The organism is Shinella sp. AETb1-6, assembly GCF_009826875.1.
Taxonomy (GTDB): domain Bacteria; phylum Pseudomonadota; class Alphaproteobacteria; order Rhizobiales; family Rhizobiaceae; genus Shinella; species Shinella sumterensis.
Genome location: NZ_WUMM01000010.1, coordinates 56282 through 112053 on the forward strand (window position 1 = coordinate 56282; position 55772 = coordinate 112053).

At 64.5% G+C, this 55772-nt stretch carries 57 protein-coding genes and 1 tRNA gene (2 of these 58 running past the window's edge); 22 read left to right on the forward strand and 36 right to left on the reverse strand.

The features are described from left to right. Positions 1-104 carry the final stretch of a response regulator gene (locus GR158_RS17815; RefSeq protein ID WP_134649389.1) on the forward strand. The gene continues 256 nt to the left of window position 1, outside the view, so 104 of the gene's 360 nt are visible here — the last part of the coding sequence; its start codon lies off the left edge, out of view; it ends in the stop codon at positions 102-104. Between the two features lie 10 nt (positions 105-114). On the opposite strand, the gene GR158_RS17820 is transcribed toward GR158_RS17815, so the two are convergent. The 4 genes from GR158_RS17820 to argH form a co-directional block, all read right to left on the reverse strand. After that, positions 115-2727 (reverse strand): TIGR02302 family protein, encoded by a 2613-nt coding sequence (locus tag GR158_RS17820; RefSeq protein ID WP_160872037.1) that lies wholly within the window; start codon positions 2725-2727, stop codon positions 115-117. A gap of 106 nt (positions 2728-2833) precedes the next feature. Continuing rightward, entirely contained in the window at positions 2834-4102 is a 1269-nt protein-coding gene (lysA, locus tag GR158_RS17825) for a diaminopimelate decarboxylase (RefSeq protein ID WP_160872038.1), read from the reverse strand. Between the two features lie 50 nt (positions 4103-4152). Continuing rightward, complete coding sequence (locus tag GR158_RS17830) at positions 4153-4335, reverse strand: lipoprotein (RefSeq protein ID WP_134649386.1); 183 nt, start codon at positions 4333-4335, stop codon at positions 4153-4155. Positions 4336-4437: 102 nt separating this feature from the next. Then, positions 4438-5841, reverse strand: a complete 1404-nt coding sequence (gene argH, locus GR158_RS17835; RefSeq protein ID WP_160872039.1) for an argininosuccinate lyase — start codon at positions 5839-5841, stop codon at positions 4438-4440. A 35-nt stretch (positions 5842-5876) separates the two neighbouring features. On the opposite strand from argH, the gene GR158_RS17840 reads away from it, so the two are divergent. Then, positions 5877-6557 (forward strand): TlpA disulfide reductase family protein, encoded by a 681-nt coding sequence (locus tag GR158_RS17840; RefSeq protein WP_134649384.1) that lies wholly within the window; start codon positions 5877-5879, stop codon positions 6555-6557. Positions 6558-6559: 2 nt separating this feature from the next. Here GR158_RS17840 and GR158_RS17845 read toward each other — a convergent pair whose 3' ends face one another. The 12 genes from GR158_RS17845 to GR158_RS17900 form a co-directional block, all read right to left on the reverse strand. Next, positions 6560-7582, reverse strand: coding sequence for a sulfate/molybdate ABC transporter ATP-binding protein (locus GR158_RS17845; protein ID WP_134649383.1), 1023 nt, complete (start codon positions 7580-7582; stop codon positions 6560-6562). Beyond that, positions 7579-8475, reverse strand: a complete 897-nt coding sequence (gene cysW / locus GR158_RS17850; protein WP_160872040.1) for a sulfate ABC transporter permease subunit CysW — start codon at positions 8473-8475, stop codon at positions 7579-7581. The genes GR158_RS17845 and cysW overlap by 4 nt, the downstream gene beginning before the upstream one ends. A 2-nt stretch (positions 8476-8477) precedes the next feature. Then, the gene (cysT, locus tag GR158_RS17855; RefSeq protein ID WP_202402341.1) at positions 8478-9305 is read right to left on the reverse strand and encodes a sulfate ABC transporter permease subunit CysT; all 828 of its coding nucleotides are present in this window, start codon (positions 9303-9305) and stop codon (positions 8478-8480) included. A gap of 71 nt (positions 9306-9376) precedes the next feature. After that, positions 9377-10360, reverse strand: a complete 984-nt coding sequence (locus GR158_RS17860) for a sulfate ABC transporter substrate-binding protein (protein ID WP_160872041.1) — start codon at positions 10358-10360, stop codon at positions 9377-9379. A 159-nt stretch (positions 10361-10519) separates the two neighbouring features. After that, a complete protein-coding gene (locus tag GR158_RS17865) occupies positions 10520-11860 on the reverse strand; it encodes a sulfatase-like hydrolase/transferase (protein ID WP_134649379.1) in 1341 nt (446 codons plus the stop codon). Between the two features lie 87 nt (positions 11861-11947). Beyond that, the gene (locus tag GR158_RS17870) at positions 11948-12820 is read right to left on the reverse strand and encodes a 3-hydroxybutyryl-CoA dehydrogenase (protein WP_134649378.1); all 873 of its coding nucleotides are present in this window, start codon (positions 12818-12820) and stop codon (positions 11948-11950) included. Positions 12821-12967: 147 nt separating this feature from the next. Continuing rightward, entirely contained in the window at positions 12968-13897 is a 930-nt protein-coding gene (locus tag GR158_RS17875; protein ID WP_160872042.1) for an electron transfer flavoprotein subunit alpha/FixB family protein, read from the reverse strand. A 22-nt stretch (positions 13898-13919) separates the two neighbouring features. Further along, a complete protein-coding gene (locus tag GR158_RS17880; protein WP_134649376.1) occupies positions 13920-14666 on the reverse strand; it encodes an electron transfer flavoprotein subunit beta/FixA family protein in 747 nt (248 codons plus the stop codon). Positions 14667-14852: 186 nt separating this feature from the next. Beyond that, positions 14853-15638 (reverse strand): rhomboid family intramembrane serine protease, encoded by a 786-nt coding sequence (locus GR158_RS17885; RefSeq protein WP_134649375.1) that lies wholly within the window; start codon positions 15636-15638, stop codon positions 14853-14855. A gap of 33 nt (positions 15639-15671) precedes the next feature. Further along, the gene (locus GR158_RS17890) at positions 15672-16250 is read right to left on the reverse strand and encodes a cob(I)yrinic acid a,c-diamide adenosyltransferase (protein WP_160872043.1); all 579 of its coding nucleotides are present in this window, start codon (positions 16248-16250) and stop codon (positions 15672-15674) included. Continuing rightward, the gene (locus GR158_RS17895; protein WP_134649373.1) at positions 16250-16450 is read right to left on the reverse strand and encodes a twin transmembrane helix small protein; all 201 of its coding nucleotides are present in this window, start codon (positions 16448-16450) and stop codon (positions 16250-16252) included. The genes GR158_RS17890 and GR158_RS17895 overlap by 1 nt, the downstream gene beginning before the upstream one ends. Positions 16451-16549: 99 nt before the next feature. Continuing rightward, positions 16550-17398 carry an SDR family oxidoreductase gene (locus GR158_RS17900; RefSeq protein WP_160872044.1) on the reverse strand — a complete coding sequence of 283 codons (849 nt, stop codon included), beginning with the start codon at positions 17396-17398 and terminating at the stop codon, positions 16550-16552. A gap of 192 nt (positions 17399-17590) precedes the next feature. Between GR158_RS17900 and GR158_RS17905 the strand changes: the two genes are divergently transcribed. Next, on the forward strand, positions 17591-18535 hold the full coding sequence (locus GR158_RS17905; protein ID WP_134649371.1) for a YihY/virulence factor BrkB family protein: 945 nt from the start codon (positions 17591-17593) through the stop codon (positions 18533-18535). On the opposite strand, the gene gluQRS is transcribed toward GR158_RS17905, so the two are convergent. After that, entirely contained in the window at positions 18482-19381 is a 900-nt protein-coding gene (gluQRS, locus tag GR158_RS17910; RefSeq protein WP_371731749.1) for a tRNA glutamyl-Q(34) synthetase GluQRS, read from the reverse strand. The two genes, GR158_RS17905 and gluQRS, sit on opposite strands and share 54 nt — an antisense overlap. 107 nt (positions 19382-19488) lie before the next feature. On the opposite strand from gluQRS, the gene GR158_RS17915 reads away from it, so the two are divergent. Both GR158_RS17915 and GR158_RS17920 read left to right on the forward strand, forming a co-directional pair. Beyond that, positions 19489-20139 carry a DNA-3-methyladenine glycosylase gene (locus GR158_RS17915; protein ID WP_160872119.1) on the forward strand — a complete coding sequence of 217 codons (651 nt, stop codon included), beginning with the start codon at positions 19489-19491 and terminating at the stop codon, positions 20137-20139. Between the two features lie 104 nt (positions 20140-20243). After that, on the forward strand, positions 20244-20801 hold the full coding sequence (locus GR158_RS17920) for an HNH endonuclease (RefSeq protein WP_134649370.1): 558 nt from the start codon (positions 20244-20246) through the stop codon (positions 20799-20801). Between the two features lie 13 nt (positions 20802-20814). On the opposite strand, the gene GR158_RS17925 is transcribed toward GR158_RS17920, so the two are convergent. The 3 genes from GR158_RS17925 to GR158_RS17935 all read right to left on the reverse strand — a co-directional run bounded on the left by GR158_RS17925 (position 20815) and on the right by GR158_RS17935 (position 23039). Next, positions 20815-21324, reverse strand: a complete 510-nt coding sequence (locus GR158_RS17925; RefSeq protein ID WP_160872046.1) for a disulfide bond formation protein B — start codon at positions 21322-21324, stop codon at positions 20815-20817. A gap of 198 nt (positions 21325-21522) precedes the next feature. After that, positions 21523-21891 (reverse strand): DUF1330 domain-containing protein, encoded by a 369-nt coding sequence (locus tag GR158_RS17930; protein WP_160872047.1) that lies wholly within the window; start codon positions 21889-21891, stop codon positions 21523-21525. A 224-nt stretch (positions 21892-22115) separates the two neighbouring features. After that, the gene (locus GR158_RS17935) at positions 22116-23039 is read right to left on the reverse strand and encodes an AraC family transcriptional regulator (RefSeq protein ID WP_160872120.1); all 924 of its coding nucleotides are present in this window, start codon (positions 23037-23039) and stop codon (positions 22116-22118) included. Positions 23040-23609: 570 nt separating this feature from the next. Here GR158_RS17935 and GR158_RS17940 point away from each other — a divergent pair. Both GR158_RS17940 and GR158_RS17945 read left to right on the forward strand, forming a co-directional pair. Further along, the gene (locus GR158_RS17940; RefSeq protein WP_134649367.1) at positions 23610-24446 is read left to right on the forward strand and encodes an SDR family oxidoreductase; all 837 of its coding nucleotides are present in this window, start codon (positions 23610-23612) and stop codon (positions 24444-24446) included. Positions 24447-24585: 139 nt separating this feature from the next. Beyond that, entirely contained in the window at positions 24586-25311 is a 726-nt protein-coding gene (locus tag GR158_RS17945; RefSeq protein WP_160872048.1) for an SDR family NAD(P)-dependent oxidoreductase, read from the forward strand. 50 nt (positions 25312-25361) lie between these two features. Here the strand turns inward: GR158_RS17945 and GR158_RS17950 are convergent, their stop codons facing one another. Continuing rightward, positions 25362-25937 (reverse strand): TetR/AcrR family transcriptional regulator, encoded by a 576-nt coding sequence (locus GR158_RS17950; protein ID WP_160872049.1) that lies wholly within the window; start codon positions 25935-25937, stop codon positions 25362-25364. A gap of 108 nt (positions 25938-26045) precedes the next feature. On the opposite strand from GR158_RS17950, the gene GR158_RS17955 reads away from it, so the two are divergent. Next, entirely contained in the window at positions 26046-26636 is a 591-nt protein-coding gene (locus GR158_RS17955) for an NAD(P)H-dependent oxidoreductase (RefSeq protein ID WP_160872050.1), read from the forward strand. Positions 26637-26732: 96 nt separating this feature from the next. Here GR158_RS17955 and GR158_RS17960 read toward each other — a convergent pair. Next, positions 26733-26817 (reverse strand) — tRNA-Leu (locus tag GR158_RS17960). A 375-nt stretch (positions 26818-27192) separates the two neighbouring features. Between GR158_RS17960 and GR158_RS17965 the strand changes: the two genes are divergently transcribed. Both GR158_RS17965 and GR158_RS17970 read left to right on the forward strand, forming a co-directional pair. Then, complete coding sequence (locus tag GR158_RS17965; RefSeq protein ID WP_134649363.1) at positions 27193-27456, forward strand: BON domain-containing protein; 264 nt, start codon at positions 27193-27195, stop codon at positions 27454-27456. 77 nt (positions 27457-27533) lie between these two features. Further along, positions 27534-29177: an AMP-binding protein gene (locus tag GR158_RS17970; protein ID WP_134649362.1), complete on the forward strand. Its 1644-nt coding sequence runs from the start codon at positions 27534-27536 to the stop codon at positions 29175-29177. A 9-nt stretch (positions 29178-29186) separates the two neighbouring features. On the opposite strand, the gene GR158_RS17975 is transcribed toward GR158_RS17970, so the two are convergent. The 3 genes from GR158_RS17975 to secA all read right to left on the reverse strand — a co-directional run bounded on the left by GR158_RS17975 (position 29187) and on the right by secA (position 34733). Next, positions 29187-30458, reverse strand: a complete 1272-nt coding sequence (locus GR158_RS17975; RefSeq protein ID WP_160872051.1) for a GNAT family N-acetyltransferase — start codon at positions 30456-30458, stop codon at positions 29187-29189. Further along, the gene (locus tag GR158_RS17980) at positions 30448-31836 is read right to left on the reverse strand and encodes a lipopolysaccharide biosynthesis protein (protein ID WP_246665709.1); all 1389 of its coding nucleotides are present in this window, start codon (positions 31834-31836) and stop codon (positions 30448-30450) included. Before GR158_RS17980 ends, GR158_RS17975 begins: the two co-directional genes overlap by 11 nt. 176 nt (positions 31837-32012) lie before the next feature. Beyond that, complete coding sequence (secA, locus tag GR158_RS17985; protein WP_134649360.1) at positions 32013-34733, reverse strand: preprotein translocase subunit SecA; 2721 nt, start codon at positions 34731-34733, stop codon at positions 32013-32015. Between the two features lie 239 nt (positions 34734-34972). Here secA and GR158_RS17990 point away from each other — a divergent pair, with 239 nt between their 5' ends. From GR158_RS17990 to GR158_RS18015, 6 genes are all read left to right on the forward strand, one after another. Then, the gene (locus tag GR158_RS17990) at positions 34973-35872 is read left to right on the forward strand and encodes a peptidylprolyl isomerase (protein WP_134649359.1); all 900 of its coding nucleotides are present in this window, start codon (positions 34973-34975) and stop codon (positions 35870-35872) included. 57 nt (positions 35873-35929) lie between these two features. After that, positions 35930-37168, forward strand: coding sequence for a bifunctional glutamate N-acetyltransferase/amino-acid acetyltransferase ArgJ (gene argJ, locus GR158_RS17995; RefSeq protein ID WP_160872052.1), 1239 nt, complete (start codon positions 35930-35932; stop codon positions 37166-37168). A gap of 95 nt (positions 37169-37263) precedes the next feature. After that, the gene (locus tag GR158_RS18000) at positions 37264-38022 is read left to right on the forward strand and encodes an N-acetyltransferase (RefSeq protein ID WP_160872053.1); all 759 of its coding nucleotides are present in this window, start codon (positions 37264-37266) and stop codon (positions 38020-38022) included. Beyond that, positions 38019-38441, forward strand: coding sequence for an 8-oxo-dGTP diphosphatase MutT (gene mutT / locus GR158_RS18005; protein WP_134649356.1), 423 nt, complete (start codon positions 38019-38021; stop codon positions 38439-38441). The genes GR158_RS18000 and mutT overlap by 4 nt, the downstream gene beginning before the upstream one ends. A gap of 108 nt (positions 38442-38549) precedes the next feature. Next, complete coding sequence (locus tag GR158_RS18010) at positions 38550-38867, forward strand: hypothetical protein (RefSeq protein WP_134649355.1); 318 nt, start codon at positions 38550-38552, stop codon at positions 38865-38867. A 36-nt stretch (positions 38868-38903) separates the two neighbouring features. After that, a complete protein-coding gene (locus GR158_RS18015) occupies positions 38904-39077 on the forward strand; it encodes a Flp family type IVb pilin (protein WP_329959099.1) in 174 nt (57 codons plus the stop codon). Between the two features lie 15 nt (positions 39078-39092). Here the strand turns inward: GR158_RS18015 and GR158_RS18020 are convergent, their stop codons facing one another. Next, complete coding sequence (locus tag GR158_RS18020; RefSeq protein ID WP_134649354.1) at positions 39093-39959, reverse strand: methyltransferase domain-containing protein; 867 nt, start codon at positions 39957-39959, stop codon at positions 39093-39095. Between the two features lie 59 nt (positions 39960-40018). Here GR158_RS18020 and GR158_RS18025 point away from each other — a divergent pair, with 59 nt between their 5' ends. Genes GR158_RS18025 through GR158_RS18045 form a run of 5 tightly spaced genes read left to right on the forward strand, consistent with a single transcriptional unit; the run spans position 40019 to position 42981 of the window. Further along, a complete protein-coding gene (locus GR158_RS18025) occupies positions 40019-40810 on the forward strand; it encodes a ComF family protein (RefSeq protein WP_160872054.1) in 792 nt (263 codons plus the stop codon). Between the two features lie 33 nt (positions 40811-40843). Further along, positions 40844-41101, forward strand: a complete 258-nt coding sequence (gene grxC / locus GR158_RS18030; protein WP_160872055.1) for a glutaredoxin 3 — start codon at positions 40844-40846, stop codon at positions 41099-41101. Between the two features lie 19 nt (positions 41102-41120). Next, positions 41121-41978, forward strand: coding sequence for a carbon-nitrogen hydrolase family protein (locus tag GR158_RS18035; protein ID WP_160872056.1), 858 nt, complete (start codon positions 41121-41123; stop codon positions 41976-41978). Next, complete coding sequence (locus GR158_RS18040; protein ID WP_134649350.1) at positions 41975-42403, forward strand: DUF1178 family protein; 429 nt, start codon at positions 41975-41977, stop codon at positions 42401-42403. The genes GR158_RS18035 and GR158_RS18040 overlap by 4 nt, the downstream gene beginning before the upstream one ends. Beyond that, complete coding sequence (locus GR158_RS18045; RefSeq protein WP_160872057.1) at positions 42403-42981, forward strand: DUF3291 domain-containing protein; 579 nt, start codon at positions 42403-42405, stop codon at positions 42979-42981. The genes GR158_RS18040 and GR158_RS18045 overlap by 1 nt, the downstream gene beginning before the upstream one ends. On the opposite strand, the gene ubiG is transcribed toward GR158_RS18045, so the two are convergent. The 10 genes from ubiG to GR158_RS18095 form a co-directional block, all read right to left on the reverse strand. Next, on the reverse strand, positions 42982-43728 hold the full coding sequence (gene ubiG / locus GR158_RS18050) for a bifunctional 2-polyprenyl-6-hydroxyphenol methylase/3-demethylubiquinol 3-O-methyltransferase UbiG (RefSeq protein WP_160872058.1): 747 nt from the start codon (positions 43726-43728) through the stop codon (positions 42982-42984). It lies immediately after the preceding gene. 96 nt (positions 43729-43824) lie between these two features. Beyond that, positions 43825-45252 (reverse strand): mannose-1-phosphate guanylyltransferase/mannose-6-phosphate isomerase, encoded by a 1428-nt coding sequence (locus GR158_RS18055; protein WP_160872059.1) that lies wholly within the window; start codon positions 45250-45252, stop codon positions 43825-43827. Between the two features lie 167 nt (positions 45253-45419). Beyond that, positions 45420-45827 (reverse strand): F0F1 ATP synthase subunit epsilon, encoded by a 408-nt coding sequence (locus GR158_RS18060; protein WP_160872060.1) that lies wholly within the window; start codon positions 45825-45827, stop codon positions 45420-45422. 97 nt (positions 45828-45924) lie between these two features. Continuing rightward, positions 45925-47523: a F0F1 ATP synthase subunit beta gene (gene atpD, locus GR158_RS18065; RefSeq protein WP_160872061.1), complete on the reverse strand. Its 1599-nt coding sequence runs from the start codon at positions 47521-47523 to the stop codon at positions 45925-45927. 26 nt (positions 47524-47549) lie between these two features. Next, entirely contained in the window at positions 47550-48431 is an 882-nt protein-coding gene (locus GR158_RS18070) for a F0F1 ATP synthase subunit gamma (RefSeq protein WP_134649344.1), read from the reverse strand. Between the two features lie 116 nt (positions 48432-48547). Beyond that, positions 48548-50077: a F0F1 ATP synthase subunit alpha gene (gene atpA, locus GR158_RS18075; RefSeq protein ID WP_160872062.1), complete on the reverse strand. Its 1530-nt coding sequence runs from the start codon at positions 50075-50077 to the stop codon at positions 48548-48550. After that, on the reverse strand, positions 50077-50643 hold the full coding sequence (locus GR158_RS18080) for a F0F1 ATP synthase subunit delta (RefSeq protein WP_134649342.1): 567 nt from the start codon (positions 50641-50643) through the stop codon (positions 50077-50079). The genes atpA and GR158_RS18080 overlap by 1 nt, the downstream gene beginning before the upstream one ends. Before the next feature lie 260 nt (positions 50644-50903). Next, complete coding sequence (locus GR158_RS18085) at positions 50904-51287, reverse strand: DUF4345 domain-containing protein (protein WP_160872122.1); 384 nt, start codon at positions 51285-51287, stop codon at positions 50904-50906. A gap of 103 nt (positions 51288-51390) precedes the next feature. After that, positions 51391-53595 carry a primosomal protein N' gene (locus GR158_RS18090; protein WP_160872063.1) on the reverse strand — a complete coding sequence of 735 codons (2205 nt, stop codon included), beginning with the start codon at positions 53593-53595 and terminating at the stop codon, positions 51391-51393. A gap of 57 nt (positions 53596-53652) precedes the next feature. Continuing rightward, positions 53653-54789 (reverse strand): AAA family ATPase, encoded by a 1137-nt coding sequence (locus GR158_RS18095; RefSeq protein WP_160872064.1) that lies wholly within the window; start codon positions 54787-54789, stop codon positions 53653-53655. 157 nt (positions 54790-54946) lie between these two features. Here GR158_RS18095 and GR158_RS18100 point away from each other — a divergent pair, with 157 nt between their 5' ends. Further along, a protein-coding gene (locus GR158_RS18100) for a tyrosine recombinase XerC (RefSeq protein WP_134649339.1) crosses the window boundary here: on the forward strand, positions 54947-55772 show its 5' portion. The gene runs 110 nt beyond the window's last position; 826 of the gene's 936 nt are visible here — the first part of the coding sequence; its start codon is at positions 54947-54949; the stop codon falls past the right edge of the window.

Sequence of the window (55772 nt, forward strand, 5' to 3'; positions counted from 1 at the left end):
GCGAACGCGCCGACGACCTCGCCTCGAAGATCGTCGATGTCGTGAGCAAGCCGTTCAGCCTGCCGGATATCCGGCGCGCCGTGGCGCAGGCGCTGGCCGCCTGATCATCCGCGTTCAACGGATACCGAGCAGCCGCTCCAGATAATCCCGCTCGAAGCCCGGCGCGGCACCCGTGCCGAGACGGCGGCGGATTTCATCGAGAATTTCGCGCGCCCGCTGGATGTCGATCTCTTCCGGGATCTTCGTCTGTCCGCCGGTGTCCGGACCGCGACCATTGACGTTGCGGTCACGGCCAAGGGGATCGCGCCCGTTGCGCCCGGCCTGCGGAACGCCCATGCCCTGCCCCTGGCCCTCACCCATCGCCTGCATCTGGCTCATCATGCTCTGCGCACCCTGACGCAGCGCCTCCAGCGCGCGGCCCTGGCTGCCCACCGCTGATTCGCCCTGGCTTTGGCCCAGCGCTTCGGATGCACCCTTCATCTCGCGGCCGGCCTGGCCGAAACCTTCGCCGGGATCGAGGCCCATGCCCTTCAGGGCCTGCTCGACCTCACCGAGTTGCTTGCCGAGCGCGTCCTGCTGCTCCCTCAGCTTCTTCAGCGCATCGCGCAGCTGTTCGGCCGTCATCCGGTCCGTCTCCTGCTGCCCGGCGCCGTTGTCGCCCTGCTGCTGCTGTTGTTCACCGTCCTCGCCCGGCATCGGGTCGCCCATCTGCTGGCGGTCCCGCAGCGCCTGGTCGAGCTTGAAGGTCTCTTCCATCAGCTGCTGCTGTTTGCGCATGAGTTCGCCGAGCTTGTCCATCTCCTGGCGCATGGCGTCGTTCTGCTGACCCTGCTGGCCTTGCTGCGGCCGGCCGGCCTGCAGGTTGTTCATCATGCGCTGGAGGTCGGAAAGCATCTGCTGCGCCTGGTCGCGAGCGCCGGAGCGCGCCAGGTTCTCGATCTGGTCCATCATGCGCTGGAGATCCTGCTGACGCAGGATCTGGCCCTGCTGCTGCGCATTCTCACGCATCTGTCCGTTCTTCGCAGCCTGCCGGGCGAGCTCCTGCATATAGGCCTGCATCGCCTCGCGCAGCTCCTGCATGAGCTTTGCGACCTCCTCGTCCGGCGCATTGCGCTCCAGCGCCTCCGAAAGCGCCTTTTGAGCGTCGCGCAGCCGGCGGTCGGCGAGCGACAGGTTGCCGTCCTCGATGCCGAGCGCGATTTCCCAGAGATAATCTGCCACTTCGCGCAGCTGGTCGTCCGTACGGGCGAGCTTCATGCGGGCATTGGCCGATTGCAGAAGCAGATAATGCGTCGGGTTCGGAATGGTTTCTTCCGGCCGGATCATCAACGCCTCGTTGAGCGCGATGGCATGGGGCAGCTGGTTGGCGTCGAGCGCGAAGACCTGCCGCTGCTCGGCGACGGCGGCGGCAAGCGGCTCGAAAAAGGCCTTCGCCGGCAGCACCATTTCCACGGGCTGGCTGCGGCCCTCCTGTCCCGCCGCATCCGTGGCGACGAGCGTGATCTTCACACGCTTGCCGGCCAGCGGATGTTCGGAAAGGTTACGGCTGGTCGTGCCCTTGGCTTCGCGCGCCGCGCGGCGCGGCAGGTCGAGCCTGTATTCGGGCAGCGGATAGAGCGGCCGCGCCTCCTTGGGCTGGTCGACCGGCACGATCTCGGCATGAGCCTCCTGGAGCCCGTAGTCGTCCTTGGCGATGAAGCTGATGTCCAGCGCCGCCGTGACGGTGGCCTTCGGAATGCCGTCGAAGGCGATCTCCGGCACCCTGTCGGGAATGACGGTAAACATCCACGAGCGGCCGTCGACCGTCAGCGTACCATCCTTCTGGATGCTGTAATGCATGGTCCTGGCGGCATCGGCGACCGCAACCGGTAGCGTGGCTTCGGTTTTTTCGGCCTCCGCCGTCTCATCCTTCGGCTTGGCCTCCTCGGGACGGATGGCCGTCGCGGCGGTCTCGCCCGCCGCCTGGTAGGTCGCCTGCTCGTTGCCGCTGCCGCCCGTCACGCGAACCGTCAGTTCGCTGAACTGCGGAACGCGGACCTCGCCCGTCACCGCCTCGCCCTGCCCGTTGCCGGTCAGAAAGACGGGCGCGCGCGACGTGTGCGCCGGCGGCGTCACCCAGGCATCGATGCGCACATCCGGCGCCGCCTCGACGGGCGCGCGAACGGAAACGACATCGGCCAGAAGGCCGCCGCGGTTGGAATAGGAGAAGGCAAAGGCGATGGCGACGAACAGCACCGGCAGCGCGCGCAGCGCATGGCGGTCGTGGCGTGCGATGTCCGGCTCCGGGGCGCCGGGGCGCAGGGCGCCGACCATGCGGGCCATGCGCGCCTGGTGCTCGCGCCACAAGGCGTCCGCGAAGGCATCGCCCCCCGCCGGCCGGTCGTCCTGCACGCGGATAGCCTGGTGAGCAAGCGCATTGCGCGCTTCCAGCATGCGGTCGGCGGCATCGGCCGAGGGCCAGACAAGGCCGCGCAGCCGCAGAAGCAGGAGGCTTGCACCGAGCGCGAAGGCAGCGAGCGTCGCGATGTGCAGCCAAGCCGGCACGTGGCGGAAATAGCCGAACCAGGTCAGCGCCAGGAAACCCGCCGCGAGCATGAGGACCGGCAAAAGCCGCGGCGCCAGCGCCTCGAGATAGAGCACGATCTTGGCGGCGAGGCGCTTGCCCGCAAGCCGGCGCCCCAGCGAATTGCCGGTCGCCTCCCTCTTGCGCTGCTCTTCAATTGCCATCGTTCACCGCTCGCCGCCGCCTGTTGTCAGGTCTTCGAGGATAACATGCTTTGTGGCGAAGACGAGGGCGCGCGCGAAATCGTGAACGGCATCTTGAGCCGGACGGTCAGGCAAGCCATGCCGGAAGCGAGTCGAGACCGATCAGCTCGTCATAGCTGGGACGCGGCCGGATGACGTGAAATTCCGAACCGTTGACCAGCACTTCGGGAACGAGCAGGCGGCTGTTGTAGGTGCCGGCCTGTACCGCGCCATAGGCGCCGGCCGAACCAATGGCGATGAGATCACCCGGCTTCGGCACCGCCATTTCACGGTCGAGCGCCAGATAATCGCCCGTCTCGCAGACCGGGCCGACGACATCCGCGCGGATGCGCGGCGCATTGGCTGCCGATATGACGACCGGCTCGATTTCGTGCCACGCCTCGTAAAGCGTCGGACGGATGAGGTCGTTCATCGCCGCATCCACCACGACGAAGGTCTTCTCCCCGCCATCCTTCACATAGAGCACTTCGGTCACCAAGAGACCGGCATTGCCGACGATCAGGCGGCCGGGCTCCGTGACGATCCGGCAGCCGAGGCCCTTGAGCTGGTTCTTGACGATGTCCGCATAGGCATCCGGCAGCGGCGGCGGCGCATTGTCCGTCTTGTAGGGAATGCCCAGCCCACCGCCGACATCCACGTGATCGATCGTATGGCCATCGGCGCGCAGCGTCTCGACGAGTTCGCGCAGCAGCCGGAAGGCATCGTCGAAGGGTTGCAGCTCGGTGATCTGGCTGCCGATATGCATGTCGATGCCGGTCACCTTGATACCGGGCAGCGTCGCGGCACGGGCATAGACCGCGCGTGCGCGCTCCCAGGAAATGCCGAACTTGTTTTCCTTCTTGCCCGTCGAGATCTTCGCATGGGTGCGGGCATCCACATCGGGATTGATACGGAAGGAAACATGCGCGACCTTGCCGGCCTTCACGGCGCGGGCGTTGAGCACCTCGAGTTCCGGCTCGGATTCGACGTTGAAGCAGTAGATGCCGGCCTCGAGCGCGAGATCCATTTCACGCGGCGTCTTGCCGACGCCGGAGAACATGATGCGCGAGGCGGGCACGCCGGCGGCGAGCGCACGGCGCAGCTCCCCCTCGGAGACCACATCGATACCGGCGCCGAGCCGGGCGAGCGTCTTGAGAACCGCCTGGTTGGAATTCGCCTTCATGGCGTAGCAGACCAGCGCATCGACGCCTTCGAACGCCTTGGAGAACACCTTGAAGTGCCGCTCCAGCGTCGCCGTCGAATAGACGTAGAAGGGTGTGCCGACCGCCCTGGCGATTTCCGGAACCGGCACATCCTCCGCATGGAGGACGCCGTCACGATGCTCGAAATGGTTCACGCTTGCAGTCCGTTCAGGGCAATTCCGGCTCGGAATCGCGTTGGGAAAAACTAGAGAAGAGGGTCGAGAAGGAAGCGTTTGTCTTCGACCTGCTCGACCTTCTTGCCGTCGACGGTCGTCACGGCCGGCTGCGCGCCGGGCCGCTCGAGGTCGCCCTTGCGGCCGCACGCCGTCAGAACCGCTGCAGAAAGGCAGAGCACGAGCGCCAGCTTGCCGATGTCGATGCGTGTCATGAACGTTCCCTGGAATTGCCGGGTGGAGTGGGCAACATCCTTAGCGAATTCGCCCGCCCTTGTGCACCCTTAATCTGATGATGGGTCCTGCAAGCACCTTGATCAGTTGCGCTGCCGCCACCAGGCGATCTGCCGGCGCACCTCCGACGGCGCCGTGCCGCCGTAGCTCTTGCGGCTGGCGACCGACGCCTCGACCGTCAGAACGTTGAAGATATCGGCGGTGATCGCCTCATGGATCGCCTGCAACTCCTCCAGCGAAAGTTCGGCAAGATCGCAGCCCTTACTCTCCGCCAGCGCCACGGCGCGTCCGGTCACATGATGCGCGTCACGGAACGGCAGGCCCGCCTCGCGCACCAGCCAGTCGGCGAGGTCGGTGGCCGTCGAATAGCCCGAACCGGCCGCAGCCTTCATCCTGTCGGTGCGAATGGTCATGTCGCGCACCATGCCGGTCATCGCGGCGATGGCGAGCTCCAGGCTTTCGGCGGCGTCGAAGACCTGCTCCTTGTCTTCCTGCATGTCCTTGGAATAGGCGAGCGGCAGGCCCTTCATAACCGTGAGAAGCGCGATCAGCGAACCGTTGATGCGGCCGGTCTTGGCGCGCACCAGCTCGGCGGCATCGGGGTTCTTCTTCTGCGGCATGATGGAGGATCCGGTCGAGAAGGCATCCGACAGGCGGATGAAGCCGAACTGCGGCGTCGACCAGATGACGATTTCCTCGGCCAGGCGCGACAGGTGCACCGAGGCGATGGCGGCGATCGACAGGAATTCCAGCGCGAAGTCGCGGTCGGAAACCGTATCGATGGAATTGCGCGTCGGCTCGCGGAAGCCCAGCGCCCTGGCCGTCATGTGGCGATCGATATTGTAGCCGGTGCCGGCGAGCGCTGCCGCACCGATCGGGCTTTCGTCGAGATGCTCGATGGCGTGGCGCACGCGCTGGCGGTCGCGGCCGAACATTTCGACATAGGCCATGCAATGGTGGCCGAAGGTCACCGGCTGGGCGGTCTGGAGATGGGTGAAGCCGGGCATGACGGTTTCGGCATGCTCTTCCGCGCGGTCGAGGAAGGCGGCGATGAGGCCGGTCAGCGCCTTCTCGGTCTTCTGCAGCTCTTCCTTCACCCAGAGGCGGAAATCGAGCGCCACCTGGTCGTTGCGCGAACGGGCGGTGTGCAGGCGGCCGGCAGCCGGGCCGATCAGCGTGGCGAGCCGCGCTTCGACGTTCATATGGATGTCTTCGAGCTTGCGGGAGAATTCGAAAGCGCCGCTTTCGATCTCTGACAGGATCGTGTCGAGACCGTGAACGATCTTTTCCTTATCGTCCGCCGAAATAATGCCCTGATGGGCGAGCATCTCGGCATGCGCCTTTGAGCCGCGGATGTCCTGGGCATAAAGCTTCTTGTCGAAGCCGATGGAGGCATTTATCTCCTCCATGATCGCATCCGGTCCCGAGGCGAAGCGGCCGCCCCACATCTGGTTCGAGGATTTCGTCTCGGAAGTGCCGTCTGCCATGGGTGCCTGCCTGGAAAAGTGTCCTGGAGAATGAAATGTCAGTGAAGAAGACCCTCGGCCTGCCGGCAGGAAAGCTCATCGCCATTGCCGGGCTCGCCGGACTTCTCGCCGGTGGTGCTGCGATATACGTGAAGGAGAGCCTGTCTGGCAATGCCACGGGCGCCGTCGCGTCGGCCGATCCCGCCGCCTGCCCGCTCGCCGCCGCCCGGGCCGAGGCCATCACGCCCTTCTCGAAGGGCCAGGTCGCCGCCATGCGCACGGTCGACGAGCACCGTCCGCTGCCGGAACTCGTCTTCGACGGTCCCGACGGCAAGAAGAAGACCATCGCCGATTTCGCGGGCAAGACCCTGCTCGTCAACCTCTGGGCCACCTGGTGCGTGCCCTGCCGCGAGGAGATGCCGGCACTCAACGCGCTGGAGAAGGATCTCGGCAGCGACAAGTTCGAGGTGGTCGCGATCAACATCGACACCGGCGACGACGAGAAGCCGAAGACCTTCCTCGACGAGACGAAGGTCCATGAGCTCGCTTATTACCGCGACGCCTCGATGGGCGTCTTCAACACGCTGAAGAAGGAAGGCCTCGCCTTCGGCCTGCCCGTCACGCTGCTGATGGACGACAAGGGCTGCCTGATCTCCGCCATGAACGGCCCCGCCGCCTGGGACAGCGAGGATGCCAAGGCACTGATCAACGCAGCGCTGGCCGGCCCGAAGAGCTGACGTCAGGCCGCCGCGTAGACGCGCGGCCGGCGGATATCGAGGAAACCCGCGTCGCCCCGGCGGTGCGTGAATTCCGGCGCGGTGTCGAACTCCACCGCCTGGCCGCTCTCCGTCATCGCCAGCACGCGGCGTGAATCCGGCCGGTCGATGACCCGGACGATGCGGGCGGCGATGCCCTGCCCGTCCTCGCGCCAGCTCACATCGGCCGGGCGGAACAGGATCTGCCCGCTGCCGTCGGCAACGCCATCAGCCTCGAAGGCGACGCCATCGACATGGGCCTTGCCTCCGCGGATTTCAGCCTCCAGCCGGTTGGCATCCCCCAGGAAATTCATCACGAAGGCATCGGCGGGATTGCGGCACACCGCCTCGGGCGTCCCCTCCTGCACGATCTTGCCCTTGTTGAGGATGACGACGCGGTCGGCGAGGTCGAGCGCCTCTTCCTGGTCATGCGTCACGAAAAGCGTGGTGATACCCAGTTCATCATGGATCTTGCGCAGCCAGCGGCGAAGATCGCGCCTGACATTCGCATCCAGCGCGCCGAAAGGCTCGTCGAGCAGCAGCACGCGCGGATCGACGGCAAGCGCGCGCGCCAGCGCCACGCGCTGCCGCTGGCCGCCGGAGATCTGGCCTGGGAAACGGTCCTTGAGGCCGCTCAGCTGCACGAGGTCGAGCAATTCCTTGACACGCGCGGCGATGGCCTGCGGCGAACGCTTTATCTTCGAGACCTTCATGCCGAAGGCGATGTTCTCGCCGACGGTCATGTGCGGGAAGAGCGCATAGTGCTGGAAGACGAAACCGACGCCGCGATCGCGCACCGGGATCTCCGTGGCATTCTCGTCGCCGAAATAGATCGCGCCGGCATCGGCATATTCGAGGCCGGCGACCATGCGCAGGATGGTCGTCTTGCCGGAGCCGGATGGGCCGAGCAGCGCGACCAGCTCGCCGCTGTCGATATCGAGCGAGACGCCATGCACGGCGCGAAAGGTCTCGAACTCTTTGACCACATTGTCGAGGCGGATCTTCACGGCTTGACCTCCGGAGTGACGGTATCGGCGCCCGCAAGAGCGGAAGGACGCTGGATGCGGCCCGCACCCTGCCGCTCGAGCGCCACCTTGACGACGAGCGTGACGATGGCGAGGCCGGCGAGGATGGATGCGGCGGCAAACGAGCCGGCCGCGTTGTAATCGTGATAGAGCAGCTCGATGTGCAGCGGCAGCGTGTTCGTCTGGCCGCGGATATTACCCGAGACGACCGAGACCGCGCCGAATTCCCCCATCACGCGCGAATTGCACAGCACGACGCCATAGAGCAGCGCCCATTTGATATTGGGCAGCGTGACGGAGAAGAAGGTGCGCCAGCCGCTGGCGCCAAGCGACGTCGCGGCCTCTTCGAGATCGCGGCCCTGCGCCTGCATGAGCGGGATCAGTTCACGCGCGACGAAGGGCGCCGTTACGAACATGCTGGCCAGCACGATGCCGGGCAGCGCAAACAGGATCTTGATCTCCATCGCCTGCAGCGCATGGCCGAACAGGCCCTGGAGCCCGAACACGAAGAGATAGGCGACGCCCGCAACGATCGGCGAGACCGAGAACGGGATCTCGATGATGACGATCAGCAATCGCTTGCCGGGAAAATCGTGTTTGGTGATCGCCCAGGCCGCGGCCACGCCGAAAGCGGTGTTGATCGGCACGGCGATCAGCGCCGTGACGACCGTCAGCATGATGGCGTGGCGGGTATCGGGATGGGCGATGGCGGCCCCGAAATAGGCGACCCCCTTCGAGAACGCCTCGACGCCGATGACGACGAGCGGCGCGACGATCATCAACCCGACCAGAACGAGGACGAATGAGAGGAGAACGCGCCGGAAGACCGGATTGTCGCCCACGCGCGGCGGCTTGCCTTTTCCAGGATGCGCCATGATCAGCCCCTTACCGTGTAGCGCAGGGCACGGGCCTGCATGAAATTGGTGATCGCCAGCATGACGAAGGCGGTCAGCAACATGACGGAGGCAATCGCGGCAGAGGCCGGATAGTCGTATTCCTCAAGCCGGATGAAGGCGAGAAGTGCGGTGATCTCCGTCGAGAACGGCTGGTTGCCGGCGATGAAGATGATTGCGCCGAATTCGCCCAGGCTGCGCGCGAAGGACAGCGACACGCCGGCCAGAAGCGCCGGTGTCAGCAACGGCAGGATCACGGTCACGAAGATCGAGAGATCGCTTGCGCCCAGCGTCTGCCCCGCCTCTTCCAGCGCAGGGTCGAGCTCTTCCAGAACCGGCTGGACCGTCCGCACGATGAAGGGAATGCTCGTGAAGCTCATGGCGACCATGATGCCGAGCGGCGTATAGGCGACCTTGATGCCGACGAGCGACAGCGGCCCGCCGAACCAGCCGTTGGCGGCAAAGAGCGTCGTCAGCGCAATGCCGGCAACGGCGGTCGGCAGCGCGAAGGGCAGGTCCACCAGCGCGTCGACGAGCCGGCGCCCGGGAAAGCGGTAGCGCACGAGAACCCAGGCGAGCGCCAGGCCGAAGACGAGATTGAACGCCGTCGCCGCAAGCGCGCAGGTGACCGTCACGCGATAGCTCGCGACCGCACGGTCGGAGGAGATGATCCGCCAGTAGTCCTCAGGGCCCAGGCTCGCCGCCTTGAAGACGAGCGCGGCCAGCGGCAGCACGACGATGATGGCCACATAGACGAGGGTGATGCCGAGCGCGAGCGGCAATCCTGGCAATACACGCCGTCTCAAGCGCATGGTCCTTTCTCATGACAACAACCGGCGGGCTTCTAGCCCGCCGGTTGCCCTACAAACAATAATCGAAGGGATCAACGGCTACCGTAGATCTTGTCCAGCGTGCCGCCCTCGGCGAAGTGCTCCTCGGAGATCTTCTTCCAGCCGCCGAACACGTCGTCGACATTCACGAGGCGGATTTCCGGGAACTGGTCCTTGAACTCGGCAGCAACCTTCTCGTCATGGACGCGATGGCCGAATTCGGCCGCGATCTTCTGGCCCTCGGGCGCATAGAGGAAATCCAGATAGGACTTGGCAAGGTCACGGCTGCCCCTGGCATCCGCCACCTTATCGACGATGGCGACCGGGAACTCGGCGAGCAGCGAAACGGACGGCACGACGCTCTCGAACTTGTCTTCGCCGTATTGCTTGGCGATCGACTTGGTCTCGGCTTCGAAGGTGATGATCACGTCGCCGATCTCGCGCTCGACAAAGGTCGTCGTCGCCGCGCGACCGCCCGTGTCGAAGACCGGGACGTTGTCGAAGATCTTGGTGATGAATTCCTCGACCTTGGCCGGATCGTTGTTGAAGGCTTCCTTGGCATAGGCGGTGGCGGCCAGATAGGTGTAGCGCGCATTGCCCGACGTCTTCGGGTTGGGGAAGACGACCTTCACGTCGTTGCGAGCGAGATCCGACCAGTCCTTGATGTTCTTCGGGTTGCCGGCGCGGACGAGGAAGGACGGGAAGGAGTAGAAGGGCGACGCATTGTTCGGGAACTTCTGCTGCCAGCCTTCGGCGACGAAGCCGTTCTTCACGAGGAAGTCGATATCCGTCACCTGGTTGAAGGTCACGACGTCGGCCTCGAGGCCTTCCACGATGGCGCGGGCCTGCTTGGACGTGCCGCCGTGCGACTGGTCGATGGTGACGCCCGGATGCTGCCTCACGAAGGCTTCGTTTTCCGCGGCAAACAGCTCGCGCGCAACGTCGTAGGAGGCGTTCAAAAGCTTGTCGGCGGCGTGCGCGGAGATCGGAGCGGCAAGACCGAGAAGGGCCGCGCCGAGAAGGAGAATGCGTTTCATATGAACACCCCAATGCAATAAGAATTGAGGCAGACAATACCGGCAGGCCAGCGACCATCCGAGACACGGCCCTGTCGCGGCCCTCACAGCAGGCGAAACAATTTTCCCCGAAACCAGGCTTTGGCGGATTCTTCGGCCGCTCAGCGCGTCGAGAAGACGTCAGGATGTCTTTCGCAACAGGTACCAATCCACCAGACCGAGAGTAAAGCGGTCCTTCGCGGCGCGCTCCCATAGGGGAGTATGGTGATCTCCAACGACGAGAATATCCGTAGGAGGAAGGCGAGTATCAGTCGCGATCGCCGCTACAGAATCGAAGACATCACCCCACAATTCCGCCAATTCGCATGCCGTTGCATTTGCAATCGGCGCCGCCGCGGTTCGGCAAGCCATGGTTCCCACAGTCTTCGCGACAAACGGCACGTGCGAGTTCAAGGTGAGCCAATAGACAAACTTCGGTTTATCGCCTGCCTCAAGCAAACGGGAATGAACGAGAGCAGCCACATCGCTGTCGCACAACCCGAGAAAGACGCTGCCGCAGCGACGCGCGACCTGCATTGGTGCGTCCCGCACCATCGTTTCCATAAAATGAAGTTCCGAAAAGCCGATATTGGGATACCAGACATGCCGCTCAAACATGTCGGACGTGTAACCGTGATAGGCAACCGTCTCGAAACCGCGCGCATGCAGAAGCTTTGGCAGGCAATTTTCCGTGTGCACACCAGAGATATAATCGCGATGATCACCCCAGCGCCCACACAGTTCGCGGGAGGCTGCGCCCGTCGTGGAGCCCGAATAAGGCGTGGTCCCACTGGTGAAAGTATAACCAGCGCTGGAAGCGGCGTTTTCCAGTTTCTCGCTCAGAATTCTCTTCTCTGCTGGATCGGCAAAGGCGCCAAGCCCCTCCACCATCACGATGAGCAGGTTTCCACCACCCGCGGCAATCGCATCGGCACTTAGCCCGTTCTGGGAAACCGCACTGTTGAAAGGCGACATAGACTTGGTGAAGTAACGAAAGTTGAAATGAAAATCCGCAGCCATGAGCGACAACGCGACGAGAAGCACTGGTAGCGGCGATGCCGACCGTATCTCGGCGCGGTTGCGGTCGAACAACCATGCGGAAACCAGCGCGAGCGCCAGATTAATGCTTATGACGGCGACATAAAAACCCGAAGCCGAGACGTCGATCGTCGCCATGTACCGTACAGAGTCGATCGCCAAGGCGAGCGGCAGATGAAAAGCCACCATGACGATAAGGCAGAGATCAACAACGGCTACCGCCAAGAAAAGAGCATAGACCGCAAAACGTGGCAGGAAGAGTGCAGCAATCGCGGCAATGACATAGAGAAGGGGCGTGATCAACCGTTCGGCAATGAAGAACGGCATGACGGCCAGAAAGAAGAGATTGGGCAACAACCCGACGATCAACACGAACAGAAGCGCGCCACGCCCGATGAAACGCTGCGCGCCCAACTTTTCCGGCGAAATAGATATGTCCGTCATCGTACCGTCGCGAGACTGATTAAACTAGTCCTCGCGACATACCATCAAATTCTTTCAAAAGAACTGAAGCCGAAGCTTAACACGCGCTCAGCGCGTGGGAACCGGCACTTCGCCGCGGTAGTCGTAGAAGCCGCGGCCGGATTTGCGGCCGAGCCAGCCGGCCTCGACATACTTCACCAGCAGCGGGCACGGGCGGTACTTGGAATCGGCGAGACCATCATGCAGGACCTGCATGATGGAGAGGCAGGTGTCCAGGCCGATGAAATCGGCAAGCTGAAGCGGGCCCATGGGATGGTTGGCGCCGAGCTTCATGGCGGTGTCGATGGCCTCCACCGAGCCGACGCCTTCATAGAGCGTATAGATCGCCTCGTTGATCATCGGCAGCAGGATGCGGTTGACGATGAAGGCGGGGAAATCTTCCGCCACCGTAATGGTCTTGTCCAGCGTGGCGACGAATTCCTTCGCGGCGGAGAAGGTGCTTTCCTCCGTGGCGATGCCGCGCACGAGCTCCACCAGCTTCATGACCGGAACGGGGTTCATGAAGTGGATGCCCATGAAGCGCTCGGGCCGATCGGTGGCGGAGGCAAGGCGTGTGATCGAGAGCGAGGAGGTATTGGTGGCGAGGATCGCCTCGGGCTTGAGCACCGAACAAACCTGACCGTAGATCTTGCGCTTGACGGTCTCGTCTTCGGTCGCGGCCTCGATGACCAGGTCCGCATCCGAGAGGTCGTTGACGTCGGTGGAGCCCTTGATGAGCGCCAGCGCCTTCTTCCGGTCCTCGTCGGACATCTTGCCGGAAGAGACCTGGCGGGCGAGATTGCCGTGGATCGTGGCGAGGCCGGCTTCGATCCGCTCGGCGGACAGGTCGTAGATATGGACCTTGTATCCGGCAAGGGCAGCAACATGCGCGATGCCGCATCCCATCTGGCCCGCACCCACAATACCGACGTTCTTGATCATCGCACCAATCGCCTCGTCATTTCAGCCCGAACCCAGTGCGCAGGCAAAAAAACACCGGGCCGGTCAAGCCGGCCCGGTGAAATTGATAAAGGCACGCGACGGATATTTCCAGTGAAAACATCGTCGCAAAGACGGCGCGATGCCGGCTCAAAGCGCCTTTTCGAGCTGTGGGAGGACTTCGAAGAGGTCACCGACGAGGCCGTAGTCTGCGACCTGGAAGATGGGGGCTTCCTCGTCCTTGTTGATCGCGACGATGACCTTCGAGTCCTTCATGCCGGCAAGGTGCTGGATGGCGCCGGAGATGCCGCAGGCGATGTAGAGCTGCGGGGCGACGACCTTGCCCGTCTGGCCGACCTGCCAGTCGTTGGGGGCGTAGCCCGCATCCACGGCAGCGCGCGAGGCACCGACGGCCGCACCGAGCTTGTCGGCGACGGGCAGGATCACTTCCTGGAACTTCTCCGACGAGCCGAGCGCACGACCGCCCGAGATGATGATCTTCGCCGAGGTCAGCTCCGGACGATCCGACGAGGACAGCGCGTCCTTGACATGGGTGGAAAGGCCCGGATTTGCCGCGGCGGCGACGGCCTCGACCGGCGCATTGCCACCCTCGCCCGCTGCGGCGAAGGACGCCGTGCGCACGGTGATCACCTTTTTAGCGTCGGTCGACTGCACCGTCTGGATGGCGTTGCCCGCATAGATCGGACGCTTGAACGTGTCGGGGCTCACCACCTCGATGATCTCCGAGACCTGCGCGACATCGAGCAGGGCCGCAACGCGCGGCGCCACGTTCTTGCCGACCGAAGTGGCCGCCGCGACGATGGCGTCGTAGCTGCCGGCCAGCGACACGATGAGGGCGGCCAGCGGCTCGGCCAGGTTGTTGGCAAGGCTCGCATCGTCGGCGACGAGAACCTTCGTCACGCCCGCAAGCTTGGCAGCCTGCTCGGCGGCGGCCTTGGCGCCGGAGCCGGCGACGAGCACATGCACATCGGAGCCGATCTGCGAAGCGGCCGTCAGCGCCTTGGCGGTCTGGTCGGAAAGGGTGGCGTTGTCGTGGTCTGCCAGAAGAAGAATGGCCATATCGTGATCTCCTCGATCTTCCTTACAGAACGCCTGCGGTCTTCAGGCTCGCCACCAGTTCGGCGACGTCCTTGACCTTGACGCCGGCCTTGCGGCCCGAGGGTTCCTCGGTCTTCAGCACCTTCAGGCGCGGGCTCGTATCGACGCCGAAGTCGCCGGGCGTCTTCTTGTCGAGCGGCTTCTTCTTCGCCTTCATGATGTTGGGCAGCGAGGCATAGCGCGGCTCGTTCAAACGCAGATCCGTCGTCACGACGGCCGGAAGCTTGACCTCGATGGTCTGCAGGCCGCCGTCGACTTCGCGCGTGACCTGGGCCGAACCCGACCCGATCTCGACCTTGGAGGCAAACGTCGCCTGCGCCCAGCCGAGCAGCGCCGACAGCATCTGGCCGGTCTGGTTGGAATCGTCGTCGATCGCCTGCTTGCCGACGATGACGAGGCCGGGCTGTTCGGCCTCGACGACGCCCTTCAGGATCTTGGCGACCGCCAGCGGCTCGACGGCATCCTCCGTCTCGACCAGCACCGCCCGGTCCGCACCCATGGCGAGCGCGGTGCGCAGCGTCTCCTCGGCCTTTGCCGGGCCGATCGACACCACCACCACTTCCTCAGCCTTGCCGGCCTCCTTCAGGCGAAGCGCCTCTTCGACCGATATCTCGTCGAACGGGTTCATCGACATCTTCACATTCGCAAGCTCGACACCCGAGCCATCCGCCTTCACGCGAATCTTAACGTTGTAGTCAACGACCCGCTTGACTGGCACAAGGATCTTCATGGCTTCCTTCCTTACATATGTCCGCGAGGGGAAAATGCGCCTTTCGAGGGCGCCCTGATTGTCGGTTGGCGACATCGATACGCGTTTTTTCCCCAATTACAATGCGGCATGGCTCCTCTCCGCATGAAAACGCGGCCGGTTATAATTAACGTTTACGTCAAGGTCAAATTTCTGGCGTTGCCAGCTTTACCGACCCCAGTGCGTCGGGGGAACGGAGGGGCGCTCGGCCGCGTCGTCAGCGGGAACCGGGCTCTGCTCCACATGGCGAACGGCCTTCGGCGTGACGATGGTGCGGTCGAAGAGCGGAACGCCCCGACGGCGCAGCACAAGCACGAGAAACGCGCCGGCAAGGATGCCGCCGACATGCGCACCCCACGACACGCTGCCGTCGCCATCCACCGCCAGCATGTAGAACTGCTGGGCGATCCAGAAGGCGAGCGGGATGACCGCCGGCAGCGGCAGCGGAATGCGGAAGAACACCAGAACCCAGACGCGCACCTTGGGATGCAGCAGGAAATAGGCCGCCACCACGCCGGAAACGGCCCCCGACGCGCCGATCAGGGGCGCTTCGGAGGACGGCTGCACAAGCCCGTGCACGAGCGCGCCCGCCGCCGCACAGGCGAGATAGAACACCAGGAAACGGAAATGCCCGAGCGCATCCTCGACGTTGTCACCGAACACCCAGAGGAACAGCATATTGGAGGCGAGGTGCATGAAATCGCCATGCAGGAACGCGTAGGTGATGTAGGTGGCGTTCTCCGGAACGAGCACCAGGCCCGGCTCGAGGTCCGCGAAATCGAAGACGACGGCGGGGATATAACCGAGCCCGACGACCGCCGCATCGGAAAAGGCCTGCGTCGAGGCAAGGCCCGTTACCAGCCAGACCACGACATTGATGGCGATCAGGCTGATCGTGACATACTGGACCTTGATGTATTTCAGGGAATTCGCGTCATGCAGCGGTATGAACATGGGTCCCCTTCCGGCCTCGCCTCGCCGGGGACCTTACCTGTTCTGCCCCGGCACCCACAATATGTCCGTGCGGCCCTTTTCGTTCACCCAGCGTGCGGCGACGAAGAGGAAATCCGACAGCCGGTTGATATAGGCGACCGCAGCCGCCGAGACCGTTTCACCCTCGCAGTCCTGCAGGGCGACGATGCGGCGCTCCGCCCGCCGCGCCACGGTGCGCGCCACATGCAGGGCCGCAGCCGCGGGCGTGCCGCCCGGCAGAACGAAGGAACGCAGCGGTTCCAGATCGGCGTTCAGCGCATCGATTTCCTTTTCCAGCCGGTCGACCTGCGACTGGGCGATGCGCAATGGCTCGTATTCGGGCTTCCTGCCCGTATCCGGTGTCGCGAGATCCGCGCCGAGATCGAACAGGTCGTTCTGGATACGCATGAGGGTGCGGTCGAGCGAAGGATGATCGGCAAGGTGCTGGCGCGCCAGGCCGATGCAGGAATTGGCCTCGTCGACCTCGCCGTAGGATTCCACGCGCAGGTCGTGCTTCTTGCGGCGCGGGCCGGCGACGAGGCCGGTCGTCCCGTCATCGCCCGTGCGGGTATAGATCTTGTTGAGCTTGACCATCAGCCGCGGCCGCCTCCCGTCACCCACAGCGTCAGCATGATGAGGACGATAGCGATCGCCTGCAGCAGCACGCGGGCCTGCATCAGCTTGTTCGACGTGTTGCCGCTGCCGCCCTTGGCCATGTTGACGAGGCCGCGCACCAGCACGATGGCGACAAGACCCATGACAAGCAGCGTCAGGAAGGTGAGGAAGGAAGACATGCCAGCGTTCCGGTTTGATTTCTGTCAGCCCATTCACATAGGGCATTTCGCGCAAAGTGCACGCATTTTGCGTTGCTGTGCCTGCGACGCCGCGCCGCGTCAGCCAAGACGGCCGATGATACGGTAAAACAGCGACGCCGGCAGCAGCTTCTTGAGCAACGCCCCCTGCCGGGCCGGCGTGGTCACGATGTAATGCGGGCGCGGCGAGCGCGCCGTCAGCGCATGGCGCAGCACGGCATGCACCGCCTCCGGCCCCAGCTTGCCGCGCGCCGGCTTCGATTCGCCGCGCAAGCGCTGGAGTTGCCGGCGATACTCGTCCGCATGCACGGAGTTCTCGAGGTCGATGTTCTTTTCGATCTGCGTGAGCGCATTGGCGGTGAAGCGGGAGGCGATCGGCCCGGGCTCGATGAGGCTGACATGGATGCCGGAGCCCGCAAGCTCCATGCGCAGGGTCAGCGACAGGCCCTCCAGCGCGAATTTCGAGGCGTTGTAGGCGCCCCGCCAGCGATAGGGCACGATGCCGAGGATGGACGAGCACTGCACGATGCGGCCGTGGCCCTGCCGGCGCATGACCGGAATCACCCGCCGCGTCAGGTCATGCCAGCCGAAGACATTGGTCTCGAACTGCGCCCGCAGCACCTCGACGGAAAGATCCTCGACAGCGCCGGCCTGCCCATAGGCGCCATTGTTGAACAGGGCATCGAGCCGCCCGCCGGTGCGCGTCAGAACCTCTTCGGTGAGCGCGGCGATGGTGTCCGGCTTCGTATAGTCCATCAGCAGCGCCTCGATGCCGTCGGCCACAAGGCCAACGCGATCCTCCTCGCGCCGGACCGTGGCGAAGACGCGCCAGCCTTCCGCCTTCAGCGCACGCGCGCAATAGGCCCCGATCCCTGACGAGCAGCCGGTGACGATGATGCTGGGCCGGTCGGCGGCACTTGGAGAAGACATGACGGTTTCCTGTACAAATTCGCCACCCTTTCCCATATTCACTGGCCAGGGTCCCGCGCGGCGACGCGCACGTTGGCCGGAGAATCTGAAATAGGACATAACCCCTTAAACCAAATCCGGTTTAAGGGGTTATGTCCTGACAGACAATGAGACAGGCAGCCGCAAACGGCCGCGAACGAACTGGAATTGCCGATGCCAAGCCCCATCCGCGTTGCCTACAGGGTCATTTTCGACGCGATCTGGCATTTCTCCGAAGATGATGGCTGGGCCATGGCAAGCCATGTCGCCCTGTCCACACTGCTCGCCATCTTCCCGTTCCTGATCTTCGGAACCGCGCTCGGCTCGTTCCTCGGCGCGGACCAGTTCGCCGAGACCGCCGTCCACCTCATCTTCGACACCTGGCCGGAATCGATCGCCGCCCCCATCTCGCGCGAGGTCGTGGCCGTGCTGACGATCCCGCGCGGCGGCCTGCTGACGGTGTCGGTGCTCGCCGCCGCCTATTTCGCCTCAAACGGCGTGGAGGCGCTGCGGGTTTCGCTCAACCGCGCCTATCGCGTGGCGGAGACCCGCTACTGGTACATCACCCGCCTGGCCAGCCTGGGCTTCGTGATTGCCGGCGTGGTGGCGCTTGCCGTCCTCAGCATCGTGCTTGTGGCGGCACCGCTTGCCGTGCGGGCCACCGGCGACTGGCTGCCCTGGCTGACCTACGTCTATTCCTGGGTGGAGAGCTGGGGGCTCTTCGGCACGGTCCTGGTCCTGCTCGTCGGCCTGCTGATCGCCCATCTCTGGCTGCCTGCGGGGCGGCGAAAGATCGCCGACGTGCTGCCCGGCATCCTCTTCACGCTTGTCGCCTGGAGCATCGGCGCCTATGCCTTCGCCTCCTATCTCGCGACATTCTCCAGCTATGTCTCGACCTATGCGGGCCTCGCCTCGATCATGGTCGCGCTGGTCTTCCTCTACATCATCGGCGCGATCTTCATCATCGGCGCGGAAATCAACGCCGCATTGCTGAAATATCGCGTCAAGCACCTCGTTCTCGACCGTATTCGCGGCGTGAAGAAGCAGCCGCAGGCCGAGCAGGAATCAATCGAAGACGAAGCCATAGCCCGCGAGCAGGGCGCGAATGCCGGCCGGTGAGACGCCCCTCTCCCGATAGGCCGCGATGCCGGTATCCTGGTTGCTCTTCGAAAGCTTTCGCCCGTCCGCACCCAAAACCAGTCCATGATGCCGGTAGGTCGGCGCCGGCAGACCGAGCAGAGTTTGCAACAGCCGATGCACCGCAGTTGCGTGGAAGAGGTCCTGTCCCCGCACCACGTCGGTCACGCCCTGCGCCGCGTCGTCCAGCACCACGGCGAGATGGTAGCTCGCCGGTGCATCCGGTCGCGACAGAATGACATCGCCCCAGCGTTCCGGGCGTGCCGGTACGGACCCGGTCTCGCCGTCCGGCCCCGCACCGGTTTCCTGCCATTCCAGCAGCGCCGGGGCCAAGGCTCGCGCCTTGTCCATGTCGAGACGCCAGGCGTGCTGGCGTCCGGCCGCAATCCAGTCGAGCGCCTGTCCACGGTCGAGCGAGCGCTCCTCCGTCGGGTAGAGCGGCGCACCGTCCGGATCGCGTGGCCAGTCGCCACCTGCCGCCTCCACCCGGGCCTTCACCTCACCCCGGCTCAAGAAGCCCGGATAGAGCACACCCATTTCCTTCAGCCGCTCCAGCGCCGCGCCGTAGAACGCGACATGCTCGGACTGGCGGCGTACCGGCTGTTCCCATTCAAGGCCGAGCCAGGCGAGATCGCGGTAGATCGCGTCTTCGAATTCGGGTCGCGAGCGGGCGGGATCTATGTCTTCCATGCGCAGCAGGAAGCGGCCGCCGCTCGCGGCAGCGAGATCGTGGTTCAGGATCGCCGACACCGCGTGGCCGAGATGCAGCAACCCGTTCGGGCTCGGCGCAAAGCGAAAGACACGATTTTTTGACAAAGCACTTGGCATGGGGTCTTCTGCCATGAACGCCCCCTGTCCGTCACTACGGACGTCTGGCGAGACCGGCCCGGAGAGGCCCCGCCGGACAAAGATCGAGGCCGCTTGGAAAAATGCAACTGCACATGATCAGGACGGATGCGGATGTCGCAGCGGGTCTCGTCGACCTCGCCCTGCTCGACGCCCGTCTTTTCAGCGTCATCGACAAGGCGGGGCCCGTGCCTTTGCGGCGGCTGGAACCCGGCTATCGCGGCCTTGCCGGCATCATCGTCTCGCAGATGGTGTCGCGCGCGAGCGCCGATGCGATCTGGCGCCGGCTGGAAACGGCGGCCGGCGACATCACGCCCCACCACGTGCTCGGACTGTCGGACGAGGATTGTCGGACCATCGGCCTGTCGCGCGCCAAGACGGATACGCTGCGCCGCGCGGCAGAGGCCGTCGACCGCGGCGATCTCGACCTCGATGCCGTCTGCCATCTCGACGCACCGGCCGCCACCCGCACGCTCACCGCCATCAAGGGCATCGGCCGCTGGACCGCGGACGTCTATCTGCTGTTTTGCGGCGGCCATCCCGATATCTTTCCGTCGGGCGATATCGCGCTGCAGAACGCCGTCGCCCATGCGCTCGGTCTCGCCGTGCGGCCGAGCCCGCAGGAACTGGATGGGATCGCCGAGCGATGGGCGCCCTGGCGCGGCGTTTCGGCCCGGCTTTTCTGGGCATATTATGCCCGGGAGATGCGCCGGGAGGTCGCTCCGGTGCTCGAAGGCTGAAAAACGCGAAATAGCTTGTTTTCGCTTTTCATTCCCCGCTTCACAATGCTGTAACAACGCGCCTAATATAGAAGGGCAGATGCCGAATCGCTCAGGAGAAGCCCTTGACGATTTCAGTTTCACCACAGGCCCTGCCAGCTCTTGTATTGAATGCTGACTACAGGCCGCTGAGTTACTACCCCTTGTCGCTCTGGTCATGGCAGGACGCGATCAAGGCCGTATTTCTTGACCGCGTAAACATCATTGCCGAATACGAACACTCGGTGTCCTCGCCGAGTTTCTCGATGCGCCTGCCAAGCGTCGTGTGCCTGAAAACCTACGTGCAGCCGTCACGCCACCCGGCCTTTACCCGGTTCAACGTGTTCCTGCGCGACAAGTTCGAATGCCAGTACTGCGGGTCGCCGCACGATCTGACCTTCGACCATGTCATCCCGCGCGCCCATGGCGGCGAGACGACCTGGCAGAATGTGGTCGCTGCCTGCTCCCCGTGCAATTTGAGAAAAGGCAGCAAGCTGCCGAAGCAGGCGGGCATGCACCCGCATCAGAAGCCCTACCAGCCGACGGTTCAGGATCTGCACAACAACGGGCGACTGTTTCCACCCAACTATCTCCACGAAAGCTGGATGGACTATCTCTACTGGGACGTCGAGCTGCAGCCCTGACCGGCTGCGGGAATCATGCCTTGGCCGACCGCACGCCGAAGAAGGCGATCGCGGCGAGGATCAGGCTTGCAATCACGTTCCAGCCGGCAAAGGACAGGCCGAGGAAGCGGAAGGATGCCTCCGTGCACGACGGTCCATGCTTGCTGTTGAGATCGGCGAGCAGGTCGCCCGCATTCTGCGTGACCCCCTGGGCCGTCGTCGCGCAGGTTGCCGGTCCCTCCCAGAAACCCCATTCGACGCCCGCATGATAGACACCCATGCCGGCGCCCACGAGCATCATGATGCCGGCGATCGCAAGCAGCGTGCGGGTGAGCCAGGCGGGGCCGCCGAAGAGCGCCGAGGCCAGGGCCGCAAGAGCGACCGGGATGCCGTAATAATAGGGGTCGCGCTGCAACAGGCAGAGCGCGCAGGGGATGTAGCCGCCGATATGCTCGAAGCCCAGGGCGCCGCCCACCGTCGCCACCATGCCGAGGGTGAGCAGCGCGGAGGAGACCACGGGCGAGGAAACACGTTGGAAAGACATGGATGCTCCAGTTCAAGACAGATCCCGGGCGGCGCAAACCGTCGAGGGAAACGCGATGACGGCGGCAGAAGCGGCCGCATCCCGTATTCGCGGACATTTACCACCTGCCGTCGCCAAGTAAATCACCGCACGAACATGTGATGCATTCTTGCCGTCCGGAAACGTCCATTCTCGCATCCGGAAATCCTTTCGCCGCCTTCAGGAGGAAGCTGTCCGGAGGGGCTGCAACACGGCTTCGGCCAGCGCCGCCTCGCGCATCGGAGCCGCCTTGTCCCGGTAGTCGGCATCCATCGCCATATCGACAAATGCCCGGCGATTTGGGTAGCGGACGAGCGCGACAGCGTCCCAGGCCTGTCCAGGCTCCGCCGAAAGCGCCGGGAGGCCATTGCCGATATAGGCGATCTCCGCCCCGAACCGGGCGACGATCGGCGTGGCGACGGCGAGGTACTCCGCATATCGCTCCCTGCCGCCATCTTCCCGGAACCGCAGGAGATTCAACATGACGACGGGTTGTCCGTCGTCGTCATTCAGGAAGCGCTCGAACGCATCTTCAATGAGGGTAAGCATTGCGACCTCGAATCTTGGATAATCGCCGGGTTCGGCCTGACGCAACGCGCCGGTTACGCCAGCAATCCAGGCTAAAGGGAGCGCCCAAGGATCAGAATGCCGGAAGCCTTAAAAAATCTGCCCAATCCTGCGGATCGGCGCTTTCGCCGGGCGGGCGAAGCGCCGATCCGCATCATGACGCCCGGCCGGACGAGACTGAACGTCACCGACGCGCGGCGAGGCAGCTACGCGGACTGCATCCTGCGACCCACAAACTCGCTGTACAGGCGCTGCTGGTTGATGGCATCGCGCTTTGGAGCACCGCCAAACGTCCGGGAATATTCGCGGCTGAACTGCGACACGCTTTCGTAGCCGACCTGATAGGCAGCGTCGGCCACGTTTGCATCTTCCATCACCATCAGGCGCCGCGCCTCGAGAAGGCGCAACTGCTTCTGGAACTGCAGCGGCGTCATCGATGTCATCGCCTTGAAATGCTGATGAAACGACGAAAGGCTCATGCCCGCCGCTTCCGCCAGATCCTCCACACGAAGCGTCCGGGCGATGTCCTCGTGCATGAGGTGGAGGGCTTTCGCGATCCGGGCGGCGTTCGATTCAGGCTCGACCAGCTTGCAGAGTTCGCCGCCGTTCGGGCCACTCAAGAGCCAGTAGCAGATCTCGCGCATGACGGACGGAAAAAGGATCGGGATCGCCTTGGGCGTGTCGCACATCCGCAGGAGGCGCAGGGCACACTCGGCCAGGGGTTCATCGACCTGCCGCACGAACAGGCAGGGACCGGAATCGGCGGGAGGCGCCGGCGGCGCTTCGAGCTGTTCCAGCACGTCGCGGATCATCGCCACGTCCAGCGCAAGCATCAGTCCGGTATAGGGCGCATCGGGGCTTGCCTCGACGATGTGCCCCGTCGCCGGCAGCGCCATGCCGACCGCCAGACACTCCATCGCACCATAGCGAAGGGTGTCCTCCCCGACGACGATTTCCTTTGCCCCCTGGAGCACGATGCAGATCGACGGCTTGTAAACCTGCTGCATCCGCATCCTCTCCTTGAAGGAACGGACGATATAGAAGCTGTCGATCGGCGTCGGGAATGCGCCCTGCCCGCCGCCCTGGGCCTCGATATAGGCGTCGACGGCTCCGAACAGCGATGGCGGCACACGCACCTCCGGAGGTTTGCGAGGCCAGCGCAACACCCGGCCCTCGGCAGGCAGCCTATCGTCGCCTGCAGGATCGGGCAAGTTTTTTGAGGCTTCCGGCATTCTGATCATCAGACACTCCATCTAGCTTGAGGATGCGAACCAAGCGAGGAGTGCGTCGAACATGACAGAAGCCGCCGCACGGTCAATAGGAATGAAGCAAAAGATATTGCCCCGCGGCCGGCGAAGGCAGGCAGGCGCAGGCGTCCAGCCTCGTGATGGCCGTCCCCGGCCTTCTTGGGCCGGCGTCGGGGCCTGCCATCGTCGGCACGGTCGGCGACGCGGTGACGGCTGCGCCGGCACCCAATAGCCTCGGCCCGGGGCTGCCGGCCGGTCCCGATCGCAAACGTCGAGACCGGCCCAGACCAGCCTTGCCCTGCTGATCGCAAACCGGCGGATCGCCGCTTTGCTGGAGGTGGGGTGACCTTCGCCGCCTCCCGGTCGGCCGCAAATCCGCGCTGTCCCGAAAGCCGCCCGGCGAGGCCGTACCTATCGCAACAGAGTACCCGCATCCAGAAAGGAACCATCAAGATGTCGAATGCCGATACCTCACGCCGCACCTTCATGACCCTCGCGGCAGCGACGCCCGCCGTTCTCGCCATGGGGGGCGCGGCATCAGCCCAGACAACCGCTCTTCCCGGCGCCGGCAGGGCGGCCGTCGTCACCGGCTCGTCGCGGGGCATCGGCGCGGCTACAGCAAGGCGCCTTGCGCGCGATGGCTTTGCCGTCACCGTGAACTACCTCACGAACCGTGATCTCGCCGCCCGCGTCGTGGCCGACATCGAGGCGGCTGGCGGGCGCGCGATCCTCCAGCAGGCGGACGTCGCCGACCCCGCAGCGGTCAAGGCCCTTTTCGACGCCAATGATCAGGCATTCGGGGGCGTCGATGTGGTGGTCAACAACGCTGGCATCATGAATGTCGGCCCCTTCGCCCAGATGACGGACGAAGCCTTCGACCGTATGATGGCCACCAATGTCAAGGGCAGCTTCAATGTGCTGCGCGAGGCGGCGCAACGGACGCGTGACGGCGGCCGGATCATCAGCCTCGCCTCGAGCATCATCAAGACGCCACCCCCGGCGACCGGCGCCTATGCCGCCACGAAAAGCGCCCAGGTGCTCTTTTCCAGCGTGCTTGCGAAGGAACTGGCCGGTCGCAACATCTCGGTCAACGCGGTGGCGCCCGGAGCCGTCGACACGCAGCTCCTCCGGCAGCACGGCGAAGAAGCGCTCCGCGGCATTCCCGAACAGACCCCCCTCGGTCGCCTGGGCCTGCCGGACGACATCGCCGGCGTCATCGCGCTTCTCTGCTCGCAGGACGGCGCCTGGGTCGACGCTCAGACCGTATTCGCGAACGGTGGGCTGGGTTGACGGAGAAACGCCCGTTGATGGCAAACGGGCGTATCCCGGTCAGTTTCGCGGATCCAAAGCCGAGATCGAGGCGGCGCGATTGCGGGGTTTCCCGAGCCTCGCTAACGTCGATTGAACCGGTCAATGAGGTTGAGTGATCATGCAAAACCCGAAAAACCCTTCGGCGAAGGTCATCCTGATCACGGGCGCCGGCCGCGGCATCGGCGCCGCGCTGGCCGTCGCGGCCGCTGCGGAGGGTCACTCCGTGGCTGCGAATTATCGCTCGGAGAGCGTCGAGGTCGATCAACTGTTGTCTCGCCTGAAGGACGGCATCGGTATTCGGGCAGATGTCGGCATCGCCGAGGATGTCCAGCGCCTGATCGAGGAAACGCTCGCGCATTTCGGCCGCATCGACTGCGTGATCAACAATGCCGGTATCGGCGAAGTCTGCCCGATCGACCGTCTCGATCTCGCGCTTTTCCAAAAGACGCTTCATGCCAACCTGACGAGTGCGTTTCTGGTCTCGCAGGCCGCATGGCCCCACATGACCCGGAACGGCGGCCGGCTCATCTTCATGTCGTCGACCGCCGCCCGCACCGGCGGCGGGCTTTCCGCCGCCTATGCCGCGTCGAAAGGCGGCGTCGAGAGCCTGATGCACGCCTATGCCACCGCGCTCCGCCCGCACCGGATCACGGCGAATGCCATAGCGCCCGCGTTGATCGAGAGCAGGATGGCCAGCGCGATCGATGCAGGCCCCACCGAAAATCTGCCTCTCGGACGCATGGGACGTCCCGAAGAACTCTGGCCGGCAACACGGATGATCATGGAGACCGAATATCTCACGGGCCAAACCATTCATGTCGACGCCGGCAGATACATGACCTGAATGCGTGGCGAACGGGCTGCCTCAGCCCGCTTTCGTTTCGGTATAAAGTCTCAGCCTCCGATCAGCCATTTCCGGATCAAGGCTACGAGGTCGTCGACAGCCACGTCCAAGGGCATGCCGCCTTCCATGACCTCGGCCGATAGCGCCTCCATCGTCCCGATCAGGCCGACGCACCGCCGCTGCACGACCTTTGAATCGAGTTTCGAAAGCGGCTGGATGGCTGCCGCATAGAAGGCCGCATGGTCTTGCCGGGTCCGACGCTGGTGGGCCTCCATGGTCGCATCACCGCGCAGTGCCGCATCGATCGCATGCCATTCCGGCCCGATCGTCAGCGCGCATTCCAGGTAGGCGCTCGAGAGGATCCGCGCGACCTGCTCCGGCTCTTGTGGCGCATTCTCCAAGGCGGCAGCCAGAGCCGCGACCTGCCGGTCCATTGCCGCCATTGAAAGAGCGATCATCAGCCCCGAGCGGGTCTCGAAGTGGCTGTAAGCGATCGGCTTGCTCACGCCCGCACGTTCGGCCAGCGAGCCGAGCGTCAAGGCGTCCGTACCCTCTTCGCGCACGATGGCGGAGGCAACGTCGAGGAGTTGGGCACGGCGTTCAGGCCTCGGCAGTTTCTTCGACATCACACATCCCTCTTGACCCGAACAAAAGCTACCAATAGTAACTTACTGATTGTAGCATTGGGCAGGACTCATTCAAAGAGCCTGCGGCATACCTTTCCGGAGACATTGATGCACGTCCTCATCGTAACGGCCCATCCCGATCCCGCTTCCTACACCCACGCTGCGGTAGCCCGGCTTGTCGATGGGCTGAAGAGCGTGCCCGGCACCACGCACGAAATCCTGGATCTGGCATCGAGCGGCTTCGATCCGCTTTTCGGCGTTGCCGACAACGACCTGTTCCATGTCGGCGGGCAGACGCCGGCCGACGTCATCGATCAACAGGCACGCGTCGACAAGGCCGACGTCCTGGTGCTGGCATTCCCGGTCTATTGGTGGTCCATGCCTGCGGTTATGAAGGGGTGGATCGATCGCGTCTTTATCCGCAACTGGGCATTCGATGATGACCCCGCCAGGAAGACGACCGGCCTTCTGGGACGCCTGAAAGGACAGGTCGTCGCGATCGGCGGCGTGGATATCGGCACCTATGAGCGCCGCGGCTATCTCGACGCGATGAAGGCGCAGATCGTCCAGGGCATCTTTGGATATTGCGGCATCCAGCCCATCGGCCTGGACTTGTTGCTCCCGATCGACCAGCCCGCGGCCGAGCAGGGATTGCAGGACGCCTTCGATATCGGCCGGCGTGTCGCAACGTCGAATTAACCCGGGCCGGGTTGGCCGCCGCCGTGTGCCGTCTCCACGAATTCCCGACGAAGACCCTCCGCGGGCGACGACAATCAGGTCTGTCCCTGAGAAGAATGGTGCGGGTGGTCGGAATCGAACCGACACTCCTTTCGGAACCGGATTTTGAGTCCGGCGCGTCTACCAGTTTCACCACACCCGCACATTTGCCGCCGATTCGAGCCGGCGCTCTCCGCATCTTGCCAGCGGAGCATGCCTCCCCAATAGAGCGAGGCGGCATGGGGTGTCAACGGGAAAGGCCGGTTGCACGACCGATCACGACTGCCACGTCTTTTTCTCAAAAAAATTCTTTTTTTAGCGGGAACGAATTTTCCGTGGCCCCGTTTAGGGAGTGCAACCGCAGACACCCCCGGATGCGGTTGTGAGGGGGACCCAAGGGCGATGTGCACGCTCTTGGGTCTCAACCCAAAACACCTGATATTCCCAAACTTCCAACATGATCGAACCCATGCGCCGGCAAAGACGAACAATTGCGTCTGTCCGGCGTTCTGTCGCGCAGACGGCAAAGGAGAGCACCATGGTTTTCAAGGAAGGCACCTTCAAGGGCGAGCAGCCGGAACATTTCGAAGGCCCCCACCCGGCATGGCTGGAAACGGCCGTGGCGGACGCGCTTTCGATAGCCGGTGACATCGATGCGTCCGACATCTCCGTCACCTGCAAGGGAACGCGCATCATCCTGACCGGCAGCGTCGGCTCCCCGGAAGAGGGTGCCCGGGCCGTCGAGATCGCGGCTTCCGTCAAGGATGTCACAGAGGTCGACAGCCGCCTTTCCTGGCTCTGACCCGCAAAAAGCCGCCATTGCCCGGCCGCACCCCGGAATGCTAGTTGCAATGCAGCATGAAACGGGAGTTCTGCCGGATGCTTGTCGAAAGACCGGGCTATGATGCGCTGTATGCGGATTTCCGCTGGGATATCCCCGAGCGCTTCAATATCGGCACCGCCGTTTCCGATGCATGGGCGGCACGCGATCCCGATCGCGTGTGCCTCCAGCATTTCCTGCCGGACGCCGCGCCTCTCTCGCTGACCTACGGGGAACTTGCGGCAAAATCCGATGCCTTCGCAGCCGCCCTCCGCGCCGAAGGCGTCGAGAAGGGCGACCGCGTCGCGATCCTGCTGCCGCAGGGCTTCGAGACCGTGATCGCCCATCTCGCGACATACAAGGTCGGCGCCATCGCCCTGCCGCTTGCGCTGCTCTTCGGTGCCGACGCCCTGCTGTTCCGCCTGGAAAACGCCGGCGCCAGGGCCATCGTCACGAACGCTTTCGGCCTGGAGCGCCTCCAACCCATCCGCACCCGGCTCCCCTCGTTGAAACTGGTCATCGCGACGGAGGCCACCGGTGACCCGACCGCAAAACCCTTCCACGACCTTCTGTCGCGTCACGCAGGCTCCTTCGACGCCATCGACAGCGGTCCCGATGACCCCGCGATGATGATCTATACGTCAGGCACGACAGGCCCGCCGAAGGGCGCGTTGCATGGGCATCGTGTCCTGCTCGGCCATATCCCGGGCTTCCAGATGCACCACGAGTTCCTGCCGCAGCCGGGCGACCGCATCTGGACGCCGGCAGACTGGGCCTGGGCGGGTGGCCTGCTGAACGTCCTCTTGCCGGCGCTGCTGCTCGGCGTTCCCGTCGTCTCTTCGCCGGGCCAGAAATTCGACCCCGACATGGCCTACCGCATCATGCAGGACATGGACGTGCGCAATGCCTTCATTCCGCCCACCGCGCTGCGGCTGATGAAGACGGTCGCCGATCCCCGCGCAAAGTACAGGCTGAACCTGCGCACCATCGGCTCGGCCGGCGAATCGCTCGGGCGAGAAACCTGGGAATGGGTGCGCGATACGCTCGGCATCACCATCAACGAATTCTACGGCCAGACCGAGTGCAACATCGTGCTCGGCTCCATTGGCAAGCTCGGCGTGTCGCGGCCCGGCCCCATCGGCAAGCCCGTGCCGGGGCACGTTGTCGCCGTCATCGATGCGAATGGCGCGGAAGTGCCGCGCGGCACCGTCGGCCAGGTCGCCGTCAAGCGCCCGGATCCCGTGATGTTTCTCGGATACTGGAACAATGCCAGGGCGACGGCGGAAAAGTTCATCGGCGACTGGATGACGACCGGCGACCTCGGGCACATGGACGAGGAAGGCTATGTCACCTTCTTCGGGCGGGACGATGACGTCATCACCTCCTCCGGCTACCGCATCGGCCCAAGCGAAATCGAGGACTGCCTTGCCGGTCATCCAGCCGTGCAGCTCGCCGCGGCGGTCGGCAAGCCCGATCCCGTCCGCACGGAAATCGTCAAGGCCTATGTCGTGCTCCGGCCCGGCCAGGAGCCGTCCGCAGCGCTTGCCGCCGACATCCGCGACTGGGTGAAATCCCGCCTCTCGATGCACGAATATCCGCGCGAGGTGGAATTCGTCGATGCGCTGCCGTTGACCACGTCCGGCAAGGTCATCCGCCACCTGCTGCGCGAGCGCGCGGCAAGCGAAGCGCCGTTTTCCGCCTAGGGCAGCACCCTAACGCCGGGCGAGCGAGCGGATCTTCTCGCGCAGCAGCCGCGCCACGTTGCGCGTGTTGCGGTAGAGATGCAGCTGCGCCGCCACCTGGCGCACGTCCCGGTCCCGGTTCTGCTGAAGCCCCACGACCAGCGTGCCCATGTCCTCGCGCTCTTCCCAGAACCGGCTCATGACGGGATGCTCCGGCACCGCGCAGGAATCCGACCGCAGGATGTTGGCGTCGTCCAGATGCCACTCGGTCAGTTCCGCGACAAGAAGCTTGCCGGGCGAGTATTTCGCGAAGTCCTCGTCATAGGCCGTCTTCCACGTATAGGCCTCGCCCCCCATCAGGAACACGACCATGGACGCGATGGCGCGGCCGTCGAGGTCGAGCGTGTGGATACGCACCCCGTCGGTCTCGGCGAGATTGGTGATCGCCTCGCGGGCGAAGGCCGCGCGATAGCGGTCGTTGATCATCGCCGTGCGGCTGCGGCCCTTCCAGCCCGAGGCTTCGAGCAGCAGGAATTCCTCCATGCGCACGCGGATATCCGCCGGCTGGCGGGCGACATTGTAGCTGAGCGCGCCGAGCCGATCGAGCTTGCGCCACTGTCGGCGCAATTCGCGGAAATGCTCCGGCGAGATGGCTTTTTGCAGATAGGTCTGCCCGTCCAGCAGGCTTTCCAGCATCGGACGGCGATAGGTGTCGGTCACCGTCACCGGCAGGTTGCGGCCAATCGCGACGGCGCGCATCAACTGGGCGAAGGGGCCGGTGAGCCGCAGGTCCGGAAGGACGAGAACCGAGGGCAGCGCCACACCGGAACCGCCCAGCGCCTCCAGGAAATTGTCCAGCGTCTCGGCCGCGTCCTCCGCATCGACCAGCGGCGTGCCGATCGGGCCGAACGGGTTGGACCAGGCCCGCAGGATGCTGGAGCCGATGGAAAAGCCGGGCTTCTCGACGGAAAACGGCATGAGCAGGCGGATGCGGCTGCGCTCCGCGCTTTCATCCCTGACGATGGCAAGGCGGACGGTGCGATCTTCCAGCCGCGGCATGGCAGGCGCCAGAAAACGCCCCGAGAAGAAGACATTCGGCTCCATGACCCGGTTCGACAGGAAGTCGAGCTCCTGCTGAAGCTCGTAGCCGGCCGCGGCCGGATAGAGCGCGAGCGAACGGCCGGGGCGGCCGACGGCCACCCGCAGGTCTGCCGGCGGATGGGCCAGCGGCGGCGCCGGCGGAATGGCGGCCTGCGCGCGCCCGCCGGCGATTGCATGGTCGAAGCCGTGGCTATCGGTCATGGTTGTCCATCCCGTTGACAAGGCTTGCCTTCACCGGATTGGCGAAGGCGAAGAGAATGATCGAGAGTTTGCCCCGCACGGCGAGGTGCAGGAGCAGCGCTTCCACCATCATGGCGCCGGCCGTCGCCACGGCGGCCCCGGTGATGCCGAAGAGCGGTATGAGGGTGACGTTGAAGGTGATGTTTGCCGCCAGCGCCGCGGCATAAACCAGGACGCAGAGCTTCTGCTCGCCCGACATGGTGAGCAGCACCTCGCCCGGCCCGACCAGCGCCTTGGCCATGATGCCGGAAAAGAGAATGAACATCAGGCTCCAGCCCGCCGTGAAGGCGGGTCCGAACAGCGACAGCAGAAGGTGGCCGAGGGCGAGAACGGTAAGCCCCACGCCGAGCGACGGCCAGAAGCTCCAGCGCACCGTCTCGCCGGCAAAGGTCGCCAGCGCCACGCGGTCGCCGGAGGAGAAGAGCGCGGAGAAGCGCGGCGCGGCCGCCGCCTTCACCGAAAAGAACACGAAATGCACCAGCGCCATCGTCTTGGCGGCTGCGAAATAGATCGCGACGCTTTCCGGGTCGAGAAACAGGCCGACCACGATGACATCGGAATTGGTGAGCAGGAAGCCGAAGCCCTCGATGAGGAAGATCGGCAACGCCGCCTTGAGCCACAGCGAGAACTCGGTCCGGTGCGGGCCGGCGACATAGCGCTTGCCGAGCCGGTGGACGATGTTGAAGAACTGCACGACCGTCGTCAGGTAGGTGGCGGCCAGCGCGGCGGCCATTGCGGTCAGCGCCGTATGCGGCGCCCCGTAGGTCACGGCCAGCACCATGAAGACGAGAATGAGCAGCGGCCGCGCGATATAGGTCGGGCTCAGCGCCACCACCGCCCAGCTGTGCGCCCGCGCCGTGCTTTCCAGCACGTCGCCCAGCGCGATCATCGGCATGCAGAAGAAGCCGATGAAGAGCGGCACGACATAATAGCCCGTCACGCTGTCGCGCAGCAGCCAGAGCAATAGCAGCCCGACGGCTGCGATCGCGCTGGAGGACAGCATGGCGAAGGTGCGTGCGGTCGACGTGAGGCCGCGGATTTCCGCATGCGCATTGCGGCCGGCATAGCCGGGCAGGAAGCGCACGACAGTCGTGTGAAAGCCAAGGCAGGACATGTCGCCGATGATGACGACCAGCGCCCAGACGAAGACGAAGATGCCGTATTCGAACTCGCCCATCAGGCGGGCCAGAACGATCTGTGTGAGAAAGGCGATTGCCGCGCTGGCGACGCGAATGGCGAAGGCGACGAGCGCCATGCGCTGGGCGAGCGTGCGCGGGTCGTCGCTGGCCAGGACGCGCAGCCAAGGCACGACCCTGCCGCGCAGACCCGATGGCAGCAATTTCTCTGCCGACTGAATGACCGCTATCAACACAGGAACCCGAACGCTACGCAGAACTCAACGCAACAGTCTTGTCAGGTCAGGGTTAACAAACGGTTGGCCAGCGCCGCGGAAGCCTTAACCGCACACAAAAGAAAATGCCGCCCGAAGGCGGCATTTTCGAAGGATTTCAGCGGTCAGGCCTGCTCGAAGGCACCATGGCAGTGCTTGTACTTCTTGCCGGAGCCGCACGGGCAAAGCTCGTTGCGACCGACACGACCCCAGGTCGACGGATCGTCGGGATTGCGATCCTCGGCGGCAACGGCCATGAAGCCCGTCGCCTCACCGACATTGAATTCGTCCTCGCCGGTCGTGCCGTCGATATGATGGCCTTCCATGGCCGGCGGTGCCGGTACGGGCGCGTCGGCCGCCTGACGTACGAGCTCGACGCGCATCAGCTGAGCGGTCACCGTCTGGCGCAGATTGGCCAGGAGCGCCTGGAAGAGCTCGAAGGCCTCCGCCTTGTATTCCTGCAACGGATCGCGCTGGGCATAACCGCGGAAACCGATGACGGAACGCAGGTGGTCCAGATTGACGATATGCTCGCGCCACAGGTGATCCAGCGTCTGGAGCAGCACCGAGCGCTCGACATAGGTCATGATCTCGGGGCCGAAACGCTCGGCGCGGTCGGCGGCGGCATCGTCGGCAGCCTTGCGCAGGCGCTCGAGAATGTCCTTCTCGTCGATGCCTTCCTCGGCCGCCCAGGCCTCGATGGGAAGATCGAGATTGAGCTGTTCGAGAACGCCGGCCTTCAGGCCCTCGACATTCCACTGCTCGGCATAGGCGTTTTCCGGAATGTTCAGCTGGACGAGGTTCTCGACCACCTCATGGCGCATGTCGTTCACGATCTCGGACAGGTTTTCGCTGTCCATAAGCTCGATGCGCTGCTCGAAGATCACCTTGCGCTGGTCGTTGAGCACGTCGTCATACTTGAGCAGGTTCTTGCGGACGTCGAAGTTGCGCGCCTCGACCTTCTTCTGCGCACGCTCCAGCGCCTTGTTGATCCAGGGATGGACGATCGCCTCGCCCTCCTTGAGACCGAGCTTCTGCAGCATCGAATCCATGCGGTCGGACCCGAAGATGCGCATCAGGTCGTCCTGCAATGACAGGAAGAACTTCGAACGGCCCGGGTCGCCCTGGCGGCCGGAGCGGCCGCGCAGCTGGTTGTCGATACGACGGCTTTCGTGGCGCTCGGTGGCGAGAACGTAGAGGCCGCCGGCGGCCAGCGCCTGCTCCTTGAGCTTCTTCACCTCGGCGATGACGGCGCTGCGCTTGGCGTCAAGTTCCGGACCCGGCTCCATGTCGGCCAGCTCGCGCTCGAGGCGCATTTCCAGGTTGCCGCCGAGCTGGATGTCGGTGCCGCGACCGGCCATGTTCGTGGCGATCGTGACGGCGCCGGGCACTCCGGCCTGCGAAACGATATAGGCTTCCTGCTCGTGATAGCGGGCGTTCAGGACCTGGAAGTCCTTGAAGCCGGACTTTTTCAGGAGCTCGGCCAGAAGTTCCGATTTTTCGATCGAGGTCGTGCCGACGAGGATCGGCTGGCCCTTGGCGCGGGCAGCCTTGATCTCCTCGATGATCGCCTTGTACTTCTCTTCCGCCGTCCGGTAGACCTCGTCGTCCTCGTCGATACGCTGGATCGGCAGGTTCGTCGGGACTTCCACGACCTCAAGGCCGTAAATGTTGCCGAATTCCTCGGCTTCGGTCGACGCCGTACCGGTCATACCGCCAAGCTTGGAATACATGCGGAAATAGTTCTGGAAGGTGATCGAGGCCAGCGTCTGGTTTTCCGGCTGGATCGTGACCTTTTCCTTGGCCTCCAGCGCCTGGTGCTGGCCTTCCGAATAGCGGCGGCCCGGCATCATGCGGCCGGTGAACTCGTCGATGATGACGATCTCGTCGTTGCGGACGATGTAGTCCTTGTCGCGGGTGAAAAGCTTGTGGGCCTTCAGCGCATTGTTGATGTGATGGACGATCGCGACATTCTCGACGTCGTAAAGCGATTCGCCCTTGAGGAGGCCGGCCTGGCGCAGCAGGTTCTCCAGCTTCTCCGTACCCACTTCCGAGAAGTTGGCGGAGCGCTGCTTCTCGTCGATCTCGTAGTCACCCTCGTCCAGCATCGGAATGAAGGCGTCGATGGTGGTGTAGAGGTCCGAGCGGTCGTCGAGCGGACCGGAGATGATCAGCGGCGTGCGCGCCTCGTCGACGAGGATCGAGTCCACTTCGTCGACGATGGCGAAGAAATGCCCGCGCTGCACCATCTGGCCGCGCTCGTACTTCATGTTGTCGCGCAGATAGTCGAAGCCGAGTTCGTTGTTCGTCGCGTAGGTGATGTCGCAGGCATAGGCCGCGCGGCGCTGGTCGTCGTCGATGCCGTGCACGATGACGCCCGTGGTGAGCCCGAGGAAGCCGTAGATCTTGCCCATCTGGGCGCTGTCGCGGGTCGCGAGGTAGTCGTTGACCGTCACGACATGCACGCCCTTGCCGGCCAGCGCATTGAGATAGACGGGAAGCGTCGCGACGAGCGTCTTGCCTTCACCGGTCTTCATTTCGGCGATCGACTTCTCGTGAAGGATCATGCCGCCGATGAGCTGCACGTCGAAGGGACGCAGGCCGAGAACGCGGAACGCCGCTTCCCGGGCGACCGCGAAGGCCGGCACGAGAATGTCGTCCAGCGTCTTGCCCGCGGCGAGCTGTTCGCGGAATTCGACGGTTTTCGCCCTCAGCGCCTCGTCGGAGAGCGCTTTGGTCTCCGCTTCGAGCGCATTGATCGCGTCGACGCGATCTTTATAGGAGCGAACGCGGCGATCGTTCGAGGAACCGAACAACTTGCGGGCTAGGCCGCCAAGGCTGACCATCAGGATGGTCCTTTCTTTATGGGCGCCCCGGCGCGTGACAGGCCGCACGATAATTGCGCGCAAACCCGTGAAACGCCCGGAAACTGTTCTGGACGCGGGATTGCGTGACAGATAAGAGGGGGGTCGAATGATGTCAACGGCTCAGGCGGTTGCACAACTGCCACATTCTGGTGGTGTTGAGCAGTCTGGCACCGGATATCGACCCGATTCCGGCGAGGATGTGAAAGGTCTTTTTTCGTATGTTCAAGTACAGCAAGCTCGCAGCGGTCGCCCTGATCGCGATCGCCGCTGCCGGCACGGGCGCCCGTGCGCAGGATGCCGCCGCCGATCCGGTGGTCGCCAAGGTCGGCGCCGTGGAAATCCATGAATCCGAACTGAAGCTCGCGATGGCCGGCCTCGACCCGCAGCTTGCCAACCTGCCGGAAGAGCAGAAGCGCGTCGCCGCGCTTTCCTCCATCATCGACGTGAAGCTTCTGGCTGCCGATGCCGACAAGGAAGGCCTGCGCGACAGCGACGACTTCAAGCAGCGCCTCGCCTTCCTCACGGACCGCGAACTGCACAACGCCTATTTCAAGAAGCACGTCGTCGATGCCGTCACCCCCGAGGAGGTGAAGGCGCGCTACGACAAGGAAATCGCGGCCATCACGCCGGAAGACGAGATCCATGCCCGTCACATCCTGGTCAAGACCGAGGATGAGGCCAAGGCCATCATCAAGGATCTCGATGCCGGCAAGGACTTCGTCGAAATCGCCAAGGAAAAGTCCACCGACCCGAACAAGTCGGAAGGCGGCGACCTCGGCTATTTCAGCAAGGGCCGCATGGTTCCGGAATTCGAAGAGGCCGCTTTCGCCCTCGAAAAGGGCGCCTATTCCAAGGTGCCGGTGAAGACCCAGTTCGGCTACCATGTCATCAAGGTCGAGGATAAGCGCAAGCAGCAGCCCCCGGCGCTCGACCAGGTCGAGCCGCAGGTCCGTCAGCTCATCATGCGCGACAAGTACATGGAACTGCTTGAAAAGGCCAAGGCGGAAGCGCCCGTCGATATCCAGGACCCCGCGCTGAAAACCGCTTATGACGCTGTCAACAAGCCGGAAGCCGAAGCGGGCGAAGACGCCGCACCGGCCGCCGAAGGCCAGCAGTAAGACCACAATGGCCCGGTGGATCCCGCCGGGCCCCTTCCCCACCGCAGGAAAACACGCATGTCCGGCTCGATCTCTCCGCTTGCCCCGAAAACCTATGCCGAAATGCCGCCCATACGCGGTGTGCGCATGGCGACCGCCGCCGCGGGGATCAAGTACAAGAACCGGACGGACGTGCTGATGATGGTCTTCGATCGCCCCGCGGCGGTCGCCGGCGTCTTCACCCGCTCGAAATGCCCTTCGGCGCCCGTCGATTTCTGCCGTGCCAACCTGCCCGGCGGCGTCGCGCGCGCCGTCGTCGTCAATTCCGGCAATGCCAACGCCTTCACCGGTCGCAAGGGCCGTGAATCGACGAAGCTCACCGCCGAATCCGCGGCAAAGGCCGTCGGCTGCAAGGAGAGCGAGATTTTCCTCGCCTCGACGGGCGTGATCGGCGAGCCGCTCGATGCCACCAAGTTCTCCGGCGTCCTCGATGGCCTTGCCACCGCAGGAACGGACGACTTCTGGCTGGAGGCCGCCAAGGCGATCATGACCACGGACACCTATCCGAAGGTGGCCACCCGCACGGCCGAGCTCGGCGGCGTCACCGTGCGCATCAACGGCATTGCCAAGGGCGCCGGCATGATCGCGCCGGACATGGCGACCATGCTGTCCTTCGTTGTCACCGATGCCGACATTCCGGCCGCCGTCCTGCAATCGCTGCTCTCGGCCGGGGTCGGCACCACGTTCAACGCCATCACCGTGGACAGCGACACGTCGACCTCGGACACGCTTCTGTTGTTTGCGACGGGTGCGGCGGCAGCCGACGGCCAGAAGGCCGTGACGGCGGATGACGTCGCGCTCGACGGCTTCCGTGCCGCCCTCAACGACCTGCTGCGCGATCTCGCCCTCCAGGTCGTGCGGGACGGCGAAGGTGCGCGCAAGATGGTGGAGATCACCGTCGAGGGTGCGGAAAGCGACGATGCCGCCAAGCGGATCGCGCTTTCGATCGCCAATTCGCCGCTGGTCAAGACCGCCGTCGCCGGCGAAGACGCCAACTGGGGCCGCATCGTCATGGCCGTCGGCAAATCCGGCGAAATGGCCGATCGCGATCGCCTCGCCATCTGGTTCGGCGACGTTCGCGTTGCCGTCGACGGCGAGCGCGACCCCAACTATTCCGAGGAAGCGACGACCGCGATCATGCAGCGCCAGGATATCCCCGTTCGCGTCGAGATCGGCCTCGGCAACGGCCGGGCGACGGTGTGGACCTGCGACCTCACCAAGGAATATGTCGAGATCAACGGCGACTATCGCAGCTAAGCCATTTTGAAAAAGATATGCAGCCGCGCCATGCGTGTGGGGCTGCCCAGACCAGAGGCCCGGACAGCGTGACCCTTTCGGGACAGAAGACCACGATGATCGATCTTGCAAAAGTCAGGCGGCTGGAAGCCGTCGGCTTCCGTGCCTGGCCCGCCGCCACCGTGCTGTATGACGGAAGCTGGCTGTGCCGGCTGACCGCCGGCCACCCCTCGCGGCGGCTGAACTCGGTCAACCCGCTCGATCCGTCCGATTATCGCGATATCCCCATCCGGCTGGAAAAGGCGGCGAAGCGCTTTGCCGATTACGGCCGCCCGCTGCTCGTGCGCCAGACCCCGCTCACGCCGCCGCAGTTGATCGCCTTCATGGACGATGCCGGCTGGAAGGACATGGGCCGCACCATCGTCATGATGGCGGATCTCGCGACCCTGCCGCGCGATGAAGGCCTCGATCACCTGCCGAGCCGCGATGTCGGCCGCTTCGTCGATGCACGGCTGAGCGTTTCGGGCGACGACCCGGCCCTGAAGCCCGGCCTCACCGAAATCATCAACGCCATCAAACCTGAAGCCGGCCTCTTCATCTTCGAGGAACCGGGCTTCGGCCCCACCGCCGTCACCATCGCGGTGCAGGACAACGACCTCGTCGGCATCCTGCAACTCGGCGTCGCCGAAGAACGGCGCGGCCAGGGCCTTGGCACGGCAATCCTCCATGCGAGCCTGCGCTGGGCGAAGCTCAAGGGCGCGCGTCATGCCTGGGTGCAGGTGGAGGCCGACAATGCCGCCGCGCTTGCGCTCTATCGCCGCGCCGGCTTCCAGGACGTCTACCAATACAGCTATCGGGAACCCGCGACCGCATGACCGAAACGATCGCACAGCCCCGCCGCATCCTGCTCGTTGCCGCCTGCGCGCTCGTCGATGCGGACGGGCGTGTGCTTCTGGCCCAGCGCCCCGAAGGCAAGTCACTGGCCGGCCTGTGGGAGTTTCCCGGCGGCAAGGTCGAGCCGGGCGAAACGCCCGAGGAGACGCTGATCCGCGAGCTCGACGAGGAACTCGGCATCCGCACGAAGGTCGCCTGCCTCGCGCCGCTCACCTTCGCCAGCCACACCTATGACGATTTTCATCTCCTGATGCCGCTCTATATCTGCCGTCGCTTCGAAGGCACGGCGCATGGGCGCGAGGGGCAGGCCATCAAATGGGTGCGCCCGAAAGCGCTGCGCGATTACCCGATGCCACCCGCCGACGAGCCCCTCATTCCCTTCCTCATGGACCTGCTTTGAGCCGGTTCACTAGAATTTAAGTGCGAATTTTCAGTCTCCGTTAAGCAATCGTTTAGCAGCCTCGTTCAAATAATGCCGTGAACGTTGCAATGCCTGCGAGATCCTGTGATGCGTGACGAAGACTTCTGGAAAACCGTTCAGGAGAAAGATTTCACGCCGGCCGGCGATACCCGGACTGGCGCATTGAATCTGGCTCTGCTTTTCGGGACAGCCGTGATTGCGCTGGCGCTCGTCCTCACACCGGTGCTGTCCGCCAAGTCGGACAAGCGCATGATGGCGAACGTCCCCGATGAATTCGATATGATTTCGACCGGCTCCGTCCCGACGGACGGAACCAAGCGCTATACGGTGCGCCGCAGCGTGCTCCAGGAAATGCCCGGCGCCGTCTGCATCGTCAACGGCGCGGGTGCCGGCAGCGGCTGCTGACGGTACGTTCATGCGCAAGGGGCGCGGGGGAAGGGAATGATGACGAGACTGCTGAAATCGTTCCTCTCCGCCGAACATGGCGCAACCGCCGTGGAATACGGCCTGCTTGCCGCCCTCATCTCCGTCGGCATGCTCGCCGGCCTGGGCGCCTTCTCCGACACGCTCAACAACACCTTCATGCTGCTCAGCGAGAAGATCGACCCTAAGTGAGGGACAGGTTAGGGGTCAGCGACCCCCGCCCTGCTTGAGCGCGTCCGCAAGCCGCATCGTCGCCGAACCCGGCTTCAGCGGCTTCTGCTGGCTTTCATGCGGCGCCCAGCCCGAGACATAGATGATCGAAAAGGTCGCCCTGATCCGACCGTCGGGGTCCGAGAAGCGTTCGGCATAGAGTTCGGCCGCGCGCAGCAGGACGCCGCGCGCCAGCGGCCGCCGGCTGCGGCCGGAAAGCGGGTTCGCCATGCCCATGGCACGCAGATCCTTCATCAGCGGAAAGATCGAATCGTAGCGCACCGTATAGGTTTCCTTGTCCGTCACCGGCAGCGCAAAGCCGCCGCGCTGGAGCAGGGCCCCGACATCCCGCACATCCGGAAACGGAATGACGCGCGGGCTCGCACCCCCGGAAATCTCGCTTTCGGCCGCGAGCAGTACTTCCCGCAGTTCCTGCAACGTGCCGCTGCCGGGAATGGCCGCAAGGAAAAGTCCGTCCGGCTTCAGCGCCCGCCGGATCTGCACGAAAACGCCCGGTGTGTCGTTGGTGAGATGCAGCGCAAGCGGCGAGACGATGAGGTTGACCGATTGCGGCTCAAGCGGAACCGTTTCCAGCGCTGCCAGCGTAACCGGCTCTCCCGCCGAAAAACGCCGGTCGCTCTCCACGCGTTCGATGGCATCGACCTTGCCGGTGCCGGCGATCGCCCGCGCCACGGCTCCGGTATGGCCATGCAGTTCCACCGCCTTTTCGAAACGGCGGTCTATAACGCTCAACCGCTCGGCAAGTTCCTCCGCGACGATGTCGAGCAGGAAGTCCGCCGGGCCGCTGCGAAGCGCGCGCAACCGGTTGGTATCGATGAGGGCATGGTCGAAGAGCGTTTCCATTGGCGATCCTGTTCGGAATTCCTTCGCTTTGGCCGGCAAGTGCGACTATTGTCAACCGCATGGGCGAAATAGAGGCCGAGGCATTGCCGGCAATCCCGCTCCGGCAGGCCCTCGCCCGCCGGATGAAGGCCTTCGCTGGCGCGGCCCTCGACATCGTCTACCCGCCCGCCTGTGCGGGATGCGGCCTGCTGCTGGGCACCGGTGCAGGGCTTTGCGCGCATTGCTGGTCGCGGCTTGCGCTGATCGAGCGCCCCTATTGCGAAGTGCTCGGCACGCCCTTCTCCCACGATCTCGGCCCCGGCATCCTCAGCGCCGACGCCATCGCCCATCCCCCGCCGTTCGACCGGCTGCGATCCGTCGCCCTCTATGACGACCTCGCCCGCATTCTCGTGCATTCGCTGAAATATCGCGACCGCACGGACCTCGCGCCCATGATGGCGCAATGGATGCTACGCGCCAGCGACGGCACGATCGAGGCGGCCGATGTGATCGTGCCGGTGCCGCTGCACCGCTTGCGGCTGGTCTGGCGCAAGTTCAACCAGGCGGCCGAACTCGCCCGCGCACTCGGCGCGCTCGCCGGCAGGCCGGTTCTCATCGATGCCGTGCGCCGCGTCAAACGCACCCGTCGCCAGATCGGTCTCAACCCGCGCGCCCGCGAGGAAAACGTGCGCGGCGCCTTCGCGATCACCCCCGCGGGCCGCGAGGCCCTGTTCGGCAAGCGCGTCGTCCTGATCGACGATGTCTATACGACAGGCGCCACCATCGCCGCCGTCGCGCGCACCCTCAAGCGCGCGGGTGTTGCCGACATCACGGTTTTGACCTTTGCAAGGGCGCTTCCGGGACCTATATAAAGCAAGGTTTTTCCAAGTGTTGGAGCAGAAAGCATGGCCCCGATCGTCATCTACACGCGTCAGTTCTGCGGCTATTGCAGCGCCGCGAAGAAACTTCTCGAGACGAAGGGCGTGGCCTACGAGGAGCATGACGCGACCTATGCGCCGGATGTGCGCCAGGAGATGATCAAGCGCTCGAACGGCCGCAACACCTTCCCGCAGATCTTCATCGGCGAGCGCCATGTCGGCGGCTGCGACGATCTGCATGCCCTTGAGCGCGCCGGCGAACTCGACGCGCTTCTCGCTGCCTGAACCGGCACAGGAGCCCACCATGACCGTGACGATCGCCGCCATCCAGATGTGCTCGGGCACCGACCCGGTCCGCAACGTGGAGACGATGCAGCGCCTCGTGCGCGAGGCCGCCGCCAAGGGCGCCGTCTATGTCCAGACGCCGGAAATGACCGGCGCCATCCAGAAGGACCGCCAGGGCCTGCGTGCTATCCTGCGCCCGGAAGCCGATGACCTCGTGGTCGCGGCCGCCGCCGACCTTGCCCGCGACCTCGGCATCCACGTCCATGTCGGCTCCACGGCGATCGCACTCGCCGACGGCAAGGTCGCAAATCGCGGCTTCCTGTTTGGCCCGGATGGCGCGCGCATCTGCAGCTACGACAAGATCCACATGTTCGATGTCGATCTCGACAATGGCGAAAGCTGGCGCGAAAGCGCGGTCTACACGCCGGGCAGCATCGCCCGCATGGCGGATCTGCCCTTCGCAAGGCTCGGTTTCTCCATCTGCTACGACGTGCGCTTTCCCGAACTCTTCAAGGCCCAGGCCCAGGCCGGCGCCGAGATCATCTCCGTGCCCGCCGCTTTCACGCGGCAGACGGGCGAGGCGCATTGGGAAACGCTGCTGCGCGCGCGTGCCATCGAGAACGGCGTTTACGTCATTGCCGCCGCGCAGGCGGGTGTCCACGAGGATGGTCGTGAGACCTTCGGCCATTCCATGATCATCGATCCCTGGGGCCGCGTGCTCGCCGAGGCCGGCGGCACCGGCGAGGCCATCGTGCTTGCCGATATCGACACCGGCGCCGTGAAGGCCGCCCATGACCGCATTCCCAACCTGCGCAACGGACGGACCTTCACGCTCGAAACGACCGCCGCCACCTCGAAGGGAGGCGTCGCCGCGTGATCCGCTACGATCTCTCCTGCGACAACGGCCATCCCTTCGAGGGTTGGTTCGGCTCGGCGGACGACTTCGACCGCCAGCAGAAGATGGCGCTGGTCTCCTGCCCCGTGTGTAACTCCACCCATGTCGCCAAGCGCCTCATGGCCCCTTCCGTGTCGACCGCCCGCAAGAAGGAGCGTCGCCAGGAAATGGTGATGCAGGCGGGCCAGAAGGAAATGATCGCCAAGCTGCGGGAGATCGTTTCGACGATCCGTGCCAATTCCGAGGATGTCGGGGAGCGCTTTCCCGAGGAAGCCCGCAAGATCCATTACGGCGAGGCGGAACAGCGGGGCCTCATCGGCCAGGCGACGCTGGACGAGGTCCGCGACCTCCTGGAAGAGGGCGTCGAGATCGCGCCGCTCCCCGTGCTGCCCGACGACACGAACTGATGCGCGGCCACCATCTCGCCGTCTACAACTTCGGCATTCATGTCGATGAATACGAAAGCGACCGCGTCGCGGGCTTTCGCCTGCGCGAGCCCTTCAATTTCGAGGCGGCGAGTCGGGCGGAAGGCTATATCGGCCGTTCGGGCTATGACGAGGTGCCGGGGCCTGAAAGCTGGGGCGAGAAGGTCTATCCCCGCTTCCTCGCCGGCAGCGGGTTCGAAGACGCGCCGTCATCGCTGTCCCTCTGGTCCAGCCTCGAAAGCCTTATGGCCTTCACCTATGACGGCGTGCATGCCGATGCGCTCAAGCACGCCCGCAACTGGAACCAGAGGCAGGCCTGGCCGGCTCTGGTGCTCTGGTGGGTGAAGGAAGGCGCACGGCCGGTTTGGGCGGATGGGGCGGAACGTCTGGAACATCTCGCGGATCATGGCCCGGCACCCCGCGCCTTCACCTTCAAGAAACCGTTCTGTCCCGATGGCGAGCCCGTCGTGATCGATAGGGATCGGGTGAAGGCCATCGGTGCGCGCAACGCCGTGGGGCAGCGGGACCTGCTCGCCGCCGTGCGGCTGCTGGAGCCCTGATCAGGCCGGCCGGCGCGCCACCAGCATGTAGTTGACGTCCATGTCCTTGGACAGGTTCCACTGGTTCAGCAGCGGGTTGAAGAAAACGCCCGTTCGGTCGGTCACGGTGAGGCCCGACGCCGTCAGCGGTTTTTCGATCTCCTCCGGGCGCACCAGCTTTTCATATTGATGCGTGCCGCGTGGCAGCCAGCGCAGCACGTTCTCCGCCGCGAAGATCGCCAGCGCCGCGGCCTTCAGCGTCCGGTTGATCGTCGCAACGAAGGTCATGCCGCCCGGCCGCACCATGGAGGCGCAGGTCGTGAGGAAGAAATCGACATCGGAAACGTGCTCGACCACCTCCATGTTCAGCACGACATCGAAGGTCTCGCCGGCCTCGGCCAGCGCCTCGGCCGTCACCGCGCGATAGTCGACCGTAACGCCGCTTCCGGCCGCATGGGCCTTCGCGATGCCGATGTTCTTTTCCGAGGCATCCGCGCCCAGCACCTCCGCGCCCATGCGCGCCATCGGCTCGGAAAGCAGGCCGCCGCCGCAGCCGATATCGAGGATGCGCAGGCCCTCCAGCGGGCGATGGGCCTGCGGGTCGCGGCCGAACTGCGCCGAGACGAGATCGCGGATATAGGCGAGCCTCACCGGGTTGAACTTGTGCAGCGGACGGAACTTGCCGGTGGGGTCCCACCACTCCGCCGCCATCGCGGAAAAGCGGTCGACTTCCGCCTGGTCGATCGTCGTGCGGGCTGCCTCGCTCATGGCCGTCTCCTTCGCGTGGATCTGTACCCGTGAAGTCGTCCTCCCGGCCCAAGATGTCAAGAGGACGATATGAAGCGCCCTTGCGGGGCCACGGCCTCAGCCGCGGCCGAACTCGTCCTCGATACGGATGATATCGTCCTCGCCGAGATAGGATCCGGTCTGTACCTCGATCAGTTCCAGGAGGATCTTGCCGGGATTGGCGAGCCGGTGCAGCTCGCCCTGCGGAATATAGACCGACTCGTTTTCCCTGAGCGCGATGGTCTTGTCGCCGATCGTCACCTCGGCGGTACCGCGCACCACGATCCAATGCTCGGAGCGGTGGTGGTGCTTTTGCAGGGAGAGCCGCTTGCCCGGCGTGACGAACAGGCGCTTCACCTGGAAACGCTCGCCGTTCAGCACGGACGTATAACCGCCCCACGGCCGGTAGGCTGTCGGGTGGGTCTCCGTCAGCTTCTGCGTCTTGGGCAGGCTGGCAAGCTGCTTGACGAGCTTGCCGACATTCTGGCTGTCCTCCAGCCGGCCGACATAGACCGCATCCTCACTGGCAACGACGGCGATGTCGTCCAGCCCCTGCACCGCCACGTGAATGTCACGCGAGATGATCAGCGAATTGCGTGTATCGAGCACCGTCGTGCTGCCGTCGGCCACATTGCCGGCCTCGTCCCGCTGCCCGATCTTCCACACGGAATCCCAGCTGCCGAGATCCGACCAGGAAATCGGCGAGGGAACGACGGCAGCGATGGGCGTCTTCTCGAAGATCGCGTAATCGATGGAGATATCCGGCGCACGCGTAAAGGCCGCCTCGTCGAGCCGTTCGAAATCGAGATCGTGCTGCGCCTTGTCCACGGCCTCCTGCGCGGCCACAAGAACTTCGGGTGCGTATTGCTGGAGTTCGCGCAGGAAAAGCCCGACAGGCAGCATGAACATGCCGGAGTTCCAGAGATAGCCGCCCGCCGAAAGCATTTCGACAGCCCTTTCGCGATCCGGCTTTTCGACGAAGCGATGCACGGCGTTGGCGCCATTGCCGAGGTCTTCGCCGATCTCGATGTAGCCGTAGCCGGTCGCAGGCTCGTTCGGCGTGATGCCGAATGTCACCAGCCGTCCCGCTCTGGCAGCGACCGCCGCCTTGTCGATACAGCCGAAATAGGTGGAATCGGCGTCGATCTCGTGATCGGAGGCAAGCACCTGCATGAGTGCCTCCTCGCCGTACTTGCGCAGGACCACCGTCGCGGCCGCGGCGAGCGCCGGCGCCGTGTTGCGCGCCACCGGCTCCAGCAGGATGGATGCGAGCGAAACGCCCGCCGTGCGCGCCTGTTCGGCCACGAGAAAGCGGAAATCGCTGTTCGTGATCACGACGGCCGGCTCATAGCGCGACGTGTCCGAGACCCGCGCCAGCGTCCGCTGGAAAAGCGTCGTCTGGCCGAGGAATTCAAGGAACTGCTTGGGAGCCGATGCGCGTGACAGCGGCCACAGGCGGGTGCCCTTGCCGCCGGCCATGATTACGGGCACGATCTTGCTGCTCATTGTTCCTCACCATGACGCCATGGCCCCCAACCCCGGCGGGCCGTCCTGCGGGATATCTTTCTTAATGGTCGCCGGCGCAAACAGCAAATGCCACAACCGCAACGCCGGATGACCGCAACAAAAAACCCGCCGGAGGCGGGTTCGATGCGCAGCGATAAACGCGGGCGTCAGGCGGGAACGACGATGCCGCGCAGCGTGGTGAGCTCCGCGAGATAGCTCTCGATGCCGAACTTGTGTTCGTCCGTCGTTGCCTGCGCCAGCTCGGTACGGGCCGCCTCGACGCGCCGCGTAATCTGATCGACGTTGAAGTCGTCGACATGAACGGCGGATTCGGCGAGCAGCGTGCAGCCGGTCGGAATGATATCCGCGAAACCGCCGAAGACCACAAAGCGGTCCTTCCTGCCGTCCGCGAACTTCACGGTGACGACACCCGGCTTGATCGTCGTCATGGTCGGCGCGTGGTTGGCCATGACGGTCATCTCGCCCTCGGTCGCCGGGATGACGACTTCGCTGACGCTGCCGGAAACCAGCAGGCGCTCGGGAGAAACGAGTTCAAAGTTGAATTCTGTAGCCATGACCCTTTTAGCGAATAGGAAATAGCGAATAGCGAATAGAATTCCTATTCGGTGTCCGCATTTTCCCTATTCGCTACTCCCTATTCCCTATTCGCTGTTAAGCCGCTTCTGCAGCCAGCTTCTTGGCCTTCTCGACGGCTTCTTCCATGGAGCCGACCATGTAGAAGGCGGCTTCCGGCAGATGGTCGTACTCGCCGTTGACGAGGCCCTTGAAGCCCTTGATCGTGTCTTCGAGAGCAACCAGCTTGCCCGGCGAACCGGTGAAGACTTCAGCCACGAAGAACGGCTGCGACAGGAAGCGCTCGATCTTGCGGGCGCGGGCAACGGCCAGCTTGTCGTCTTCCGACAGTTCGTCCATGCCCAGGATGGCGATGATGTCCTGCAGGGCCTTGTAGCGCTGCAGCGTCGTCTGGACCTTACGGGCGACTTCGTAGTGCTCTTCGCCGACAACCATCGGGTCGAGCATGCGCGAGGTCGAGTCGAGCGGGTCAACGGCCGGGTAGATGCCCTTTTCCGCAATCGAACGCGACAGAACGGTCGTGGCGTCCAGGTGGGCGAACGAGGTGGCCGGCGCCGGGTCGGTCAAGTCGTCGGCGGGAACGTAGATGGCCTGAACCGAGGTGATCGAGCCCTTGGTCGTGGTCGTGATGCGTTCCTGCATCTGGCCCATGTCCGTGGCGAGCGTCGGCTGGTAACCCACGGCCGACGGGATACGGCCGAGCAGAGCCGACACTTCCGAACCCGCCTGCGTGAAGCGGAAGATGTTGTCGACGAAGAACAGAACGTCCTGGCCCTTGTCGCGGAAGTCTTCAGCGATGGTCAGGCCGGTCAGGGCGACGCGTGCACGGGCGCCCGGGGGTTCGTTCATCTGGCCGTAAACGAGGGCAGCCTTGGAGCCTTCGCCGCCGCCGTGCTTGTTCACGCCCGATTCGATCATTTCGTGGTAGAGGTCGTTGCCTTCGCGGGTACGTTCACCCACGCCTGCGAATACCGAGTAACCACCGTGCGCCTTGGCGACGTTGTTGATCAGTTCCATGATGAGAACGGTCTTGCCGACGCCGGCGCCGCCGAACAGGCCGATCTTGCCGCCCTTTGCGTAAGGCGCGAGAAGGTCGACGACCTTGATGCCGGTCACGAGGATCTGCGCTTCGGTCGACTGCTCGACGTAGGACGGTGCTTCCTGGTGGATCGCACGCTTGCCGGAGGTGACTAGCGGGCCGGCTTCGTCGACGGGCTCGCCGATGACGTTCATGATGCGGCCGAGCGTTTCCGGGCCGACCGGAACGGTGATCGGGGCGCCCGTGTCTGCAACGGCCTGGCCGCGGACGAGACCTTCGGTCGAGTCCATGGCGATCGTGCGAACGGTGTTTTCGCCGAGGTGCTGGGCGACTTCGAGAACGAGGCGGTTGCCGTTGTTGTCGGTTTCCAGCGCGTTCAGGATCTGCGGCAGTTCACCGTCGAACGAAACGTCGACGACGGCGCCGATGACCTGCGTCACGCGACCGGTTGCAACAAAAACAGCCGGAGCCGCAGCCTTCGTGGAGGCCTTGGCGGCAGCGGTCTTCGCAGCCGGTGCCTTTGCGGCCGGAGCCTTGGTTGCAGGGGCTGCGGCCGGAGCCGCCGCTGCTGCGGCCGTCTTGGTCGCAGCCGGCTTCTTTGCCGCTGCGGTGTCCTTCGGGGTAGCTGCCTTAGCCATGTCTCTTACCCTCTTTGTCCTGGTCCTTAGAGCGCTTCAGCGCCCGAGATGATTTCGATGAGTTCCTTGGTGATCTGAGCCTGGCGCTGACGGTTGTAGTTGAGCGTCAGCTTGTTGATCATTTCACCAGCATTGCGGGTCGCGTTGTCCATGGCGCTCATCTTGGCGCCCATTTCGCCGGCGACGTTCTCGAGCAGGGCCCGGAAGATCTGGACGGAAATGTTGCGCGGGATGAGATCGCCGAGGATCGCGGCGGCATCCGGCTCGTAGTCGTAGATCGCGGTCGCACCGGTCGTCTCCGCCACGGCCGCCGGAGCGGAAGCGGGGATAAGCTGAAGCGCGGTCGGGATCTGCGAGATGACCGACTTGAACTCAGAATAGAACAGCGTGCAGACGTCGAACTCGCCCTTCTCGAACAGACCGATGACCTTGCGGCCCACCTGGTCGGCGTTCTCGAAGCCGATGCGCTTGACTTCACGCAGATCGACGCGGTCGATGATCAGCGAGGCGTATTCGCGCCGCAGGATATCGAAGCCCTTCTTGCCCACGCAGATGATCTTGACCGTCTTGCCGCTCGCCAGAAGCTTGCGGGTATGGTCACGCGCCAGACGGGCAATCTGCGAATTGAAACCGCCGCACAGGCCACGCTCGGCCGTGCAGACGACGAGCAGATGAACCTGGTCCTTGCCCGTGCCGGTCATTAGCCGCGGCGCGCTATCGTCCTGGCCGACGGCCTGGGCGATGTTGGCGAGAACCGCGCTCATGCGCTGCGAATAGGGCCGGGCAGCCTCGGCCGCTTCCTGGGCACGCCGAAGCTTCGCCGCGGCGACCATTTTCATCGCCTTGGTGATCTTCTGCGTCGCCTTGACGGAGGCGATCCGGTTTTTCAGATCCTTAAGTGAAGGCATCCGTTTTCCGTCCTGTAGCACGATCTCCCGGACAGGTGTCGGGGACGGTCATGCGTCAAATCCAAAAGCTCGGAGCACCTGCGCGCCTTGGGCGCGCAGGGCTGGAACCGTCAGCCTCAGCCGAAGGTCTTGGCGAAGGAGTCGAGAGCAGCCTTGAGCTTGCCCTTCGTATCGTCACTGATCGCCTTGTCGGTGCGGATGGCATCGAGGATCGCCTTGCCTTCCGAACGGAAGTAGCCGAGCAGACCCTGCTCGAACTTGCCGACGTCGGAGACGGCGATCTTGTCGAGGTAGCCGTTCACACCGGCGAAGATCACCACGACCTGCTCTTCCGTCTTCAGCGGCGAGAACTGCGGCTGCTTCAGGAGTTCGGTCAGGCGGGCACCGCGGTTCAGCAGGCGCTGCGTTGCGGCATCGAGGTCCGAGCCGAACTGGGCGAAGGCTGCCATTTCGCGATACTGGGCAAGTTCGCCCTTGATCGAGCCGGCGACCTGCTTCATCGCCTTGATCTGTGCGGACGAGCCGACGCGGGAAACCGACAGACCGACGTTAACGGCCGGGCGGATACCCTGGTAGAACAGGTCCGTTTCAAGGAAGATCTGGCCGTCGGTGATCGAGATCACGTTGGTCGGGATGAACGCCGAAACGTCGTTGCCCTGGGTTTCGATGACCGGCAGGGCCGTCAGCGAGCCAGCGCCCATGTCATCGTTGAGCTTCGCAGCGCGCTCGAGGAGACGCGAGTGCAGGTAGAAAACGTCGCCCGGATAGGCTTCGCGGCCCGGCGGGCGGCGCAGCAGCAGCGACATCTGACGGTAAGAAACGGCCTGCTTGGAAAGGTCGTCGTAACCGATGAGGGCGTGCTTGCCGTTGTCACGGAAGTATTCGCCCATCGCGCAGCCGGCGAACGGTGCGAGATACTGCATCGGCGCCGGGTCGGAAGCCGTTGCGGCAACGATGATCGAGTACTGGAGAGCGCCGCGCTCTTCGAGAACCTTCACGAACTGGGCAACCGTCGAACGCTTCTGGCCGATAGCGACATAGACGCAGTACAGCTTGTCGCCGTCAGGACCGTTGTCGTGGATGGCCTTCTGGTTCAGGATCGTGTCCAGAATGATGGCGGTCTTGCCGGTCTGGCGGTCGCCGATGACGAGCTCGCGCTGGCCGCGGCCGACCGGGATGAGGGCGTCGATGGCCTTGAGGCCGGTCGACATCGGCTCGTGAACCGACTTGCGCGGAATGATGCCGGGAGCCTTGACGTCAACGCGGGCGCGCTTGGCGGCGTTGATCGGGCCCTTGCCGTCGATCGGGTTGCCGAGCGCGTCGACGACGCGGCCGAGCAGTTCCGGACCGACCGGAACGTCAACGATAGCGCCGGTCCGCTTGACGGTGTCGCCTTCCTTGATGTCACGGTCCGAACCGAAGATAACGACACCGACGTTGTCGCTTTCCAGGTTCAGCGCCATCCCGCGGATACCGCCGGGGAATTCGACCATTTCACCAGCCTGAACGTTGTCGAGGCCGTAAACGCGGGCGATACCGTCACCGACGGAGAGCACCTGGCCGACTTCAGAGACTTCCGCCTCTTTGCCGAAATTTTTGATCTGATCTTTGAGAATTGCGGAAATTTCCGCGGCGCGGATATCCATCAGCCGACCTCTTTCAGTGCAAGCTTAAGAGTAGAGAGTTTGGTGCGAAGGGACGTGTCGATCTGGCGCGATCCCACCTTGACGATCAGACCACCGAGAATGGACGGGTCGACGGTGACGGCGATCGCCACGTCTTTGCCGGTGACGCCTTTCAGCGCCGCCTTCAATTCAGTTTCCTGCGCTGCGGTGAGCGCATGGGCCGACGTGACGTCGGCCGTGATTTCGCCGCGGGCGCGGGCCGCAATGGCGCGGTAGGCCTTGATCATGCCGGGAACGGCGAAGAGGCGGCGATTTGACGCAACCACCTTGAGGAAGTTTGCCACGAGGCCCGTGATGCCGGCCTTGGCGGCAACGGCGGAAATGGCCTTAGTCTGATCTTCGGCGGAGAAGACGGGGCTGACGATCAGCCGCTTCAGGTCATCGCTCTCATCGATCAGGGCCTGGAAACGGTCGAGATCGGCGCCGACAGCGGCAGCGGAGCCAGCTTCCTGCGCAAGGTCGAAAAGCGAAGACGCGTATCTTTCTGCAACACCGGAAACGAGCTGGGATGTGTCTGCCACGGGCACAAGCTTCTCTTCTTTTCATCCAGAGCGTTGGTCAGTAGCGGAGCTACGGCCCTAACACACTGAAATCGTTGCTGTAATCTTCAGCTCCCACAGGCTTTGACGCCCGCTTTTTCTGAATTTCGCGGTTCGTCTAGCATAGGAAACCCGGACTCGCAACACGCCGGACGCAGGAATGCGCCATAAGTCGGCCATAGTCGGGGCGAAACTTCACGGCGTGAGGTGTGTTCGTCTGTCAGAGGATATGAAACGCCGCTTTTGGCTCAGATGAAGCCGAATGCGTATCCGAGCGGGAGCGCCGCCAGCACTGCCTGGACCGCAAGCACGAGAAGGTTCTTTAACGTGAAGGAACCGTCCGACAGAAGCGAGAGAATGCGGCCGAAGGCGGCCAGTGCGAAACCTCCGCCAATCGCCATGTAGATCCAGCTTTGCGCCATCATCAGCGCGACGATGGCAAGCCCGGCATAGAAGCCGCCGGCCGAGCGCACGAAGGCCAGCCCTTCCCGGCTCGCCTCCTGAACCTGCAGGCCCGCAAGCCGGAGCGCCGTGCCCGGCGCAAACAGGGCGAACAATCCGATAAGCCCCGTCGCGACGGCCGCACAGAAGGCCAGGAACTCGCCGGTTTCGGTGGGTATGTAGAATTCCATCATGGCGGCCTCCGTCGCTTCGCGCGCATCCTCTATCGCATGGCGCGCCACGCCGCAGAAGCGGGGCAGGCGCCTGCGCACAATTCTTTGTTAACCATGCGCCTCAGAGGAAGCTCTGTGGATCGATGTCGAGTTGGACCTGGATCGACGCGCGTTCCTTCGGTCCATTGGCAAGCATCGCGCGCAGGAAGGCCTGCATCTCGCTTCCGCGCCGGCCGTGCACCAGAAGGCGGAAGCGATGACGGCCGCGCACCAGCGCGAGCGGCGCTTCCGCCGGCCCGAGGATCGAGATGCCGTCCGCATGGGGGGCCGCCTGGCGCAGGCCCCGCGCATGCGCTTCCGCCTCGTTGCGGCTGTCGGCCGAGACGATGACGGAGGCGAGCCGGCCGAAGGGCGGCAGGAGCGCCTTTTCCCGCTCGCCGATCTCGCGGTCGTAGAAGGCCTGCGCGTCGCCGGAGACGATGGCCTGCATGACCGGATGTGTCGGCTGATAGGTCTGGATGAGGCCGTGGCTCTTGAGGCCCGAGCGGCCCGCGCGGCCCGTCACCTGTGACAGCAGCTGGAACGTGCGCTCGGCCGCCCGCGGATCGCCGTTCGACAGGCCGAGATCCGCATCCACCACGCCGACCAGCGACATCAGCGGGAAATTGTGCCCCTTGGCCACCAGCTGCGTGCCGATGACGATATCCGCTTCGCCGCGCGCGATCGCTTCCAGCTCCAGCCTGAGCCGCTTCACGCCCATCAGGTCGGAGGAAAGCACGATGGTCCGCGCCTCCGGGAAATGTCGCTCCACCTCTTCTGCGATACGCTCGACGCCCGGCCCGCAGGCCGCGAGGTGATCGAACGTGCCGCATTCCGGGCAGGCTTCGGGCGTGCGCTCTGCATAGCCGCAATGGTGGCACTGGATCTGCCCGCGGAAACGATGCTCCACCAGCCAGCTCGAGCACTGTGGGCACTGGAAGCGATGGCCGCAAACCCGGCAAAGTGTCAGCGGGGCGTAGCCGCGCCGGTTGAGGAAGAGCAGCGCCTGCTGTTCCTTCTCGATGGTGCGTGCAATGCCGCGCAGCATGATGGGCGAGAGAAAGCCGCCCCGCGCCGGTGGATGGCGGCGCATGTCGATGAGATGCAGATCCGGCAGCGCCGCATCGCCATAGCGCGTCGGCAGGTGCAGTTTCCGGTACCGTCCGACATCGCTGTTGACGCGGCTTTCCACCGACGGCGTCGCCGAGACGAGCACGGCCGGAAAGTCGCCGATTCGCGCCCTGACCACCGCCATGTCTCGCGCATTGTAGAAGACGCGGTCTTCCTGCTTGTAAGCGGGGTCGTGCTCCTCGTCGACGATGACGAGGCCGAGATTCTCGAAGGGCAGGAAGAGCGCCGAGCGCGCGCCGGCGACCACCCGCACGTCGCCCGTCGTGACCTGCCGCCAGACCTTTTCGCGGGTGCGCGGCGCGAGATCAGAATGCCACTCCGCGGGCTTGGCGCCGAAACGATCCTGAAAGCGTTCGAGGAAGCTCGCCGTCAGCGCGATTTCCGGCAGCAGGATCAGCACCTGCCGGCCCTTCCGCAGCGTTTCGGCAATCGCCTCGAAATAGACCTCCGTCTTGCCCGAGCCGGTGATGCCGTCGATCAGGGACACCGAGAATTCGCCCTTGCGCACGCTCTCGATGAGTTCGGCCGCACTTTCCGTCTGCGGCCCTTCCAGCCGGGGCGCGACATAATCGGGGTCGGGCGGCGCAACGACCGGCGGCGGCGGCAGGAAGACCGTTTCGAACGTGCCCTGTTTGACAAGGCCGTCGACGACACTCGTCGAGGTGCCCGAGGCGTGGGCCAGCCCCGAACGCGTCCAGGGAATGCCATCTTCCACCAGCTCCAGCACGCGCTCGCGTGCGCTGGTCAGGCGCTCCGGCCGGTGCCCGGTGAAGCGCAGCCCCTCGATCATCGGCTCGGGATCGAAAGCGGTCGGCGCGCGCAGCGCCATGCGCGTCACGAGACCGGGCGGCGTGACGGTATAGGCGGAAACCCAGTCGAGGAAATCGCGCATTTCCTTCGACAGCGGCGGGCAGTCGAAGACCTTTTCGATGGGCCGGAGCTTCTTCGGATCGACCTTGCCGTCATCGCCGCCGTCCCACACGACGCCGGGCACCAGCCGTGGCCCGAGCGGCACCTGCACGATCGAGCCCGGCTGAACCGCCATGCCGTCAGGCACCGTATAGGAATAGGGCACCGGCGTCGGCACCGGCACCATGACGGGCACCGTGCGCGGAAAGAGTTTGTCTCCGAAAAGGTCGGTCGAATCGCTGCTCATTTCCCGCGACCATGCCCCCATGGCCGCGGGAAGAAAACCGCAAAGATGAAGCCCGCGTCATTCGTCATCGTCGGCCATAACGCCCGTCAGCCGCATGCCGTCGATCCAGGTCGCGCCGTCATTGCGCACGACCCGTTTCGCGCGCACGCCGCAGCGCGCTTCTACCTCGGCGGCCAGCCGCTCGGAATGGGTGACGACCCACAGCTGGCTCGTCTGCGCCGCCTGCGCGATCATCTCGGCGAGCGGCGAGAGCATGTCCGGGTGAAGGCTCGCCTCCGGTTCGTTGAGCGCGATCAGCGGCGGCGTGCGATAGGACAACAGCGCGGCGGCGAGCGCCAGAAAGCGGATCTGCCCGTCGGACAATTCGCGTGGCTGAAAGACGCGCTGCGGAAACTGCGGGAAGATCAACCCGTAGGAGGCGAATTCCTCCGGCTCCGGCACCGAAAGCTGCGCCCCGCCGAACGCATCCGCCACCGCCCGGTCGAGATCGACCGTGTCCTGCCGCGTCCATCGCAGCGTCGCAAACACCGCCGCCATATTGGCCCCGTCCTGGTCGAGCAGCGGGGCGGTAACGGCAAGGCACGGCTGGCGCAGCGCCGAATCCCGATCCGACCGGAAGCCATGGAAGAACCGCCATTGCGAGACCGCCCGGCGAAAGGTGCCGATTTCAGGGTAGTGCCCGGCATCGCCGAGCAGCGCGACCGCCGTTTCAGACGTGAGCGCCTGCTCGGGATATTCGATCATGCGGCCGTTCTCGTCGCGCACCATGATGCCCGGCCCGGCACGCTTCATGACGGTGACGGGGCGTCGCCCGGTCTCGATCGACAGCTCCTCCGCCTTGACCTGCGGCTCGAAGGTAAAGCCGGCGGCCGCCTTCGACGGGCGCAGCCCGGCTTCCACGCGGTAGCGGAAGGTGATCGCGCGCTCCTCGTCGAGAAGTTCCGTTTCCAGCCGGATGCGCACCGGCTCGTTGGCACGCCGCTTGCCCGTCCAAAGCGCCGAGGCCATGCCGCCCTCCGCGGCGATCTCGTGCGCAAAATTTCCGCGCACGGCCGCCTGCACCAGTTGCAGCGAGCGGTAGAGGTTCGACTTTCCCGCCCCGTTTTCCCCGATGAACAGGTTCACGCGCCCGAGATCCATGCGGATCGCGCGCAGCGAGCGGTAGTTTTCGGCAGACATGGAACGCAGCAGCATGGACCTATCCGGTTTGTCGAGGCACGTTTTAGGAACGGCTTCGTGTCTACAGGAAGGCAGGCTACTTTGGCGAGCGCTGTCCGGAACGTTAGCAGATCCCTAACGCAAATCGCCGATCCTGCGACGGACACTCCGGGGCAATCGCCAAAGGCAGGACATGACGGACCTTCTCATCATCGCCGATCCAACGCTCATGAACGAGCGGCAGGCATGGTTGGCAGCGCTTGCCGGCGAGCGTCGCCTTTCGGCCAACACGCTGGACGCCTACGAGCGCGACACCCGCCAGTTCCTCGCCTTCCTGACCGGGCACCTCGCCGCACCGGCCAGCCTGAAGGACATCGGCAACCTGCGGCCGGCGGACCTGCGTGGCTTCCTTGCCGCCCGCCGGCGCGACGGCGCGGGCGCGCGAACGCTCGGCCGCGGCCTTGCCGGCCTGCGCTCCTTCCTGCGTCATCTGGAGCGCAAGGGCCTCGCCAATTCCGCCGGCGCGACCGCCGTCCGCTCGCCGAAACAGCCGAAATCGCTGCCGAAGCCGCTCTCCGACCGACAGGCCATCGCCGTCGTCGATGCGCACGAGCAGCTGGCCGATGAACCATGGATCCGCGCCCGCAACGCCGCCGTGCTCGCCCTGCTCTACGGCTGCGGCCTGCGTATCTCGGAGGCGCTGGCGCTGACAAAGGCCGATTTCGCGGGAAGCCCGACATCGCTGCGCATCACCGGCAAGGGCGGCAAGACGCGCATCGTGCCGCTCATTGCGCCCGCCCGCGTGGGCGTGGAGGATTACATCAAGCTCTGCCCCTTCCCGCTCGGCGACGATGGGCCGTTGTTTCGCGGCGCGCGCGGCGGAGCCTTGCAGCCGGCGATCATACAACGGGAAATGCAGAAGATGCGCGGCGCGCTCGGCCTGCCGGACAGCGCCACGCCGCACGCACTGCGCCATTCCTTCGCCACCCACCTTCTGGCCGGCGGCGGCGACCTGCGCA

Excerpts from the sequence above, each read along its gene's own strand:
- argH (WP_160872039.1), bottom strand. The coding sequence starts at position 5,841 with ATGGCAGACGGCACTTCCGAGACGAAATCCTCGAACCAGATGTGGGGC.
- GR158_RS18010 (WP_134649355.1), top strand. The coding sequence starts at position 38,550 with ATGCGTGACGAAGACTTCTGGAAAACCGTTCAGGAGAAAGATTTCACG.
- GR158_RS17990 (WP_134649359.1), top strand. The coding sequence starts at position 34,973 with ATGTTCAAGTACAGCAAGCTCGCAGCGGTCGCCCTGATCGCGATCGCC.
- GR158_RS17965 (WP_134649363.1), top strand. The coding sequence starts at position 27,193 with ATGGTTTTCAAGGAAGGCACCTTCAAGGGCGAGCAGCCGGAACATTTC.
- GR158_RS17900 (WP_160872044.1), bottom strand. The coding sequence starts at position 17,398 with ATGTCTTCTCCAAGTGCCGCCGACCGGCCCAGCATCATCGTCACCGGC.
- GR158_RS17895 (WP_134649373.1), bottom strand. The coding sequence starts at position 16,450 with ATGTCTTCCTTCCTCACCTTCCTGACGCTGCTTGTCATGGGTCTTGTC.
- GR158_RS17925 (WP_160872046.1), bottom strand. The coding sequence starts at position 21,324 with ATGTCTTTCCAACGTGTTTCCTCGCCCGTGGTCTCCTCCGCGCTGCTC.
- ubiG (WP_160872058.1), bottom strand. The coding sequence starts at position 43,728 with ATGAGCGAGGCAGCCCGCACGACGATCGACCAGGCGGAAGTCGACCGC.
- GR158_RS17875 (WP_160872042.1), bottom strand. The coding sequence starts at position 13,897 with ATGGCCATTCTTCTTCTGGCAGACCACGACAACGCCACCCTTTCCGAC.
- GR158_RS17820 (WP_160872037.1), bottom strand. The coding sequence starts at position 2,727 with ATGGCAATTGAAGAGCAGCGCAAGAGGGAGGCGACCGGCAATTCGCTG.
- GR158_RS18060 (WP_160872060.1), bottom strand. The coding sequence starts at position 45,827 with ATGGCTACAGAATTCAACTTTGAACTCGTTTCTCCCGAGCGCCTGCTG.
- GR158_RS18035 (WP_160872056.1), top strand. The coding sequence starts at position 41,121 with ATGACCGTGACGATCGCCGCCATCCAGATGTGCTCGGGCACCGACCCG.
- GR158_RS17840 (WP_134649384.1), top strand. The coding sequence starts at position 5,877 with ATGTCAGTGAAGAAGACCCTCGGCCTGCCGGCAGGAAAGCTCATCGCC.
- GR158_RS18045 (WP_160872057.1), top strand. The coding sequence starts at position 42,403 with ATGCGCGGCCACCATCTCGCCGTCTACAACTTCGGCATTCATGTCGAT.
- GR158_RS17955 (WP_160872050.1), top strand. The coding sequence starts at position 26,046 with ATGCACGTCCTCATCGTAACGGCCCATCCCGATCCCGCTTCCTACACC.
- GR158_RS18020 (WP_134649354.1), bottom strand. The coding sequence starts at position 39,959 with ATGGAAACGCTCTTCGACCATGCCCTCATCGATACCAACCGGTTGCGC.
- GR158_RS18025 (WP_160872054.1), top strand. The coding sequence starts at position 40,019 with ATGGGCGAAATAGAGGCCGAGGCATTGCCGGCAATCCCGCTCCGGCAG.
- GR158_RS17905 (WP_134649371.1), top strand. The coding sequence starts at position 17,591 with ATGCCAAGCCCCATCCGCGTTGCCTACAGGGTCATTTTCGACGCGATC.
- GR158_RS18085 (WP_160872122.1), bottom strand. The coding sequence starts at position 51,287 with ATGGAATTCTACATACCCACCGAAACCGGCGAGTTCCTGGCCTTCTGT.
- secA (WP_134649360.1), bottom strand. The coding sequence starts at position 34,733 with ATGGTCAGCCTTGGCGGCCTAGCCCGCAAGTTGTTCGGTTCCTCGAAC.
- GR158_RS17975 (WP_160872051.1), bottom strand. The coding sequence starts at position 30,458 with ATGACCGATAGCCACGGCTTCGACCATGCAATCGCCGGCGGGCGCGCG.
- atpA (WP_160872062.1), bottom strand. The coding sequence starts at position 50,077 with ATGGATATCCGCGCCGCGGAAATTTCCGCAATTCTCAAAGATCAGATC.
- gluQRS (WP_371731749.1), bottom strand. The coding sequence starts at position 19,381 with ATGCCAAGTGCTTTGTCAAAAAATCGTGTCTTTCGCTTTGCGCCGAGC.
- GR158_RS18090 (WP_160872063.1), bottom strand. The coding sequence starts at position 53,595 with ATGAGCAGCGATTCGACCGACCTTTTCGGAGACAAACTCTTTCCGCGC.
- GR158_RS17950 (WP_160872049.1), bottom strand. The coding sequence starts at position 25,937 with ATGTCGAAGAAACTGCCGAGGCCTGAACGCCGTGCCCAACTCCTCGAC.
- GR158_RS18000 (WP_160872053.1), top strand. The coding sequence starts at position 37,264 with ATGATCGATCTTGCAAAAGTCAGGCGGCTGGAAGCCGTCGGCTTCCGT.
- GR158_RS17860 (WP_160872041.1), bottom strand. The coding sequence starts at position 10,360 with ATGAAACGCATTCTCCTTCTCGGCGCGGCCCTTCTCGGTCTTGCCGCT.
- cysW (WP_160872040.1), bottom strand. The coding sequence starts at position 8,475 with ATGGCGCATCCTGGAAAAGGCAAGCCGCCGCGCGTGGGCGACAATCCG.
- GR158_RS17890 (WP_160872043.1), bottom strand. The coding sequence starts at position 16,250 with ATGGTCAAGCTCAACAAGATCTATACCCGCACGGGCGATGACGGGACG.
- cysT (WP_202402341.1), bottom strand. The coding sequence starts at position 9,305 with ATGCGCTTGAGACGGCGTGTATTGCCAGGATTGCCGCTCGCGCTCGGC.
- GR158_RS17865 (WP_134649379.1), bottom strand. The coding sequence starts at position 11,860 with ATGACGGACATATCTATTTCGCCGGAAAAGTTGGGCGCGCAGCGTTTC.
- mutT (WP_134649356.1), top strand. The coding sequence starts at position 38,019 with ATGACCGAAACGATCGCACAGCCCCGCCGCATCCTGCTCGTTGCCGCC.
- GR158_RS18055 (WP_160872059.1), bottom strand. The coding sequence starts at position 45,252 with ATGAGCAGCAAGATCGTGCCCGTAATCATGGCCGGCGGCAAGGGCACC.
- GR158_RS17940 (WP_134649367.1), top strand. The coding sequence starts at position 23,610 with ATGTCGAATGCCGATACCTCACGCCGCACCTTCATGACCCTCGCGGCA.
- GR158_RS17870 (WP_134649378.1), bottom strand. The coding sequence starts at position 12,820 with ATGATCAAGAACGTCGGTATTGTGGGTGCGGGCCAGATGGGATGCGGC.
- GR158_RS17930 (WP_160872047.1), bottom strand. The coding sequence starts at position 21,891 with ATGCTTACCCTCATTGAAGATGCGTTCGAGCGCTTCCTGAATGACGAC.
- GR158_RS18070 (WP_134649344.1), bottom strand. The coding sequence starts at position 48,431 with ATGCCTTCACTTAAGGATCTGAAAAACCGGATCGCCTCCGTCAAGGCG.
- GR158_RS17830 (WP_134649386.1), bottom strand. The coding sequence starts at position 4,335 with ATGACACGCATCGACATCGGCAAGCTGGCGCTCGTGCTCTGCCTTTCT.
- atpD (WP_160872061.1), bottom strand. The coding sequence starts at position 47,523 with ATGGCTAAGGCAGCTACCCCGAAGGACACCGCAGCGGCAAAGAAGCCG.
- GR158_RS17885 (WP_134649375.1), bottom strand. The coding sequence starts at position 15,638 with ATGTTCATACCGCTGCATGACGCGAATTCCCTGAAATACATCAAGGTC.
- GR158_RS18095 (WP_160872064.1), bottom strand. The coding sequence starts at position 54,789 with ATGCTGCTGCGTTCCATGTCTGCCGAAAACTACCGCTCGCTGCGCGCG.
- GR158_RS17970 (WP_134649362.1), top strand. The coding sequence starts at position 27,534 with ATGCTTGTCGAAAGACCGGGCTATGATGCGCTGTATGCGGATTTCCGC.
- grxC (WP_160872055.1), top strand. The coding sequence starts at position 40,844 with ATGGCCCCGATCGTCATCTACACGCGTCAGTTCTGCGGCTATTGCAGC.
- GR158_RS18015 (WP_329959099.1), top strand. The coding sequence starts at position 38,904 with ATGATGACGAGACTGCTGAAATCGTTCCTCTCCGCCGAACATGGCGCA.
- argJ (WP_160872052.1), top strand. The coding sequence starts at position 35,930 with ATGTCCGGCTCGATCTCTCCGCTTGCCCCGAAAACCTATGCCGAAATG.
- GR158_RS17880 (WP_134649376.1), bottom strand. The coding sequence starts at position 14,666 with ATGAAGATCCTTGTGCCAGTCAAGCGGGTCGTTGACTACAACGTTAAG.
- GR158_RS17945 (WP_160872048.1), top strand. The coding sequence starts at position 24,586 with ATGCAAAACCCGAAAAACCCTTCGGCGAAGGTCATCCTGATCACGGGC.